This is a genomic window from Desulfitobacterium dichloroeliminans LMG P-21439, from assembly GCF_000243135.2.
In the GTDB taxonomy this organism is placed as follows: Bacteria; Bacillota; Desulfitobacteriia; order Desulfitobacteriales; family Desulfitobacteriaceae; genus Desulfitobacterium; species Desulfitobacterium dichloroeliminans.
The window spans coordinates 2,000,759-2,058,429 of sequence record NC_019903.1 but is presented as its reverse complement, the minus strand read 5'-3'; the positions used below and the strand labels follow the sequence as shown (position 1 = coordinate 2,058,429).

50 protein-coding genes and 2 pseudogenes (2 of these 52 running past the window's edge) are annotated in these 57,671 nt (G+C 41.9%); 40 read left to right on the top strand and 12 right to left on the bottom strand.

What is annotated here, in order from left to right:
- Nucleotides 1-394, top strand: the 3' end of a protein-coding gene (locus DESDI_RS09735; RefSeq protein WP_015262439.1) for an MFS transporter. It extends 800 nt beyond the left edge of the window; 394 of the gene's 1,194 nt are visible here — the last part of the coding sequence; the start codon falls outside the window, past its left edge; the stop codon is at nt 392-394.
- A gap of 145 nt (nt 395-539) precedes the next feature.
- Nucleotides 540-1,778 (top strand): DEAD/DEAH box helicase, encoded by a 1,239-nt coding sequence (locus DESDI_RS09730; protein ID WP_083879866.1) that lies wholly within the window; start codon nt 540-542, stop codon nt 1,776-1,778.
- A 96-nt stretch (nt 1,779-1,874) separates the two neighbouring features.
- Here the strand turns inward: DESDI_RS09730 and DESDI_RS09725 are convergent, their stop codons facing one another.
- On the bottom strand, nt 1,875-3,197 hold the full coding sequence (locus tag DESDI_RS09725) for a radical SAM protein (RefSeq protein WP_015262437.1): 1,323 nt from the start codon (nt 3,195-3,197) through the stop codon (nt 1,875-1,877).
- Nucleotides 3,198-3,374: 177 nt separating this feature from the next.
- On the opposite strand from DESDI_RS09725, the gene ytvI reads away from it, so the two are divergent.
- From ytvI to DESDI_RS09680, 9 genes are all read left to right on the top strand, one after another.
- A complete protein-coding gene (gene ytvI / locus DESDI_RS09720; protein WP_015262436.1) occupies nt 3,375-4,439 on the top strand; it encodes a sporulation integral membrane protein YtvI in 1,065 nt (354 codons plus the stop codon).
- 176 nt (nt 4,440-4,615) lie between these two features.
- Nucleotides 4,616-5,860, top strand: coding sequence for a hypothetical protein (locus DESDI_RS09715; protein ID WP_015262435.1), 1,245 nt, complete (start codon nt 4,616-4,618; stop codon nt 5,858-5,860).
- 84 nt (nt 5,861-5,944) lie between these two features.
- Nucleotides 5,945-6,688, top strand: coding sequence for an ABC transporter ATP-binding protein (locus DESDI_RS09710; protein ID WP_015262434.1), 744 nt, complete (start codon nt 5,945-5,947; stop codon nt 6,686-6,688).
- Nucleotides 6,657-7,409 (top strand): ABC transporter permease, encoded by a 753-nt coding sequence (locus DESDI_RS09705; RefSeq protein ID WP_015262433.1) that lies wholly within the window; start codon nt 6,657-6,659, stop codon nt 7,407-7,409. The genes DESDI_RS09710 and DESDI_RS09705 overlap by 32 nt, the downstream gene beginning before the upstream one ends.
- An 8-nt stretch (nt 7,410-7,417) precedes the next feature.
- Nucleotides 7,418-8,854: a sensor histidine kinase gene (locus DESDI_RS09700; RefSeq protein WP_015262432.1), complete on the top strand. Its 1,437-nt coding sequence runs from the start codon at nt 7,418-7,420 to the stop codon at nt 8,852-8,854.
- Nucleotides 8,855-8,938: 84 nt separating this feature from the next.
- Nucleotides 8,939-9,637: a response regulator transcription factor gene (locus tag DESDI_RS09695; protein ID WP_015262431.1), complete on the top strand. Its 699-nt coding sequence runs from the start codon at nt 8,939-8,941 to the stop codon at nt 9,635-9,637.
- A gap of 184 nt (nt 9,638-9,821) precedes the next feature.
- Nucleotides 9,822-10,589: a nickel pincer cofactor biosynthesis protein LarB gene (gene larB, locus DESDI_RS09690; RefSeq protein WP_015262430.1), complete on the top strand. Its 768-nt coding sequence runs from the start codon at nt 9,822-9,824 to the stop codon at nt 10,587-10,589.
- Nucleotides 10,590-10,842: 253 nt separating this feature from the next.
- Nucleotides 10,843-11,811: a (Fe-S)-binding protein gene (locus DESDI_RS09685; RefSeq protein ID WP_172635932.1), complete on the top strand. Its 969-nt coding sequence runs from the start codon at nt 10,843-10,845 to the stop codon at nt 11,809-11,811.
- Nucleotides 11,812-11,831: 20 nt separating this feature from the next.
- Nucleotides 11,832-13,037 carry an LUD domain-containing protein gene (locus DESDI_RS09680; protein ID WP_083879893.1) on the top strand — a complete coding sequence of 402 codons (1,206 nt, stop codon included), beginning with the start codon at nt 11,832-11,834 and terminating at the stop codon, nt 13,035-13,037.
- A 295-nt stretch (nt 13,038-13,332) separates the two neighbouring features.
- Here the strand turns inward: DESDI_RS09680 and DESDI_RS09675 are convergent, their stop codons facing one another.
- Complete coding sequence (locus DESDI_RS09675) at nt 13,333-14,694, bottom strand: MATE family efflux transporter (RefSeq protein WP_015262427.1); 1,362 nt, start codon at nt 14,692-14,694, stop codon at nt 13,333-13,335.
- 112 nt (nt 14,695-14,806) lie between these two features.
- On the bottom strand, nt 14,807-15,388 hold the full coding sequence (locus DESDI_RS09670) for a hypothetical protein (protein WP_015262426.1): 582 nt from the start codon (nt 15,386-15,388) through the stop codon (nt 14,807-14,809).
- Nucleotides 15,389-15,567: 179 nt separating this feature from the next.
- Here DESDI_RS09670 and trkA point away from each other — a divergent pair, with 179 nt between their 5' ends.
- Genes trkA through DESDI_RS09655 form a run of 3 tightly spaced genes read left to right on the top strand, consistent with a single transcriptional unit; the run spans nt 15,568 to nt 19,871 of the window.
- Complete coding sequence (trkA, locus tag DESDI_RS09665) at nt 15,568-16,920, top strand: Trk system potassium transporter TrkA (protein ID WP_015262425.1); 1,353 nt, start codon at nt 15,568-15,570, stop codon at nt 16,918-16,920.
- Nucleotide 16,921: 1 nt separating this feature from the next.
- Complete coding sequence (locus tag DESDI_RS09660) at nt 16,922-18,379, top strand: TrkH family potassium uptake protein (protein ID WP_015262424.1); 1,458 nt, start codon at nt 16,922-16,924, stop codon at nt 18,377-18,379.
- Between the two features lie 34 nt (nt 18,380-18,413).
- A complete protein-coding gene (locus DESDI_RS09655; RefSeq protein ID WP_015262423.1) occupies nt 18,414-19,871 on the top strand; it encodes a TrkH family potassium uptake protein in 1,458 nt (485 codons plus the stop codon).
- Nucleotides 19,872-20,039: 168 nt separating this feature from the next.
- On the opposite strand, the gene DESDI_RS09650 is transcribed toward DESDI_RS09655, so the two are convergent.
- Nucleotides 20,040-20,876: a CvfB family protein gene (locus DESDI_RS09650; RefSeq protein ID WP_015262422.1), complete on the bottom strand. Its 837-nt coding sequence runs from the start codon at nt 20,874-20,876 to the stop codon at nt 20,040-20,042.
- 125 nt (nt 20,877-21,001) lie between these two features.
- Nucleotides 21,002-22,231, bottom strand: a complete 1,230-nt coding sequence (locus DESDI_RS09645) for an aminopeptidase (protein WP_015262421.1) — start codon at nt 22,229-22,231, stop codon at nt 21,002-21,004.
- A 330-nt stretch (nt 22,232-22,561) separates the two neighbouring features.
- Here DESDI_RS09645 and DESDI_RS09640 point away from each other — a divergent pair, with 330 nt between their 5' ends.
- The 15 genes and pseudogenes from DESDI_RS09640 (at nt 22,562) to DESDI_RS09575 (ending at nt 37,739) form a co-directional block, all read left to right on the top strand.
- Entirely contained in the window at nt 22,562-23,161 is a 600-nt protein-coding gene (locus DESDI_RS09640) for a DUF1836 domain-containing protein (RefSeq protein WP_015262420.1), read from the top strand.
- Nucleotides 23,162-23,205: 44 nt separating this feature from the next.
- Entirely contained in the window at nt 23,206-23,682 is a 477-nt protein-coding gene (locus tag DESDI_RS09635; protein WP_015262419.1) for an NfeD family protein, read from the top strand.
- Nucleotides 23,683-23,801: 119 nt separating this feature from the next.
- Nucleotides 23,802-24,803, top strand: coding sequence for a flotillin-like protein FloA (floA, locus tag DESDI_RS09630; RefSeq protein ID WP_427846169.1), 1,002 nt, complete (start codon nt 23,802-23,804; stop codon nt 24,801-24,803).
- Nucleotides 24,804-24,818: 15 nt separating this feature from the next.
- On the top strand, nt 24,819-25,469 hold the full coding sequence (locus tag DESDI_RS09625) for a hypothetical protein (protein WP_015262417.1): 651 nt from the start codon (nt 24,819-24,821) through the stop codon (nt 25,467-25,469).
- 311 nt (nt 25,470-25,780) lie between these two features.
- Nucleotides 25,781-26,875 carry a ribosome small subunit-dependent GTPase A gene (gene rsgA / locus DESDI_RS09620; protein WP_015262416.1) on the top strand — a complete coding sequence of 365 codons (1,095 nt, stop codon included), beginning with the start codon at nt 25,781-25,783 and terminating at the stop codon, nt 26,873-26,875.
- A gap of 199 nt (nt 26,876-27,074) precedes the next feature.
- A complete protein-coding gene (locus DESDI_RS09615) occupies nt 27,075-27,929 on the top strand; it encodes a DUF6544 family protein (RefSeq protein ID WP_015262415.1) in 855 nt (284 codons plus the stop codon).
- A gap of 370 nt (nt 27,930-28,299) precedes the next feature.
- Nucleotides 28,300-29,307, top strand: a complete 1,008-nt coding sequence (lplA, locus tag DESDI_RS09610; protein WP_015262414.1) for a lipoate--protein ligase — start codon at nt 28,300-28,302, stop codon at nt 29,305-29,307.
- Nucleotides 29,308-29,652: 345 nt separating this feature from the next.
- Entirely contained in the window at nt 29,653-31,092 is a 1,440-nt protein-coding gene (locus tag DESDI_RS09605; RefSeq protein WP_083879865.1) for a PAS domain-containing protein, read from the top strand.
- A gap of 96 nt (nt 31,093-31,188) precedes the next feature.
- Nucleotides 31,189-32,450 (top strand): annotated as a pseudogene (locus DESDI_RS09600) (IS1380-like element ISEcp1 family transposase).
- 218 nt (nt 32,451-32,668) lie between these two features.
- Nucleotides 32,669-33,217: pseudogene (locus DESDI_RS18565) on the top strand (sigma 54-interacting transcriptional regulator); the annotation flags it as partial.
- Between the two features lie 24 nt (nt 33,218-33,241).
- Complete coding sequence (locus tag DESDI_RS18560) at nt 33,242-33,421, top strand: helix-turn-helix domain-containing protein (RefSeq protein ID WP_486599226.1); 180 nt, start codon at nt 33,242-33,244, stop codon at nt 33,419-33,421.
- Between the two features lie 429 nt (nt 33,422-33,850).
- Entirely contained in the window at nt 33,851-34,690 is an 840-nt protein-coding gene (locus DESDI_RS09590) for a 3-hydroxybutyryl-CoA dehydrogenase (RefSeq protein ID WP_015262413.1), read from the top strand.
- A 43-nt stretch (nt 34,691-34,733) separates the two neighbouring features.
- On the top strand, nt 34,734-35,876 hold the full coding sequence (locus DESDI_RS09585; RefSeq protein ID WP_015262412.1) for an acyl-CoA dehydrogenase: 1,143 nt from the start codon (nt 34,734-34,736) through the stop codon (nt 35,874-35,876).
- 66 nt (nt 35,877-35,942) lie between these two features.
- On the top strand, nt 35,943-36,716 hold the full coding sequence (locus DESDI_RS09580) for an electron transfer flavoprotein subunit beta/FixA family protein (protein WP_015262411.1): 774 nt from the start codon (nt 35,943-35,945) through the stop codon (nt 36,714-36,716).
- Between the two features lie 33 nt (nt 36,717-36,749).
- Entirely contained in the window at nt 36,750-37,739 is a 990-nt protein-coding gene (locus DESDI_RS09575; protein WP_015262410.1) for an electron transfer flavoprotein subunit alpha/FixB family protein, read from the top strand.
- Between the two features lie 350 nt (nt 37,740-38,089).
- Here DESDI_RS09575 and DESDI_RS09570 read toward each other — a convergent pair whose 3' ends face one another.
- Both DESDI_RS09570 and DESDI_RS09565 read right to left on the bottom strand, forming a co-directional pair.
- Complete coding sequence (locus DESDI_RS09570) at nt 38,090-38,773, bottom strand: Crp/Fnr family transcriptional regulator (protein WP_015262316.1); 684 nt, start codon at nt 38,771-38,773, stop codon at nt 38,090-38,092.
- 234 nt (nt 38,774-39,007) lie between these two features.
- On the bottom strand, nt 39,008-40,270 hold the full coding sequence (locus tag DESDI_RS09565; protein ID WP_000608644.1) for an IS1380-like element ISEcp1 family transposase: 1,263 nt from the start codon (nt 40,268-40,270) through the stop codon (nt 39,008-39,010).
- Between the two features lie 350 nt (nt 40,271-40,620).
- On the opposite strand from DESDI_RS09565, the gene DESDI_RS09560 reads away from it, so the two are divergent.
- The 7 genes from DESDI_RS09560 to DESDI_RS09530 all read left to right on the top strand — a co-directional run bounded on the left by DESDI_RS09560 (nt 40,621) and on the right by DESDI_RS09530 (nt 48,766).
- Nucleotides 40,621-42,450 (top strand): heterodisulfide reductase-related iron-sulfur binding cluster, encoded by a 1,830-nt coding sequence (locus DESDI_RS09560; protein ID WP_242825383.1) that lies wholly within the window; start codon nt 40,621-40,623, stop codon nt 42,448-42,450.
- 221 nt (nt 42,451-42,671) lie between these two features.
- A complete protein-coding gene (locus DESDI_RS09555) occupies nt 42,672-43,316 on the top strand; it encodes an acetate uptake transporter family protein (RefSeq protein WP_015262409.1) in 645 nt (214 codons plus the stop codon).
- 96 nt (nt 43,317-43,412) lie between these two features.
- Nucleotides 43,413-44,753, top strand: a complete 1,341-nt coding sequence (locus tag DESDI_RS09550; RefSeq protein WP_015262408.1) for an acetyl-CoA hydrolase/transferase family protein — start codon at nt 43,413-43,415, stop codon at nt 44,751-44,753.
- 28 nt (nt 44,754-44,781) lie between these two features.
- Nucleotides 44,782-45,966 (top strand): acetyl-CoA C-acetyltransferase, encoded by a 1,185-nt coding sequence (locus DESDI_RS09545; RefSeq protein WP_015262407.1) that lies wholly within the window; start codon nt 44,782-44,784, stop codon nt 45,964-45,966.
- 4 nt (nt 45,967-45,970) lie between these two features.
- On the top strand, nt 45,971-46,753 hold the full coding sequence (locus DESDI_RS09540) for an enoyl-CoA hydratase-related protein (RefSeq protein WP_015262406.1): 783 nt from the start codon (nt 45,971-45,973) through the stop codon (nt 46,751-46,753).
- 166 nt (nt 46,754-46,919) lie between these two features.
- A complete protein-coding gene (locus DESDI_RS09535) occupies nt 46,920-48,053 on the top strand; it encodes an FUSC family protein (RefSeq protein ID WP_015262405.1) in 1,134 nt (377 codons plus the stop codon).
- Between the two features lie 326 nt (nt 48,054-48,379).
- A complete protein-coding gene (locus DESDI_RS09530; RefSeq protein ID WP_015262404.1) occupies nt 48,380-48,766 on the top strand; it encodes a rhodanese-like domain-containing protein in 387 nt (128 codons plus the stop codon).
- Nucleotides 48,767-48,903: 137 nt separating this feature from the next.
- Here DESDI_RS09530 and DESDI_RS09525 read toward each other — a convergent pair whose 3' ends face one another.
- Nucleotides 48,904-49,188 carry a DUF1294 domain-containing protein gene (locus DESDI_RS09525; protein ID WP_015262403.1) on the bottom strand — a complete coding sequence of 95 codons (285 nt, stop codon included), beginning with the start codon at nt 49,186-49,188 and terminating at the stop codon, nt 48,904-48,906.
- A 4-nt stretch (nt 49,189-49,192) separates the two neighbouring features.
- Complete coding sequence (locus DESDI_RS09520) at nt 49,193-49,495, bottom strand: carboxymuconolactone decarboxylase family protein (protein ID WP_015262402.1); 303 nt, start codon at nt 49,493-49,495, stop codon at nt 49,193-49,195.
- A gap of 170 nt (nt 49,496-49,665) precedes the next feature.
- Here DESDI_RS09520 and DESDI_RS18080 point away from each other — a divergent pair, with 170 nt between their 5' ends.
- Complete coding sequence (locus tag DESDI_RS18080; protein WP_015262401.1) at nt 49,666-49,803, top strand: hypothetical protein; 138 nt, start codon at nt 49,666-49,668, stop codon at nt 49,801-49,803.
- Nucleotides 49,804-50,077: 274 nt separating this feature from the next.
- Here the strand turns inward: DESDI_RS18080 and DESDI_RS09515 are convergent, their stop codons facing one another.
- On the bottom strand, nt 50,078-51,496 hold the full coding sequence (locus DESDI_RS09515; RefSeq protein WP_015261079.1) for an IS30 family transposase: 1,419 nt from the start codon (nt 51,494-51,496) through the stop codon (nt 50,078-50,080).
- A gap of 394 nt (nt 51,497-51,890) precedes the next feature.
- On the opposite strand from DESDI_RS09515, the gene DESDI_RS09510 reads away from it, so the two are divergent.
- Entirely contained in the window at nt 51,891-53,675 is a 1,785-nt protein-coding gene (locus tag DESDI_RS09510) for an ABC transporter transmembrane domain-containing protein (RefSeq protein WP_015262400.1), read from the top strand.
- Nucleotides 53,672-55,522: an ABC transporter ATP-binding protein gene (locus tag DESDI_RS09505; RefSeq protein WP_015262399.1), complete on the top strand. Its 1,851-nt coding sequence runs from the start codon at nt 53,672-53,674 to the stop codon at nt 55,520-55,522. Before DESDI_RS09510 ends, DESDI_RS09505 begins: the two co-directional genes overlap by 4 nt.
- Here the strand turns inward: DESDI_RS09505 and DESDI_RS09500 are convergent.
- Nucleotides 55,488-56,369 (bottom strand): DUF4474 domain-containing protein, encoded by an 882-nt coding sequence (locus DESDI_RS09500; protein ID WP_015262398.1) that lies wholly within the window; start codon nt 56,367-56,369, stop codon nt 55,488-55,490. The genes DESDI_RS09505 and DESDI_RS09500 overlap by 35 nt on opposite strands.
- A gap of 86 nt (nt 56,370-56,455) precedes the next feature.
- Here DESDI_RS09500 and DESDI_RS09495 point away from each other — a divergent pair, with 86 nt between their 5' ends.
- Nucleotides 56,456-57,571, top strand: coding sequence for a DUF6765 family protein (locus DESDI_RS09495; RefSeq protein WP_015262397.1), 1,116 nt, complete (start codon nt 56,456-56,458; stop codon nt 57,569-57,571).
- Here the strand turns inward: DESDI_RS09495 and DESDI_RS09490 are convergent.
- Nucleotides 57,568-57,671, bottom strand: partial view of a hypothetical protein gene (locus tag DESDI_RS09490; RefSeq protein ID WP_015262396.1) — the 3' portion only. 208 nt of this gene lie beyond the right edge of the window; 104 of the gene's 312 nt are visible here — the last part of the coding sequence; its start codon lies beyond the right edge, outside the window — the gene reads right to left on this strand; the stop codon is at nt 57,568-57,570. The genes DESDI_RS09495 and DESDI_RS09490 overlap by 4 nt on opposite strands.

Genomic DNA, 57,671 nt, shown 5'->3' with positions numbered 1-57,671 from the left:
GGCAAGTGAAGCCATTATTCTCATTTTTGTTTGTATCGGTTATGGAGTTTCCAAAGCTTTCTTTGAAGGAATCGGCAAAGGAGAGCTGGCCATCATTTTCATCTTTGCCTGTTATGTTGTCGATCAGATGCTGATGGCCTCTACCATGGCCAGAGCAACTTATTTACGCAGAATAGCAGTGGAACCCAGTGATATTTCGCCATCTTTAGCCATGGGAACTACCTTGGATCACGCTCTCGCCATGTTCATACCGTGGATTGGTGGCATGATCTGGAATCTATGGGGCTATGAATTTGTTTTCTTTGCCGGAGCTTTCATCGCAGTTCTAAACTTAATTGTCGCCAGCCGCATTAGGATAGCTAGGCCCACGGTACCAACCGAGGAGACAGTATGACAAGTATGAGCAGTATGACCAGTGTACCGAATTCGATTAATCTTTCCCTGTGTCCAGTTTGGCATATAGCTGAAAACAGGCTATAATGAGTCAAACCATTTCGGTAATCATGAGAGTAAGTAAAAAAGGAGAGGGTGTAACAACTATGGAAACTGCACAGTCCTTTGTCCAATTAGGGGTTCATTCACTGCTTGTTGATGCCCTTCAAAAAGAGAAGATAATTGAACCTACAAAAATACAGCAAGAAGCGATTCCGCTCATCCTCAATAATCAGGATGTGGTTGGCCAAGCTGAAACAGGTTCAGGTAAGACGCTAGCGTATCTTCTGCCGATTATCCAGAAAATTGATCTGCTTAAAAAAGAAAATCAAGCCCTGATCCTTACCCCTACCCACGAACTTGCCTTACAAGTCCAACGTCAAATCCAAAGTTTAGCAGAACATTTAGGCGGAACGATTACTTCGGCAGCCGTTATCGGTAACGTCAATATCACCCGACAAATAGAAAAGCTCAAAGAGAAGCCGCAAATTATCGTCGGTTCAGCAGGACGAATTTTAGAACTGATTCAGAAAAAAAAGATATCCTCACAGACTATTAAAACTATTGTGCTTGATGAAGCAGATCGTTTACTTGATGAGAAGAACTTACAAACGGTGAAAGCCGTACTTAAAACTACCCTCAAAGATCGTCAGGTGCTTTTGTTTTCAGCGACTGTACCGCCAGAAACCGTCAAGCAAGCAGCCGACTTTCTGAAGGATCCGGCAATCCTTCGAGTGACGGAGAAAGCGACGGTGACCCCTACGATTGCTCATCAGTATTTTCTCTGTGAGCAACGGGACAAACTTGAGCTGTTGCGAAAGTTGATTCGTCATCTTGAGCCGACCCGCGCTTTAATTTTTATTAATAAAAGTGAAGAAATTGAGAAAACCGTAGAAAGGCTTAAGTATCATGGGTTAGAGGCGGAAGCGATATCGGGATCTGCCGATAAGGATAAACGGCGACAGGCTATGGAGAACTTTCGTAACGGTAAGACGAACCTGCTTGTGGCCTCCGATTTAGCAGCAAGGGGACTTGATATTAAGAACATCACCCATATTTTTAATCTGGATTTACCGGAAGATCCCCATCTCTATTTACATCGCGTAGGAAGAACCGGCCGTGCAGGGCAAAGTGGGGTAGCGATCTCACTTGCGACGGAAAATGAAAAACATTTCATCACGAAGATTGAAAACACATTAAAAATATCCATTCCCTTACATAATTTGACTCATGGAAAAGTGTTCCTCTCGAAGCAAAAGGAACAAGTTGAGCATAACGAGCATAAAGAACGCAAGGGGCATAAAGGGTATAATGATTTAAGACATAGCAAAAAAACGAAAGCATAAAAGTAAAGAAGGGTGCCCAATTTGTTTTGGGCTCGCCCTTCTTTTTTTGTAAGATCCTTCGCGTCATTTACCGAGTTTTGTTGATTAAGTTTTTTTTTAAATATCGTTTCTTACGTCAAAATCCTCAGGATAGGCTAAATCAATCTTAAGCTCGCGCATATAATTGCCATCCTCGCGATGCTCCATGATATTCGAGGAAATCCCGATTTCTAAATCCAAGTCCTTGAGTTGCTTGATGTGGCTGACCTGGAACTCGAGGAAATTATAATCTTGATTGATTTGGTATTCTGTTATTTTCTTCTTTTTAAAAACCTTCTTGACTTTTTCTATATCCTCGCCAAAGACTTTAGCAGATTTAAAGAAATAATCTCTTGGGGAGAAGAGCATGAGAGGAGAGACCTTGTGTCCATAATTTTGCTGATAGATTTGCCCTGTCTGTTTGTTTTCTAAGGAACAGTAATGGACCCCAATTTTTAGTTGCCGATTCAGGGCGAATTCCATTAATTCCAAGCATTCCAGTTCACTTCGGGAGATGGGGAGACCCCCGGCATACCAATAGTCATAGAGGACTTTAAATGGAGGATTCTTAATCTTGAAGCCCCGCTTAATAAATTCTTCCGCGTTATGAAAAGGAAAGCAAAGCTCTAGCAAGTTGATACCCGCAATTCCGATGCGATCCAATTCCAGAAGAACATCTTTCATTTCCTTTAAACTTCCTGGCAAGACAGGCATTTCGACCATGACAGCGGGGATGAGTTCCTTGCTCAGGGCAATACGTTCATAGACTTCTTGCTTGAAGGGTTCGGGATCTTCCATTTTTATACTGAAACGGATTTCTTTCAGACCAGCTTCTTTGAGGTCCTGGAGGATTTCTCGGTCAAGAAAGTCTCCGGAGGTATAAAGGCGGGTATGGGTCTTGGGGGTCATTTCTTGAGCTAATCTGAAGAACTCCAGCATTTCATTCTTATGAAGGAGAGGCTCCCCACCGGTTAAGGCGATATGTGTGAACTTCTGGCCTTGCTTGAGCATTTGCGAGAGCTCTTCGGCAGGGTTTCTTTTGTGATGAGTATAATGTTCGTAATCCTCTTGATTGGGGTTAAAGCAAAAATAGCAATTGCGGTGGCACATGAGAGAGATATAGAAGGTAACTGTTCCCATGCCCTTCTGACAGGTCTCGCAGGCCGAAGAGATCCAATTATTGACGATGCTTTTATCGTTATTTCTAAACTTCGTCTGCAGTTCCCTTAAGTTTTGTAGCTTCTGGTGTGTCTCTTCTACAATATTAACGTCTAATTCCATGCCTGTTTGTTTAATTTGTTCGATAAAGTGATCATAGACTCGAGCATAAATTTGTGCATAGTGAGAGAACTCCGGATTTTTAATTTGGGTGATATTAAGATTGTTTATTTCGATGATCATACATTACTCCTCATAAAAGTGATATACACATAGTACAGCCTTCCAAAATACATTCGACATAAAGAGTGGCTTACCTCCAATTCCTAGGGTTTCATGTTATTTTATTGCAAAAGGAAAAGATATACCATAAAATGAGTAATAACCAAATAATTCGCGGATCGGAGAGAGTACCCCTTCATGAAAGAATATGCTAAGAAAGTCGCGGTAACGCTTCTAATCATCATCGCCTTTATTTTGATACCATTGCTGACCTATTACCTCCTGCCTTATTTTGCTCCATTTATCCTAGCGTTACTAACGGCCTTGCTTTTGGAACCTTTTAATCAAAAGCTCATGAAATACTTGAAGATTAACCGAACCCTTGCCTCTAATGTATCATATTTTGTGTTCTTAGGAGTCGCGTTATTTCTTTCCTACTTTCTTATTGCCAAAATTGTTACGGAAGCCTTTGAACTTATAAAGTTTATCCAAAGGAATCTCCCCAATATTCAAGTGTGGATTATCGACTTTTTGCAACAGATTAATGATTTTATCTTAGTTTTTCCGCCTGAAATTGGTTTGCAAATCAATCAAACGTTTACGGGATTTGTCAATCAATTATCCAATCTCAATCTGATCTCTAGTTTGGGTGCTCAAACCCTTTTGATTACGGCATCGATTCCTAACTTTTTCTTCACCTTACTCATTTTCTTCATTGCTCTCTATATGATTAATCTCAATCTAAGCCAAATCAATCAACGCTTTTTCTCTTATTTTAAAGAGAAGTCTAAGCCTAAAGCCATTGCCGTACTTTCCGACTTACGCAACGCCACGGTTGGGTTTCTTAAAGCTCAAGTCATTCTAAGTACCTTCACCTATATAGTGAGTCTGGGCGGTCTAATTTTCTTAGATGTGCGCTATGCACTTGTACTAGCTTTTTTAATTGTGATTGTTGATATTCTTCCCATTCTGGGCACGGGCTCTGTTTTAGTGCCCTGGGGATTGTTTTGGATTACGCAAGGCGATATTTTCCGTGGCATCGGACTTGTGCTCCTCTTTATTATCATCACCGTGTTGCGCAAGATTGTTGAACCGAAAATTCTCGGCGAAAGAATTGGACTTGGACCCTTGGCAACTTTAATCTCAATCTGGATAGGCTTTAAGGTGATGGGGATCCTTGGTGTATTCATGGCTCCTCTGCTTATTATCTTCTATAGAGCGTTAGTCAAAGCAAATGTTATACGCTATCGTTTCCAAATTTAGCCGGGCTCACCCCGGCTTTTTCCATAGTACTATTTCATTGAGTACATTCATGGGGTGAAGTTTATTTATTTCAATACTTAGTTTATACTTTATTTAGAATCTGTTTACGGAAAATCAAGACCCTAAGGTTAGAATAGAATTAAGGAAGCTTCCTATAATTTGAAGGAGTGAAGTAAGTGAAGATGAAGAAGAAAACGGCGATTATTGCTAGCTTTACGGTAGGAACGTTATTATTCGCTACCACAGCATTTGCCGATATCACTAGTAAAAGTGGGTATGAGCAGTTAAAGGACAGTGTTAAAACTGTCTCTGCCAAAGCCAGCGGTGAATACGATAACTACACCATGGAAATGACTACAATAATCAAGAATAACGGCCAGGTGATGGTCTCCAGTAACTCTGTGAATAAGGTTGATCGACTTCAAAATGCCCAAGAGAGCAATAATACAAATGAAGAATCAGGAAAGATCAGCACCTACTATAATTATAACGACAGTAAAACAAGCATAAACTTCGATCAGAGAAATGATAAAGTCTATGTAACGGAATACAATAAAGAACGCGAACACATCCTTCCCGATGATCCCTTTGCTGAGGAAGAAGCAGCCGATATAGAACGAATCATCGATGCCGTGGTTGGGAGTCTGAAGGATCATGTGATCGTCAACGAAAACCCTGACGGAACCAAAGTCTTATCAGGGTCACTCTCCGAGATGCAGATTCCGGCTCTAGTCAATGCTGTATCATCTCTTTTTTTAAAGCAGCAATTTGATGGTAGAAATCAAAATAGTAGTTGGCCCCATCTCACCCAAGATATTGCAGTAAAAGAAGTGACAGGGTCAGCTCAGGTTAGGGAAGATGGTGCTTTAGAGAGTATCCTCGGCACGGCTATTGTCACCGGAAAAGATGCTGATGGTCAAAATCATGATATTACGATTGAAATTCTGGGCACCATTAAGGATGTCAATTCCACCGTCGTAGCTAAACCGGATTTGACCGGTAAGGAAGTTGTTAAACAGTATGCCAATGCCCATGATGAAGTCAACAACCCTCAAAAGTTCGTGGGCACCTTCAAAAATGACATCATCATCGAAAAAGAGGGTAAGTTTGTGAAGACCGGAGAGAGAATCTTAGAGCTTACTCAGATTGATACGAACACCATTACTGGGAACTACAAAGAAGTCTATAAACCTGAGTTTGCTGATTCAGCCAATCAAATGGAGACATTCTCCTTCAATGCTACCTTTAATGAGAAATCTATGCGCGATGCAAATTTCGAAATCTCAACAAAAAACAATGAAAATATAGAAGGCTATATTTATCTCGATGATTATGCCGGTAAAGTAAATTTTAATATCAATAGTTATGAAAGAATAAACGGCATTATGTTCGATTCTAATTTCAGTCCCGTCTTAGAATAGACAAAAATAGCATGCTAAAATGATAAGGCTGCCGGGGATTACTCCGGCAGCTCCTTTTAAGATTTTTAGATGGAGGATCATCCGATGGAAAAGATCATTGAGATTCAGAATCTCACGAAGCTCTATAAGAATGGACGTGGCGTTAACGATTTGACACTCGATATCTATCGAGGGGAAATTTTCGGCTTCCTCGGACCCAACGGAGCCGGGAAGACAACGGCCATGAAGATTATGACTGGATTAATCTCCGCCGATCGGGGGGATGTGAAGATATTTGGGCATAGTATTCGAGATGAGTATGAGAAGGCTATGGCACAGGTGGGCTGTATCATTGAGGTTCCGGAATCCTATCCTTATCTAACAGCCTATGAAAACTTAAGGCAGCTTGCTCGATTCTATCCTGAGGTTGATCAAAAGAGAATAGAGGAAGTTCTTGAGTTGACAGGTATGCTCCGCTATAAAAACGAGAAGCCTCAGCGGTTTTCCCTGGGAATGAAACAACGCTTAGGAATCTCCGCAGCCATTCTGGCTCGTCCCCAAGTCGTTATCCTCGATGAACCTTTAAATGGACTCGATGTGGAAGGGATGATTGATATCCGCAAGCTTATTTTGCATTTGGCTGAAACGGAAAAAACTACCTTCTTTATCTCCAGTCATTTAATTCACGATGTGGAGTTAACCTGCAATAAAATCGGAGTCATCTATAATAGTATGCTTCTGAATGTTCAGAGTAGGGAGGAAATCCTCAAGGATTATGCCACCTTAGAAAATTATTTTGTGAGTGAGGTAGAACGAAATGGCCGTGTTTCAAGCAGCCTTTATCAATGAGCTTGAAAAGCTCTGCAAAAAGAAGAAAGCTGTCGTAGCCATCATCCTTTCCTTGCTGATTATCGTCATCGGACAGTTGATGGTCCTCGGAGTAAGGACAGGGTTTGGTATCCGAGGTGCCGGTAGTATGGATTTCCCCATGTTGGTCTTATCCGTAGCGATCAACACCGTAATTCCTTTGTTTACAGCCTTAGTAGCTATTGATAGCTTTTCTGGAGAATTCGCTCAAAATACTATGCGTATAACTCTCACGAGACCTGTGAGTCGCTTTAAGCTGTTCTCAGCCAAGGTATCGGCAATCGGACTTTTTGTCTTAGCCAATCTTGCCCTTTTGCTCGTCTTCTCCGTGATAGCCGGTTTGTTTTTCAATGGGGACTCCATGACCTGGGGCGGATTATTTAAGACGATCCTCGCCTACGGAGTCAGCTTTCTGCCAATGTTGGTACTCGCTTTGGGCATTGTTCTTTTGGCTAATATTTTAAAAAGCGGAATTTCTGTCTTCTTCGTAGCTATTCTACTTGTTCTTGTTTCCAAGGGGTTAGGACTATTTTTCAGTCAGTACTCAGGACTGATGATCACGAGTTATTTTGATTGGTATAGCCTATGGCTGGCTAATTCCTTTCCTATAATGAAAATTCTTCGCCAATTTCTCATTATGCTGGGTTATGGCATGATGTTTTTTACAGGGTCCTTCTATTTATTCGATAAAAAGGAATTCTAGGTGGTAGCATGAATCTACAGCGAAGACTTATTCTAGCCAATGCTTTAACCGTAATCATCCCCTTGTTGATTACGGTTCTTTGTGCGTTGGGCTTTATATATGTGACTGGGAAGATTGCCGGTACGGAACAGACTCTCAAAAATACTCAGGAAATGACGCAACTGACTTTTGACCTCGTGGGCAGTGAGGAAAGCATTCTCCGTAGAAATCCGGAAAGAATCGAGGATCCCAGCTTTCAAAACCAGCTCATCAATCGTTTGGCGGCAGTCGATGGAGAAGTAACAGCTCTACAGGGGGATACGGTACTTTTTTCTTCGCAAAAGCTGACGAAGATTGATGTGGCGAAGCTATTAGCAACTTCAGGATGGTTTAAACAGGATACAATTACCCTCGGTAATCAAACCTACAGTGTCCAGCCTCTCGACCTAGCCTTGGCTACGGATAATCAAGAGAGCACCAGTCTGTTTTTTTTGGTGCCCTTTGATCCAGCCTCTTTTAACCTTAAGAACTTCATCATCTTTTGTGCAATTATTTTTGTGCTTGCTTTTATCGCTGCCAATGTCTATATGTCCCGATATTTCTCACGCGGCATCGTTTTCCCCCTGAATAATCTGCGTAAAGCTGCTAAAGAAATTACCTTTGGAAATCTTAATCATGAGATTGTTAGTGAGGGGGATAAAGAGCTACGTGAGCTCTGCCACGACCTTGAGCGGATGCGCATCCAATTGAAAAACTCTGTTCACACCCAGCTAAAATATGAAGATAACCGCAAAATGATGATCACCAGCATATCTCATGATTTAAAGACTCCGGTCACCTCCATTAAAGGGTATGTAGAAGGATTATTAGATGGCATCGCTAATTCACCGGAAAAGAAAGAAAAATATCTGCGGACGATCTATCGTAAGGCGGAACAGGTGGATACTATGATTGATGATCTCCTGCTTTATGCAAAATTGGATCTCAATCAAATCCCCTTTAATTTGCAAATTACCAACATTGAAGAATTTCTTATGGATGGATTTCGAGAAATCGAACCGGAGATGGAACGCAACGGAATCATCATGCACTTTAAAAGTGAGCTCAAAGGAACTTGTGAGATTCCTTTGGATCGAGAACGCATGATGCGTGTTATAATGAACATTATCGATAACTCTCGTAAGTATATGAATAAGGAAGATGGAAGGATTACTCTTTACGTTCGCGAAACCCATTCCAGTGTCATCATCGAAGTCCAGGATAATGGTAGCGGTATCCCTGATCCGGAAGTAAAACAAATTTTTGAGCGCTTTTATCGTTCCGATCAAGCACGCAGTGAGATAAAGGGCAGTGGACTGGGTTTAGCTATTGCCAAGCAAATTGTGGAAGGTCATGAGGGACGTATTTGGGCTATCAGCAGGGTAGGAGAAGGGACCAGTATTGTTATCTCTCTTCCCAGAGGCTAACTCCTTAGCAACCCTTCTTCTCAAGTCAACTCTTCTCGAGATAAATACTATGTTTCAAGATACGCAATCAAGGGGGGCAGATTCATGAAGCGAATTCTTATAGTTGAAGATGACTCCAGCATCGCAGAATTAGAAAGAGATTATTTAGAGGTGGCAGGCTTTGCAGTTTCTGTTGCTACAGATGGAGTTGAAGGACTGGGGGCCATCCAGAATAACGAATACGATCTGATCATTCTTGATATTATGTTACCGGGATTAGATGGATTAGAAATTCTTAAAAGCATGAAGGAAGATAAAGATATTCCGGTCCTCTTAGTTTCAGCCAAGAAAGAAGAAATCGATAAAATCAAAGGGTTAAGTCTGGGGGCAGATGACTATATTACGAAGCCATTTAGCCCAGGGGAACTCGTCGCAAGAGTTAAGGCCCATATTGAAAACTATGAGCGTATTAAGGAACGTTTTAATGCAGGAATGAAAAAACGTCAGTCGATAACTATCCGTGGACTAAAAATTGAAAAGGATTCCCGCAGGGTCTTTGTCAATAATCAAGAGGTAAACCTCGCTCAGAAGGAATTTGATTTGCTAATCTACTTAGCCCAAAATCCCAATCGCGTCTTTGGTAGGGAGGAGCTCTTTGAAAGGATCTGGGGTCTTGAATCCTTGGGTGATTCGGCAACAGTAACGGTTCACATTGCGAGAATCCGCGAAAAGATCGAGCTTGATCCCTCTAAACCTCAATATATTGAGACCGTTTGGGGAGCAGGTTATCGTTTTCGGGTGTAAGTTTTGCTTAAATGAAGGTTCTTTCCCTAAGGAGAGTGGACAAGGCAGGTATTGTCTACTCTCCTTAGTTATGTCCATTGAATCCTTGTACCTTCGATAAGTTAATGGTATTGGATAATTTTATTGATTTTAAATACCTTTACTATTGTGCTATAATCTACAATCATGAGTGATGGAGGATAGAATGAACGAAGAGCAATTGCTGGCCTTACTTCAAGGGGTAAAAGAGGGATCAGTTTCACTTGACCACGCCTTGAATGAACTAAAAAGCTTACCTTATGAGGATTTAGGCTTTGCTAAAGTGGATCATCACCGAACCATCCGCAACGGTTTTCCGGAAGTTGTATTTTGTCAGGGGAAGACCGAAGAGCAGATCGTGCAAATCTTAATGCATCTGGCAAAGTATGATAATAATATTTTAGCGACTCGGGCAACCCCACACGACTTTGCCCGAGTTAAAGAAGCGATTCCCGAGGCGGACTACTCTGAGCTAGCACGTGTGATCACCATTATCAAGAAACCTATACCCATGCGAGGGAAGGTCCTCATCCTTAGTGCCGGTACAGCTGATTTACCGGTGGCAGAGGAGGCAGCAATGACGGCGGATATTATGGGTTGTCAGGTCGAACGACTCTATGATGTGGGTGTAGCGGGGATTCACCGTTTGCTCGATAATACTGACCGCTTTAAAGATGCTCAGGTTCTGATCGTTGTCGCCGGTATGGAGGGTGCCTTAGCCAGTGTCGTAGGCGGGCTAACGGACAAACCCATTATCGCGGTTCCTACAAGTATAGGTTATGGCGCTAGTTTTGGCGGTTTGGCTGCTTTATTGGCGATGCTAAATAGTTGCGCGGCGGGTATTGGGGTGGTCAATATTGATAATGGCTTTGGCGCAGGGGTCTTGGCCAACTCAATCATTAAAGCGATTCATGGTGCGAAGTATGATGAATAATAAATTAAATAAGTTATACTTATTTGTTGAAAATAGCTAAACAGCATAGTATAATTCTCCATGTGTCCTTTTTCTCCAGTATATATGTAGGTAATAGTACGGCATACTTTAAAAATAATACATAATACATGGAGAAATTGTGTTTACAAGGATATCTTTTATTAAGTAATCTATGATTATACGTATTTCGGAAAAGGCGGTGAATTTTGTGGCAATCAACCCAATTGAAAAGCAAGCTACAGTGGAGCGCAAGATGCCACCTGTATTAGAATTAATTCGCGGTAATATTATCAAGTATGGTAATCCTTTGGCACTCAAGGGCAGTGAAATATCTGCTTGGGCAAAAGGACTTAATCTTCCTAAAACAGGGGATTTACTTTTTTACACAGGCGGGGAATATCAACTTCTCCCTTATATTGATTCCTTAGTTAAAACCATGACCGTCATGGATCCTAACAGTGCCACATTTTCAGCTTTGTTAGGGATACGCAATATTGTGAATAAGACAGGCCTTGCACCTGAAAAGATTTATGCATCACTATTAGCCCAAGACAAAGACCGTTTTAATGCCGTTTCCTATAAAGCGGCGCGGATTCTCCAAAGCTTAGGTTATGACCTGTGTTATTCTGGGGAAGATGAATTATATAGCGGCGCTTTGCTTTATGAATTGGGATATTGGGATGACCTAGCTGAATACGGAAATAGAGTGACTAAAGTTTTCAAGGAGAGTCAAGCCAAGACCATCGTCTGTCTTTCGCCCCATGCTGCGGAAGTTATCAAAATCATCTATCCCAAATTTGGTGTTCACCATGATTTAGAGGTTAAAACTTTTGTTCAACTCGTGTGGGAGCAAAGGGACAAGTTGCCTAAGCTCGACACGAAGGAATCTGTAGTTATCCATGATTCTTGTCGGCTTGCCCGCGATTTGGGAATAACCGAAGAGATACGTGACATCCTGATGGCGATGGGTGTTGAGTTTAAAGAGCCTTATCGTAATCGTACTTGGACGACCTGCTGCGGTGGTCCCAATAAGTTTATGTTCCCAGAACTATCCCATACCATCGCGGAGAGACGCGTTGTAGAACTTCAGGACACGGGTGCAGATCTTATTCTTACTTCTTGTCCCTATTGCCTCTCTTCCTTGAAGGGTGGAATCAATACCAAGAATAAAGATGGGATTGCTGACTTAATCGAATTCTTATATAAGGGGATAGTGGGATGAGCGAAAAATCAACCTCAAAAGTGAAAAAGGAGTTTAAATCATACTCCAAAGAAATAGACCGTTCACAGCATGATGAAAATATCCGCAAAGCCATTACCAGGGCGGTGAAAGCTTATCGCGAAACCACCGATACCACCATGGAACGTTTTCCCCATACTCCGGAACTGGCGGCTGAAGTTCGTGAAATCAAGCGCCGTTCTGTCGAGCAGAGACAAGAGCTGCTTAAGCAGGCTATGGAGTCTGTAGAACGAAACAAAGGAAAGGCCTTCTTTGCCAAGGATCGACATGAGGCCTTGGTCATGGCCAGCGAAATCATCGGCAAAGGGAAAACTATCGTAAAAGGCAAGAGTATGTTAGGCGAAGAACTCCATCTTCGTGAATACCTAGAAGAAGAAGGGAACATGGTTTGGGAAACCGATCTCGGAGAATTCATCCTTCAACTTAAGAAAGATCGTCCTATGCATATTCTATCCCCGGCTATTCATATACCGCGCGAGAAGGTGGCCGAGATTTTTACCGAATTTTTCGGTAAGGAAATCGAGCCGGACATTGCCAAGGAAGTGGCGGTCGTTCGGGATTTTATGAGGGAAAAGTATTTTACAGCCGATGTCGGAATCAGCTCTGCTAATGTGGTTGCTGCCGATACAGGGGCCTTTGTAATTATTGAAAATGAAGGAAATGTCCGACTATGTACAGCTGCCCCGCCGGTTCATCTCTTGATTGTAGGAACAGAGAAACTTGTTCCTACTTTCCAGGAGGCTATGAAAGTGGCTGAAGTGACTTGGCGTTATGCTCAATATGGTGTTCCTTCCTATGTAAATATTGTTACCGGCCCCAGTAAAACCGGAGATATTGAGAAAGTAACGACCTATGGTGCACATGGTCCTAAAGAGTTCTATGTGATTTTCGTGGACAATGGTCGGTCAAATATGGAGGCGGAAGAAGATTTCAAGCAAGCTTCGCACTGTTTGCGCTGCGGAGGCTGCATGTATGAATGCCCCGTCTTCCAAATCACTGCTGGGAGCTTTGGGGAAACCTATCTTGGTGGTATTGGCACCATCTGGAATGTCTTTACCTCCGGAGGTCTAGAAGCTACAGCTCCGCAAATCCATACCTGTCTCCGTTGCGGGCGTTGTGTGGAACGCTGCCCCATGCAGATTGACGTCCCCAATATGGTTGGTGAATTAAGGAAACGGTTGACCAGCGGAGAAGTCATGGATAAGTAAGTTATGACAAGTAAGATAAAAGAGCGCCCCTTGGCCTACGGAATTTTCCATTGGTCAAGGGGCGCTTTTGCTTTTACCTTTTATAAAACTTATAACTTATGATGAAAGGAAATTGTTGTAGGCCCGCCAATACTACGACAGCATCGTCTGCTTGACTCCTATCCACGCTAAAGAAAGCTTGGCTTATGGCGAGTATAGCGAGGCAGAAGCCTTAGCTACCTTGTACACAGAGAAATCGCTCTCTACTGCATGTTAAGCTACGCATAGGAGTCATTATTTTTCAGGGCAGATTGACTTACAAGTTAGAAGGAACTTTAACCTGTTTTGCTTGAATGAACTTTAGCCTAAGCACTAGGCAGCAGGCATTAAGGGTTATGCCGGTGATTAAGCCAACCCAGAATCCAAAGGCTCCTAAGAAAGTCGTGGTTGCCAGGAAGTAACCCGTGGGGAGTGCAACCAGCCAATAGGAGAGAAGGGCCGTAATGAAGGGCACATTAACATCTTTATACCCTCGTAGTATTCCCTGAATAGGGGTGGCAATAGAATCCGAGAACTGAAAGAATATAGCATAGATGAGGAAGTGTTGGGCAAGCTGAATGACGTCTTGTTCTTTAGAGTAGAGTGCCGCAACCTGTTCACGAAAGAGGAAGAGAAGGAAGGCGGTTAGTACAGCCATACTGAAGGAGAAGCCAAGACCAATAAATGAATAGTGTCGGGCATCGCGCAATCTTCGGGCGCCCACCTCAAACCCTACCAAAATGGTTAAAGCCATCGAAAAACTCAGGGGTACCATATAGATCATGGAAGCAAAATTCATAGCGCTCTGATGAGCAGCAATGGTCAAGGTGTTAAAACTACTCATCAACAAGGTAACTGCAGAAAAAATACTTGTTTCGAGAAAAATTGAAAGCCCAATAGGAATCCCCATGGTCAAATGTTCCCGCCAAGCCTGCCAGGAAGATGGAGGGAAGTGACCGAAGAGTTTGTATTCTGAGAAATAGGGATGACGATGAAGGGTAAAAATGGCAATGATTGTTAAGCAATAATAAGTTAAGGAAGTAGCTATACCCGCTCCAATTCCGCCAAAGTGAGGGAGACCCAATTTGCCAAAAATAAATATGTAATTAAGGAAAATATTAATCGGTAAGGAAAGGAGTGTAATCACCATCGTGATGCGAGTTTTTCCCAGAGCATCGATAAAGCCTCTGAGGATTTGATAGATAAAATAAGGAGGAATACCAAAGGCAATAGCCATAAGATATCCGCGTGCAATATAAACTACTTGAACCTCTAGATTCATCTGAGAGATGATCCAATCCAGGCTAAGCGTTCCTATCAAGATAAGTAACCCCGAGATGACCAACGCCAAATAAAGCCCTTGCATGACTTTACCGGATATCTCGGATTTTCTCTGAGCTCCACTTAAGTGCCCGACAATAGGGGTTATGGCGATCAATATTCCCCCGAGACCTGTGCTGGTGGGCATCCATAGATTACCACCGATAGCGACTCCGGCAAGATCAAGGGAGCTTGCCTGTCCGGACATCATTGTATCGAAAAACGTCATCGAGAATAATGCCACTTGGGAGATCAAAATGGGAAAGAGAATCCGGATGAATTGGTATACTTTTTGTCTGATTGAATGAGTTTGTTCCATAATAATCCCTTCGCAGATGGATTTTCTACCGCATGTTGACCATCTTATCAGATGCAGGGTAAAAATCAAGCCTCTGCGACAATCAAACTAGCTTAACAAAAAAGTAATTCTGCTAATTAAGGGAAGTGAGATTTCTTTCTTTAATATATTGGATCACTCTTTCTTTTTCGCCTGCTTCCATGTGAATCAAAGGCTGGACACGATCTTGGTAGACTCCAGGCCATTTTACGAAAATCGTTTGAAAAAAGGGCTCCTTAAGGATTGGATCCCAATAATCTAAGCGAATGACAATATAAAAAGCATCTAAATTCGGATCATTGGCATCAACATAATTAGAATCGAGATGGAGGAGAAGACTCGTTGCCGTATCGCGAGGAATATCATTGACGACACGATAGGTATCAATTAAAATTGGATTTTCAGCTAAATTTTCATGGAATACCATAGTCTTGCTGGTGAGTTCGGTAGCGGGATGGGCTCCCACGTTAAAAAATCTAAACTCAAGGCTTACTTCGCTGGCTAACTCAATACTTGGGGATTCTTTGAAAGTGAAATAGGGTCGAGATGCTTCTCTTTGGGTTTGCCAGGTGTTGATAGAGATAAAAACACTGATTAAGGAGATAATGGCAAAAACTGCTGTTGATCCGGAAACTAGAAAAGTAGATAAAGTCATCTTTTTCATCTTTTCTAACATAGTCCCCCCATAAGAAATTGATGCAATTTAATTTATGAGTCCAGATGCGGAATCATTCATGGTAGGGAAAATTTACCTCCGATAAAAGTTTCATCTTGATAGAAATATAACATTGTACTATGATGGTATGAAGGAAAAAAGAGTCGAATAAGAGTCCAATGACTTTGGAGGTAATTAAAGTGCGTGTGGTAATCGTTGGGGCTGGCAAAGTGGGTTATAGTTTAGCTCAATATCTAACCCAGGAAGAACATGAAGTTATAGTCATAGAACAAGACGACGAGCGTCGGAGTATCGTTCAGAATACCTTGGATGTGATGACGATTGCGGGAAACGGTGCTAGCCCTGGTATGCTTTTGGATCCCGAAATCCGTAAAGCAGATCTCCTGATCGCCGTCACGGATATGGATGAGGTCAACATGATTGCTTGTATGGCAGCTAAGCAAGCAGGTATTCAACGAACCATTGCCCGGGTCAGGAATCAAGAATATGCCGAGAGGGATAAAGTAAAGTTCAATGAAGCCTTAGGGATCGACTTAACGATTAATCCGGAGATGGTTACAGCCCTCGAAATTAAGCGCATCCTCCTGACTCCTGCCGCGTTAGATGTGGAGGATTTTGCTGATGAGCGGGTAAGGATGATTGAAGTCAAGATTCCGTCAGATTCCAACTTGATTAACATCCCGCTTAAGAGTCTGAAGTTACCTGCTCAAACCTTGGTAGCAGGAATTCTCCGCAATGACCGGATGCTTATCCCTCATGGAACAGATATGATTTTGCCTAATGATTGTGTTTTTTTTGTCGGCGAATTCTCCTCGGTAAAGAAGATCGAAGAGCATTTCACGGTTCGAAAGTCCAAGGTTGAACGGGTGTTAATTATCGGAGCAGGAAGAATCGGCCGACACTTAGCTATTATGTTGGAGAAAGTTGGCATCTCCGTTAAAGTCATCGATAAAGATATGGAACGTTGCCAGGAATTAGCGGAAATCCTGGATGAGGGATTGGTTCTCTGCGGTGAGGGAACTGATATTGACTTGTTAACTGAGGAAGGAGTGGGCGAAGCAGATGCAGTCATGTGTCTCACAGATGATGATAAGCTGAATTTACTGATTGCCCTTCTCGCTAAGCACCTTGGTGCGCCGAAGACCTTTGTCCGTGTTGGTCGCTCCGATTATATATCCCTCATGGAAAAGGTCGGGGTTGATGTCGTGCTCTCCCCTCGTATCCTGACCGCTGGGGTCATTCTCCGCCAGGTCCGTCGCTCTGATGTGGTATCTGTTTCCCTGCTTGAAGGAGCAAAGGCTGAGGCTATGGAGATAATTGTATCTGCTTCAAGTCCTGTGTCGAATAAGAAACTCAAGGATGCCAAACTACCGAAGAACTCACTGATTGGTAGTGTCGTTCGGGGTGATGAAATCATCATCCCTAACGGAGATACGGTACTAAAGCCGGAAGACCGAGTTATTGTTTTTGCACTACCGGATACTGTTCACACGGTTGTTCGGTTGTTCGAGAGTAAATTAGGGAGCAAATAACATGAACATTCCCGTGATTTTAGGGTTGCTCGGAAGACTTCTCGTCGTATATGCCTGCACTATGAGTATTCCCTTGATATTGGCTCTTGCCCTGGAGGAAGTGAGTCGAATGGCCTTCCTCCTTTCGATGTTCTTGACATTAATAACTGGAATTGTCTTCGCTTGGCAAGCCAAGCTCACAGATATGAAAATTGGGGTCCGTGAAGCTTTTGCGACTGTTGTAGGGGCTTGGATTCTTGCTGCCTTATTTGGTGCGCTGCCCTTTCAATTCGCTGATGTGGTGCCAACCTATGTTGATGCGGTTTTTGAGACTGTATCAGGACTGACCACAACGGGAGCCAGCGTTATTCCTGAAGTGGAGAGTTTACCCCAATCCATTCTTTTATGGAGGAGTTTAACTCAGTGGCTGGGAGGAATGGGGATCATCGTGCTCTTTATTGTTTTGCTCCCCAAAACTGATCTGGGAACTGTGCTCCTCTTTAACGCGGAAGTACCTGGTCCCACCCATGATCGCGTAATGCCTAGGATTCGTGATACCGCGATTACCCTCTGGAAAATTTACCTAATCTTCACTGCAGTCTGCACGATACTCCTTTGGGCAGCGGGGATGACCTTTCTGGATGCAGTGAATAACTCTTTTGCAACAATTGCGTCAGGGGGCTTTTCAACAAAAAACATGGGCATCATGTTTTACGATAGCCTAGCAATAGAAATGATTATATCATTCTTTATGATTATAGCTGGGGCAAACTTCGTCATTTTTCTGATGGTCTGGCAAAAAAAGAATTTTAAACCCTTGCGCAATGTTGAACTGATAATATATCTTTTAATCATATTCGTTTCAACCTTAGTGATTGCAGCAAGCTTGTGGTCTAATGTCGGCGAGTCGCCTTTATATGCCTTACGGCATGCATTATTTCAAGTTGCCTCGATTATGACGACCACTGGTTTTGCCTCTGCGAATTTTGATCAATGGCCCTCAATTGCGAAAATCATTTTATTTCTCCTTATGTTTATCGGTGGAAGTGCCGGTTCAACATCAGGAGGTATTAAGGTTTCTCGAATCCTCCTGTTGGCAAAAACGGCTTGGGCTGAACTCAAGAGAGGAATTCATCCTAGAGCAGTTTCCGGTATCAAACTCGATGGCAAGGTTATTGGCACAGAGACTCTGAATCAAGTGGGGATTTTCTTTTTTCTTTATATAGTAACCTTTGCCGGAGCAAGCATCCTGATTGCGGGTATAGGGCTAAAACCCTTTGATGCGATGAGTGCTGTAGCTGCCACTCTCGGGAATGTAGGTCCTGGTTTTGGATTTGTCGGACCGACGACTACTTTTGCTGGTCTTAACCTCTTTGGAAAGGTCGTCCTGACCTTTTGTATGCTATTGGGACGTTTAGAGTTTTTTACTTTGCTGATCATTTTTCGTCGTGAGTTCTGGAGAAGACAAAAGACTTGGTAATAGATTGGCATCATAAACGAGGAGTAAACCAAAGATGAATTATTCACTTGTGCAAGGGATACTGGGAAGGCTTCTAATCGGTTATTCATTGACCATGCTCGTTCCTTTAATTCTTGCGTTTTTCAGCAAAGAGAGCAGTCAATGGGCTTTATTATTATCGCTTGTAATAACTGCTTGTATCGGATTATTAATGTATCGTTTTCGAGAATCAACTGATGGGAAAATGGGAATAAGAGAGAGCTTTGTCATTGTTGCTGGGGCATGGTTTTTGACATCGTTTCTTGGTGCTTTACCTTTCTGGATATCAGGTAGCGTACCGACTTATATAGATGCCCTTTTCGAATCGGTCTCAGGATTAACAACGACAGGTTCAAGTGTTATTAATGACGTAGAGATCTTGCCCTCTTCAATTCTATTATGGCGCAGTATCACCCATTGGCTTGGGGGAATGGGGATTATTGTCCTCTTCATAATATTGTTACCGAAAACCGGCTTTGGGGCTGTGCACCTGTTCAATGCGGAGGTTCCAGGTCCTTTAAGTAAACGAACGATGCCCCGCATTAGAGATACAGCCATAACTCTTTGGCGGATCTATACATTTTTTACTTTAGTATTAATTGGTTTGCTATTAGCTGCAGGATTGGATTTGTTTGATGCTGTCAACCATGCTTTTTCCACTGTATCGGCTGGGGGATTTTCAACCAAGAACACGAGCATTATGCACTACAACAATCTAGCCGTTGAAAGCATCATTATTGTATTTGTCATCATTGCTGGGGGAAACTATCGTCTTTATCTCGAGGCATGGACTAAAAAAAGTTTAAAACCCTTTAGGAATACCGAGTTTATTACTTATCTCATTATTATCATTGTCAGTACCTTGCTCATCATGGGAGGATTGTGGCTGACTCATGATAAGACGCCGGATTATGCCTTGCGTCACGCCCTATTTCAAGTGGTCTCCATGGTTACAGGAACGGGCTTTGTTTCCACTGATTATGATTTGTGGCCGGCGATTACAAAGTTAATTTTGTTTGTGCTCATGTTTATTGGAGGATGCGCCGGATCGACAACCGGGGGAATGAAGATTGCACGGATTATGCTTCTCGCCAAACACACATGGTCGATGCTGACGCGAGGATTACATCCTCAGGCAGTATCGAGTATCAAACTGGATGGTAAACCTATCAATGCTGCAGCGGTCAATATGGTCAGTTTGTTCTTCTTTCTCTATGTAGGGATTTTTGCTATAGCAACAATTCTCATCGCCGGAACAGGGCTTGAGCCGATGGATGCGATGAGTTCTGTGGCGGCCTCCCTAGGTAACGTTGGGCCCGGCTTTGGAATCGTCGGGCCGACGACTACTTTTGCAAGTATAACACTATTTGGAAAATCAGTTCTCATACTTTGTATGCTTCTAGGTCGTTTGGAGCTTTTCACCTTGTTGATCTTATTGCGTCCTGAGTTTTGGAAAACAAAAAGCAGATGGTAAACAAGCTGGGCGCACCCGTTCTAACGCTCAAACTTAAAATCATTCACTAGTGTGTGAGAAGCTACCCTAATGGGTCTTTGCAAGTTGGAGTATTATGTTTGTACAAAAGGGTCTGTGTGAAGATTAAGATTTCACGCAGACCCTCATTTTGATTGTATGAAATTAAGTTTAAGGGAGCCTTAAATCGTCTCCCGATTTTTTGATGCGGCCGTTCTTCAGCAATACTCCCACAGCTCGTTTGAAGGCAGCCTTGCTCAGGTGGAAGGTTTTTTCGATCTCTTGCGGATTATATTTTTCATTAAGAGGTAAGATACCCCCATGAGCATTCATGGCATTGATGAGAAGCTCGGCATCGACGTTCATCTGTTCGTGTGAGAGGTTACGAGGGGAGAGGTCCAGTTTGCCATCTTCGCGAACACGTATCACACGAGTCTGAACCCGATCACCCCACCGGAGATCCGAATAGTTTTCTGAGCGAGGTATGAGGCCCATATAGAGGTTGTCTACAGCTACAAATACACCAATTTCCGGGTTGATTTGGTAGACTGTGCCCATGACAGTAGCGTTTTTCTGATAAGGAGAATCAGAGCGGAGAAATTCATAGATATCTGTAGTGGCGGATAGACGTCCGCTCTTATCTAAATAAAGATAGACAAGGTAGCTATGATCAACCTCCAGAGGGTGTTTCTGTTCGCGGAAGGGGAGAAAAAGACCTCTTTCTAAACCGAAGTCCAGATAAGCACCAAATTTTGTCTTGGCAGTCACTTTTAAGTAGGCAATTTCCCCCAGTAAAGCCAAGGGCTTTTGGCGGGTAGCAATTAAACGATTTTCTGAATCATGATATACAAATACCTCAAAGGAATCCCCTTCTTGGACATTATCGGGGCATTCATTGCCCGGTAGGAGCACATTATCTTGGCGATTACCCGTCCCTGCATCAAGATAAGCTCCAAAAGAAGCTAAATTAGCGACTTTTAGTTGATTGATTTTTCCGACCTGGATAATAGTAAACCCTCCCTAGAAAGATATGCGTAAGTAGATATGACGAATAAATATTTGCAAATATAGACTTACAAATAAATAAAGGAAAAACTTTAATTTTTACAGAGTAATTTTGCATTTAATTCAGACTAAAATGCAAAATTACCTTTAATAAAAACAGGAATTTCTTGACCTGCCGAGGTGAGTCCGGTGATTTTTAAATCAGGTGTTCCAATCATAAAATCTTCATGGACCATAGATTCATTAACTCCGGCGGTAGCTAACTCATTTTCACTAAGCTTATCGCCGTTTTCGAGACAGACGGGATAGGCTTTCCCGATTGCTAAGTGGCAAGCAGCGTTTTCATCAAAAAGGGTATTGTAAAAAAGAATTTTAGAATTAGAGATGGGAGAATTATCGGGTACTAGGGCTACTTCGCCTAGATAATGAGATCCTTCATCGGTATTAACCAAGGCTGCCAAACTCTCTAGCCCTTCTTCAGCACTAAAATCAATGATTCGACCGTCTTTAAACGTCAGAGAGAAATTCTTGATGAGATTTCCGTTGTAATTTAAAGGTAAAGAACTGACAACTTTTCCATTCACTCCAGTCTTTTTAGGCAAGGTGAAAACTTCTTCAGTAGGCATATTAGCAATAAACTCAATGCCTTCTGGTGTAACATCTGCCCCCGCTATCCATAGGTGCCCCTCTGGTAACTCAACCCATAAGTCCGTACCGAGAGAATTCTCAAAATGCAAGGTCTGGAAACGATGCGTATTGAGGATATTCATCGAACGACTTAAGTTTTCTTTATGGATTTCCCAGGCCTGCACAGGGTCTTCTTGATCTGCTCGGACCGCTTTAAATATGGCGCCCCAGAGTTTGTCCATTGCTTCATCCCTACTCGCATTCGGGAAGACTTTCTGGGCCCAGGCCTGAGTAGGCACAGAAATAACGCACCAAGGATTCTGATTACTCATTAAGCGATCGCGATGTTCTTTTAGAGCGGTAGAGGATGCTCTTTGAGCTCTGACAATACGGCCAGGGTTGACACCTTTCATTAGTTCGGGATCGGAGGCTGAGATGCTCAAGAAAGCTGCACCTTGGCGTGAATAATCCAGATAAAAAGCCTTCTGCCATTCCGGAAAATCGTCAAAAATATCATCCGGTGCATGAAGAAAACGTATTTTTGACATCAGTTCGTCTTGCCAAAAAATTGCAACATCCCTAGCGCCTTCTTGGTAGGCGATTTTCGCGATTTTCCTCGTAATTTCAGCACATTCAATAGGAGATCGTATAACGAAAATCTGATTAGGCTGAAGATTGACTCCAGATTTAACAACAAGCTGTGCATATTTTTCAAGTAATTGATCATCCATTAGCGAGCAACTCCTTTTACAAAACTGATTAGGGGAATTAATTACCTCTAAAACAAAATTATAGCATAGCAGAGCCTTAGAAATAAAGCATGTTCATCCAATTGTCACATGTAAAAACCTTGATGATTTTCAGAAAAACCCTTTGACATATGATTATAATGAACGTATAATATAATCAATAAGTAAGCATAATAATATAAACAAAACAACGTAAAATGATTCAATTAAATCCTTATAATGATGGTCTGTTTACTTGTTAAGATTTGAAGGACAGCATCCGGTTTAGGTTTCATAATGATCATATGATATGATATGAAGGAGGTGATAATCATGAATTCTTATCTCAAGGAGATTGTCGAGATTGCCAATCGTTATGAGCCAAAAAAGAAGGCTTTACCTTATTTAGAGCTGGATTCCATGATGTTATCCCAAGTCGTCGAGGTTGCTCGGCGTGTGAGTCATAATGACATTAATAACACACATATTCAAAACTGGGTGAGAAGAGAATATTTACCGCATCCTCAGAAAAAGAAGTATACCCGGGAACAGGTTGCCAACATCCTGCTGTTGAATGATTTAAGAAATATCCTTTCTTTAGAAGATGCCTCTCAATTATTAAGCTTTGTTAATTTAAACCTTAGTGATAATACAGATGACCGTATTAACCCTGCGAAGCTATATCGTTATTACAGTGAAATATTTGATCTTACACAGGAGGATTGGGTGACCTCCCTTGAGCAATTGCCGGAAGAAGTCAATGATGCCCTTTCCGGCGAAGAACTTAACCCTGAGGACAAAGACAAGGTAGCGGCTACCTTGGTTATTCTCAATCTCTTAGCACGAGCTAATCTTTATAAACAGATTGCCCAAGAGTGGTTAAAAAATACTCATCAGCCAAACCAGCCAAACAATCCTCAGGATAAGTCTTGATCTGATAGCACCTGCATTATAATAGAGGAGAGGAGGGAAGAATTATGGTGACAAGTGGGATTGTGGCTCTGGTAATCTTAGGTTTGTCCTTTTTATTTCTAGAAATATTTATCCCGGGTGGAATTCTGGGAATAGTAGGACTGATTCTTTTATCGGCCGGTATCTTCATGACAGCTGATTCTGTGCTTCAAGGTGTGGCTTACGTGAGCAGTATGCTACTCATCTTTGGCATTCTTATCGCTTTAAGTTTTCGCATCTCCCGCACAAGACGCTTTTGGCAACGCTTTTCTCTAAGCACCAAGCAATCTAACCAAGAAGGCTATGTAGCTCCAACCGCAGATCTGGAAAACTATGTAGGGTGTGAAGGGGTTGCGCTTAGTCCCTTGCGTCCAGCTGGGACAGCTGAGGTCAATGGGAACAGACTGGATGTGGTTACGGAAGGGGGGTTTATCGAAATTAACCACCGTGTAAAAATTATCGCAGTTGAAGGTACACGCGTTGTGGTTCGGCAAATTTCCTAATAATAGAACAAGGTTAATCTCTTACCTGCATAAAGGAACAAACTAATGCAATGTAGCACTATATTAAAGGTGAACTATTCAAATTATATATTTCAGGAGGTGGAGCCCCTAGCGGGCGAATAATAATGTTAATAGGAAGCTTAATACCAATCATTCTTCTGGCGATAGCCTTTATCCTAATTAGTGTACTCTTGACCTTTATTCCGGTGGGTCTTTGGATTTCAGCTCTAGCGGCTGGCGTTAATGTAGGAATCTTTACCTTGATCGGAATGCGTTTAAGACGGGTTACTCCTTCCAAGATTGTAAATCCACTCATTAAAGCCCATAAAGCGGGTATTGAGGTGACCACAGCACAGCTTGAGGCCCATTATCTTGCGGGTGGTAACGTAGATAGAGTGGTGAATGCTTTGATTGCAGCTGAGCGTGCTGCTATTCCTCTCCAGTTTGAAAGAGCTGCCGCAATCGACTTAGCTGGTCGTGACGTGTTACAAGCGGTTCAAATGTCTGTTAATCCAAAGGTAATTGAAACACCTATAGTATCTGCCGTGGCTAAAAACGGAATTGAGCTTCGTGTTAAAGCTCGAGTGACGGTCCGTGCAAATATCGATCGTCTCGTTGGGGGAGCGGGAGAAGAAACCATCATTGCTCGTGTTGGGGAGGGGATCGTCACCAGTATCGGTTCATCGCAATCCCATGAGCAAGTACTAGAAAATCCAGATATGGTATCTCGAACCGTTCTTTCCAAAGGGCTTGATTCGGGAACTGCCTTTGAGATTCTTTCCATCGATATTGCCGATGTAGATGTGGGTAAGAATATCGGTGCCCAACTTCAAACAGACCAGGCAGAAGCAGACAAGCGCATTGCTCAAGCAAAAGCGGAAGAGCGTCGTGCTATGGCTGTAGCAAGAGAACAAGAGATGGTTGCCTATGTTCAAGAGATGCGTGCGAAGGTTGTTGAGGCGGAATCAGAAGTACCTAGAGCCTTGTCGGAAGCTTTAAAAGAGGGAAAATTGGGAGTCATGGATTATTACAATATGCAAAATATTATGGCTGATACAAGTATGCGTGAAAACATTGCTCGTACTAGCAGCACCCATCAAGACCCCAACCCGAAAAAGTAGGGTGGTGAGGACCTAATGGATATTTTTTCTTGGTTACCCATTATCATATTTATCTATGCAGTATCCACAATCTTCGGGACAAACCAAAAGAAACCTCAAAACCGCCGTCCGCCCTATAAGCGACCCCAGGACGGTCCCCAAAGCAATCGTACTGCCTCATCTCAGCAGGAAACCAAACAAGGCCGCCCACAATGGCGAGAAATGTTTGAGGAACTGGAACGAGAGTTGTTCCCAAAAGAGATGCGACCTGACTCCTCTCCCGGGACCTCTACAACCAAGCGTTATCCAACCTCTTCCCCAAGTTATGATAGTGAAGGAACTTCCGGGACAGAGGGATACGGTACCGAAGGTAGACCAAACGAGGATGTCTTTAGCACGGAAGGTTCCTGGGGAGTCGAAGGAACAAGTGGAATCGAAGGAAGTACGAGTGGGGAAGGTACTTTAGGTAAAGAGGGAGTAAGCGGTGAAGAAGGAAACTTTGGTGGCGCTGGAGCCCAGCGCCCATCTCAAGGTATGCAAATGCCCTCTGTCGGCTCTCGCCAACAACAGGCTGGATTTGCTTTTCCTAACCAGTCCGTAAACCCTCTGGTGCAGGGTGTTATTTGGGCTGAAGTACTGGGTAAACCCCGGGTACACAGCAAATTTGCCTATAAAAGAAGATTCTAACTATCGATGTACTAGAATCGCCAGAGCCGTAAGAAGGCTCTGGCGTTTTTTTATTCTCTTATTTTGACTATTAGAGAATAAAATTAAAGAAAAATTTGTTTGAACTAAGTTTTAGAGTTGATTTTGTTCTCAATAATTGTACAATATGTGTAGATTACAGATTGAGAGGTGTTGAATTATGGTAAATAAAGAGTCGGTCATTGTAGTTAGATTAATTCAATTTTGTCAACGTCACGAAAGACCGTATGTTTAGTTGACACTCTCATCTAAAACGGGACTTCCGTGACACACTATGTCAAGGAGGGTTCCATCTGATTTGTAAATTTGATCTTAAAGACCTTGGTTGGAATGATTGTCTGCAAGAAGAATTCCAGCCCTATTTAGCAAACGGCTTCCAGGCAGGCCGTGTATTAGCAGAATTTCGCAATCGATTTAAGGTAGGGACACCATTTGGTGAAATATGGGCAACCGTATCAGGAAAAATGCGCTATGCAGCCATGGAACGTAGTGATTTTCCGGCAGTGGGGGATTGGGTAATCCTCGAGTCTCCGGAGAGACCTACATCCTTAGGCTCTGATGAAGCAATGATTCAAGGTATACTGCCTAGAAAAAGTAAATTCTCCCGTAAGGTAGCCGGCAAAACCACTGATGAACAGATTATCGCCACGAACATTGATAAAGTTTTTCTCGTCAATGCTCTAAATATGGATTTTAATGTCCGACGAATTGAACGGTATCTTACCCTAGCGTGGGAAAGCGGAGCAACTCCAGCGTTGGTTTTGAGTAAGACGGATCTATGTGATGATGTTCAAAACAAAATCAACCAAGTTCAAGTGACTGCTCCAGGGGTGACTATATTCCCCATAAGTTGTTTAACGGGGGATGGGATTGAGGCGATAACTGCCTATGTGCGTCCCGGTGAAACGATTGCCTTGCTGGGATCGTCTGGAGCAGGGAAATCAACCCTTGTTAACCATCTCTTAGGACAAAAAATACAAGCAACCCATGAGGTTAGGGAAAACGATAGTCGGGGACGCCACACAACCACTTCGCGAGAGCTTTTCCTTTTGCCTCAAGGAGGGGTATTGATTGATACACCAGGTATGCGTGAGCTTCAACTCTATGGTACTGGAGAAGGCTTGAGTGAAGCCTTTGAAGATATCTATGGTTATGCTGAGTGCTGTCGCTTTTCTGATTGTCAACATGAAGGAGAACCGGGCTGTGCGGTAGAACAAGCTATTACCGATGGTAGCCTAAGTCAGGAGCGCTACTCTAGCTTCAAAAAGCTGCAACGTGAGTCTCAATATATCGTGCGTAAAACCAATCTTCATGAACGACTTGAAGAAAAGAAAAAATGGAAAAAAATCAATCAACAGTTCAAAGAACATTATCGGAATAAGAATTAGAACTATAAAGTAAGCCTAAAATAATAATCTATACTAATAAACGATTTTCAAAGGCATAGGAATAGGGAAAGCGGTGGTAAAACCGTTTTCCCTCGTTGCTCTTGTGATTAAATGGGCATGCTTGCTGTTTGTTAGCGCAAGCAGCGCTGCATATGTGCGGGATTATGAAAAACGCTAATTGTAAGGGGGGAACTCCTCTGTGGGGAAGATTTTTATGATAATCCTCTTGGTGTTATTGCTTAGTGTAATAGTTTTTGCTATCATCACTTTCATTGCCAAAATTCTGTTTAAGCAAAGGGTTTCTGAAGAGATAACTCAGTTTTATGAGGGAATCGACAAATCTAGCGAGACCGTACATCCATCAGATTTAGAAGGACTACCACAACCAGTACAAAAGTGGCTCTGGCAGTCTCATAGTGTCGGTAAAGAACGAGTTTTTGCCACGAGGATAAAGCAGGATATCACCCTAAGACTGAAAAAAGATCAAGCTTGGCTGAAGGGCCAGGTCGAACAATACTTTAGAATTGATGATCCGGGGTTTATTTGGTGTGCCGATATTAAGATGGCGCCCTTATTTCACATCTCAGGTAAAGACCAGTATATTAACGGTCACGGGTATATGTTGATTAAAGCTCTTTCATTGTTTACCGTTGCAGATGGTCAAGGGGAAGAAATAGATCAAGGGACCCTGTTACGATATCTTGCTGAGATAATGTGGTCTCCCTCAGCTGCCTTAAATAACTATATTCAATGGGAAGAAATCAACGATACTTCGGCAAAAGCCACCATGAGCTATGCAGGAGTTACGGCCTCAGGTATCTTTACCTTCAATGAACAGGGAGAGACGCTTAACTTTGAAGCCAAGAGATATGGTGAGTTTGATGGGGAATACCGTTTGGAGACCTGGTCTTGCGTTATCCAAGAGCATCAAGAATTCAATGGAACTATTGTCCCTTCACAGGGGGATCTCATCTGGAAACTTGATACTGGTGATTTCCATTGGTACCATTTTGAGCTGAAGGAGTTAGAGTATAATAAGCCTGTGCAGTACTAGCCAATATGCGGAATGAAAGAAAGTGAACTTGAATCGAAACAGATTAGGGTAACAACCTAGTCGGTTTTATTTTTTATCCTTCTCCCAAGAGTCGTATTTTTCTATGGCGAAAATATATTTCTCTTTTGCTATAATATAGTGTGACCGTCTAAGGTGCATTCGGGGGCAACTAGGTCGAGTGAAGGCTTAATCGAATCCAACCTTGTCCCTCTTGAAAGCATGCAAAGATATCTGGAGTCCCGTTATGATGTTCAGATCTTGGGTAATCTATGGCTTATCTGTACAATCCAATAGTTAGAGATTTGCGCAAGAGTTAAAATTTAGACTTCGAATATGTAATTAGCATTTCTAAGAAGAGAGGATGGTACCCATGTCCCACCAATCCCTGAAAACTCAAATCGTTATATCCGACGTCTTTGATCCTTGGCATAATTTAGCCTTAGAAGAATTTCTCTTGAATAAAGTTGAGAAAAACCAAATTATCCTTTATCTCTGGCAAAACCAAAATACTGTGGTCATCGGGAGAAATCAAAATCCTTGGAAAGAATGTCGCTGCACAGCTCTCGAAGAAGATGGCGGAAAGCTTGCTCGCCGCCTATCCGGTGGAGGTGCGGTTTTCCATGACTTAGGCAATCTCAACTTTACCTTTATTATGGATCGAGACCTTTATGATTTACATAAACAGCTGCAAGTGATTCTCGAGGGAGTCAAATCTCTGGGCATTGAGGCCGAATTCACTGGCCGTAATGATCTGACCGTAGATGGGAAGAAGTTCTCTGGCAATGCGTTTTATTTTGAAAAAGACAAAGCCTATCATCATGGAACCGTTCTAGTCCATGTCGATGGAGAGAAAGTAGGAAAATACCTCCAAGTATCTAAGGAAAAAATGGCCGCAAAAGGGGTGGAATCGGTCCAATCTCGAATAACTAACCTGTGCAACTATGTACCCGACCTAACGGTTAGCCAAATGAAAGAAAAGCTTAGTCAAAGCTTCCAAGGTCTTTATGGGGAATGTTCAGATCCACTATTGATTAAAGATACGGATGTCAATCTAAAGTCGCTTTATGAAAAGTACGCCTCATGGGAATGGCGCTATGGGAAAACACCGCAATTTGATTTAGTCTTAGAAACACGTTTTCCATGGGGCGGCATCGAGCTGGGCCTAAGACTAAACAAAGGGTGTATCACGGAGTCTACCATCTACTCCGATGCTATGAATGCTGCTCTTATTCAGGAGATCAGTGATTGCTTCCTCGGTAAACCTTTTAACGGCGAGGAACTAGCCCTTGTCTTAGATGCGGTCAAGGTCCAAGCAGAAGATCAATTGGTTATCGAAGATATAAAAAGTTGGCTTAAGGATAAAGTCAAAGATATCTAAGTGCCTTTCCAGCTCCTACAAAAAAACCTATCTTGATATTTTATAACAGGTATCTCTTCGCATAAACCAAGAAAGATTTATTTACTACTGCCTATATCACTAAGCAGTAGTTTATCTTTATTTAAAAGACGAGATTGGACGTATTTGCCCTCGGGTATCCGCTGCCCATAGAGGCAGGGGGGAAATCGCATGAGTTCGCAGTTAAAACGTTAGGTCCAGATAATTAAATATTAATTATATGATAAAAGCAGGATTTTGCATTTGTATACAGAAAATTTAAACAATAATGAATATAGGACAACTGCTATTCGTAATTAAATGTAGCAAATTGTGAGGTGCAATGTGATGAAAGGCTTTGTTTCAAGTGGACTTTCTTTATTAGAAAATCAAAAATTAATCCTTTCGCCCGACTATCTTCAAGAAGGAACTCTACTGAATGAAGCACTTTCGCTTATTTTAGACGAAGGTCTTACTCGTATTGCAGTTGTCAACGAAGAAGGATACCTGCAAGGAGTTATTGAAGCTGCTGACATTCTTAATTCCTTCGCCAAGGGTATTTATGACCCTGCCGCTTCCGTCGACTCACTGATTAGACAAACAGAGTGGTTGCTCTTTGAAGAAAATGGTCTTCTCTTTAATCTTGGTCATGTCATAAGTAAAGAATGGCCGGCTGCCTATGTGGTTCGCCAAAATGGACAATTTTTAGGGGAGTTAAAACTACAGGACAACTTACATATCATGCTCGAACTATTAAAAGACCTCGACTATTATATTAACCAAATCATTCACTCTGTTCATAACGCCGTAGTGGCTATTGACGCTAATGGACGAATAATATTTTACAATCCATCAGCGGAGAAGACCTTGAGTTTCCATGCTGAAGAAGTCCTTGGTAAGCCCATCCAAGATTTTTTTCCTGATTCTTTAACCTATAAAGCACTGGTATCGGGCCGAGAGCTTCGAGGTGTCCGAATGACTTTTGGAGTACTGAATACGAATGTTGATTTTTCACCTATCATCCTCGGGGAGAAAGTACTCGGAGCAGTGGCAGTATTCAAAGATATTACCGAACTGGAAGAGGTGACGCATCGTTTAAGCTCCAATGAAAAGCTTATGGCAACCTTAGAAGCTGTGGTTGAAAATTCCTATGAAGGAATGGTCGTTATTGATGATCAGGAAACGGTCATTCTAATGAATCAATTCTTCTTAGATGTTATGGAGCTTGAGGCAAAGGATGTCATTGGTAAAAAGATACAAGATATAAGTCGGAATTCCAATCTTCCACAAATTCTAAAATCAGGCAAGGCTCAATTTGCGGAAACCTGGCATATTAACAATCGCGATTTTATTATTATGAGTGTTCCGATTGAACGTGAGGGTAAAGTTGTTGGTGCACTGGCAAAGACCTTATTTAAGAATATGGAGATAGCCAAAACATTTGCTAAGAAAGTCATGAGACTCGAAGAAAATTTAGCCTACTACAAAGAAGAATTCGGTAAGCTTCATTCATCTAAATTCGCTTTTGATGACATAATTGGTGAGAGCCAAACCATGAAAAAGGCAAAATCCTTAGCTAAGCGAGCATCGCAAACAACCTCGACAATCCTTATCCTTGGTGAAAGTGGTACAGGGAAAGAAGTCTTTTCCCACGCCATCCATAAATCGAGTAGTCGCAGCAATGGACCTTATATTAAACCTAGATTCTACGTCAGTACTTCAAAAAGCATAATCAAAGCCTTGATAAATATGCGTTCCTTCGAAATTCAGCTTTCACCCATTGGGTGAAAGAAAAGTGCTCAAAAATATGTTAAATTATCAGCTTTTATGACTCGATATATGGTAAAATAATAGTAAGAAAAGTAGTAAAAAGGGGTTCTAATTATGATTAATAAAATTGATTTCAAAGCTAAGAATCTAACATCAAATGCAGGTCTTTTTCTGCTCCTTGAGAATGCAAAAAGCAATGGGATTTTTGATTTTATTGAAAATGACCTCGTATTTGATAATGACTCAACAAATAAAATCAAGATGAATCATATAAAGACCATGCTCTGCGGTCACTTCATTGGCATTGATAAGTTAGAACGTCTAAAGCTACTTCAAAATGATCCCCTCGTCAACGAGTTTGATATTTCCGTAAAAGAACCTGAAACAGTGTCACGGTTTCTAGGAAACTTCAACTTCAAGACAACCCAAATGTTTAGAGACATTAATTTTAAAGTCTTTAAAAAACTGCTCACTAAAAGTAAATTGACATCCATTACGATTGATATTGATAGTAGTGTAATTAACGTAGAAGGTCATCAAGAAGGTGCGTCAAAAGGATATAATCCTAAGAAACTGGGAAACCGATGCTACAATATCCAATTTGCATTTTGCGACGAATTAAAAGCATATGTTACCGGATTTGTAAGAAGTGGCAATACTTACACTGCAAACGGTGCTGCGGAAATGATCAAAGAAATTGTTGCTAACATCAAATCAGACGATTTAGAAATTTTATTTCGAATGGATAGTGGCTACTTTGATGAAAAATTATCGAAACGATAGAATCTCTTGGATGCAAATATTTAATTAAAGCCAAAAGTTATTCTACACTCACCTCACAAGCAACGAATTCATCAATTGTATTCGTTAAAGGAGAAGAAGGTAGAGAAACTACAGAACTGTATACAAAATTAGTTAAATGGGAAAAAGACAGAAGATTTGTCGTATCTCGCGTACTGAAACCAGAAAAAGAAAGAGCACAATTATCACTTTTAGAAGGTTCCGAATACGACTACTTTTTCTTTGTAACAAATACTACCTTGCTTTCTGAAAAAGTAGTTATATACTATGAAAAGCGTGGTAATGCTGAAAACTATATCAAAGAAGCCAAATACGACATGGCGGTGGGTCATCTCTTGCTAAAGTCATTTTGGGCGAATGAAGCCGTGTTTCAAATGATGATGCTTTCATATAACCTATTTTTGTTGTTCAAGTTTGATTCCTTGGACTCTTCAGAATACAGACAGCAAATAAAGACCTTTCGTTTGAAGTATGTATTTCTTGCAGCAAAAATAATCAAAACCGCAAGATATGTAATCATGAAGTTGTCGGAAAACTATCCGTACAAGGGAGTGTATGAAAAATGTCTGGTATAATAAGAATATCATCAATAAAATTGAGTGTTGCTCTGTGGATAACTTGCAGAGTTTATTAAGTATCATTGCAGCAAAGATGAAATCAATGATTTATCAAAAATGATTGAAAGGTGGTTGTAAATAATGTTACAATGTGTGAGAAGCAGTCTAAATTCTTCGTGAAATAGTGATTTTTGAAGCTAATAAAAAACACACGTGGAATTTAGGTTAAAGTCAATTGCGCAGCCCTGCCGGAAGATCTTCTTGAATCAGAGCTATTTGGCTATGAAGAGGGTGCATTTACCGGGGCGCGTAAAGGTGGTAAGCCGGGTAAATTTGAACTTGCGGATAAAGGAACGATTTTCCTCGACGAGATCGGTGATATGTCCATAGTCATGCAGGCTAAGTTATTGCGGGTGCTGCAAGAGCGTGAATTAGAGCGTTTAGGTGGGACTGAGCCAATCAAAGTTGATGTCCGGATTATTGCCGCCACAAATAGAGACCTTCACAGAATGGTGATGGAACACGAATTTCGACTCGATCTCTATTATCGGCTTAATGTATTATCTATTGAGTTACCGCCTTTAAGAGAGCGCAAAGAAGATATCGGGTTAATTTCTGAAAGTCTCATAGAAAAGGTGAATAAACGACTGGGAACGAATATCCAAGGTTATACCCCGGAGAGCCTTGCCCATTTGAGTTCTTATGATTGGCCGGGCAACATACGAGAGCTGGAAAACATCTTAGAACGAGCGATAGTCGTCTGTGATGAACCCTTGATTCAGACTAAGCACCTTGCTTTGCCTGGTTTCGTGGATTCATACTCCTTCAAAGCAGAACATACATTAGAACATACTTTACAAGAAGTAGAACGTGAGATCATCCAGAAGACGTTGATTAGTGTTCAAGGTAATAGAGTTCATGCTGCTCGAATGCTAGGAATTCACCGTTCAGTTCTTTATAAAAAGCTTGCTAAATATAATATTAAATAGCTTTACAAAAACACAGTATCTCTGCTCAGAGAGGCTGTGTTTTTTTGAGACAGTGTCTTTAAATGAGACATATGAATCTAAAATGGACGACTTAAGCATCTACGCATTTTCCTCAATAATTTACTGTCTCAAAATATAGACACAAAACCTAATGCCCACAAGTACATAATATCCCCGCAATTGTGACTATTCAGAATATTCGTGACAGTATAAGGATTTGTAGAGGTATATTCCCAAGCGCTTGGGATTTTGGCATGGTATTTGCATAAATACTATGATAGTTGAATAATTCATAAAATTTCGATTATAATTCTAGGTCCAAATCTCTTGCGACCTTGCATCTCGTAGTTCTATGAAATAAAACATATCTACAGTATGTAATTTCTAAACCAATAAGAAATGTGATTTAAGTTAGAGGGGGAGAGTTTTATGAAAACTATTATGGTTATTGGAGCGGGTCAGATGGGATCCGGAATTGCCCAAGTAGCAGCTCAAGCGGGGTACACAGTCATTCTCAATGATATTAAGGAGGAATTCGTTGAACGTGGCCTTAAGAACATCGAGAAAACCCTAGCCCGAAATGTAGAAAAGGGTAAATTAACCTCAGAAGAAAAAACCAATATTTTGGAGAGGTTCCAAAAAAGTTCTAACCTTGAAGACGCTAAAAATGCTGATTTAGTCATTGAGGCGGCCATAGAAAATATGGCTATCAAAGGAGAAATCTTCAAAAAGTTGGATGAGGTTTGTCCCGAACATACTATCTTAGCCTCCAACACATCTTCATTACCGATTACTGAAGTTGGAGCCTGTACCAAGAGACCCGACAGAGTGATTGGTATGCATTTTATGAATCCCGTCCCAGTCATGAAGCTGGTAGAAATTATTCGCGGCTTGGCTACCAGTGATGAAGTGTATACCCAAATTGAAACCTTAAGTATCGCTATGGGTAAAACTCCGGTAGAAGTTAATGATGCCCCTGGGTTTGTTGCTAACCGTATCTTGATTCCTATGATCAATGAAGCGATTTGGACTTTGAATGAAGGCATAGCTAAGCCAGAAGCTATTGATAATGTAATGAAGCTGGGAGCTAATCATCCCATGGGGCCCTTGGCCTTAGCGGATTTAATCGGCCTTGATACAGTACTTGCTATATGTGACGTTCTCCATGAGGGACTCGGCGATAAATATCGTCCTTGCCCTTTGTTAAGAAAATATGTTAAAGCTGGCTGGTTAGGACGTAAAACAGGTAGAGGTTTCTATACCTATTAAGGTTAGAGATAGATAAAGAAAGATTTGAGAGGGGTCGAAAACTATGATGTTTGAATTAAGTGAAGACCATGTAATGATGAGGAAAATGGTGCGTGATTTTGCTGAGAATGAGTGTGCCGCTGGTGCAGAAGAACGGGATGAGAAAGAAGAATTCCCACGCGAGATATGGAACAAACTGTCCGAGTTAGGTTTAGCAGGAATCACCTTTCCGGAAAAATACGGTGGGGTAGAAGCAGATTATCTATCCTATGCTATTGCCGTTGAAGAATTATCAAGAGTTGATGCTTCTGTAGGGGTTACAGTTTCTGCCCATTCCAGTCTCTGCGCAAATCCTATTTATCTTTTTGGTACTGAAGAGCAAAAGCAAAAGTATTTGGTACCTTTAGCCAGTGGGGAAAAGTTGGGTGCTTTTGGTTTAACTGAGCCGATGGCCGGCTCCGATGCTTCAGGAACTAGAACTACTGCCGTGAAAGATGGCAATGAGTATGTTATCAATGGTTCTAAGATATTTATTACCAATGCTTATGAGGCAGATACTTACGTGGTCACCGCTCAAATGGATAAAAGCAAAGGAAACAAAGGAATTGCTGCTTTCATTTTAGAAAAGGGAATGCCCGGTTTTACCTTTGGTAAGAAAGAAAAGAAGATGGGGATTCGTTCTTCGGCTACTTACGAATTGGTATTTGACAATGTTCGGATTCCTGCTGAAAATCTCTTAGGTCAAGAAGGGCAAGGATTTAAGATTGCCATGATAACCTTAGACTTTGGTCGAATTGGTATTGCATCTCAAGCTTTAGGTATCGCCCAAGGTGCTTACGAACAGGCAAAAAATTATGCCAAAGAGAGAGTTCAGTTTGGTCAACCTATTGCTCAATTTCAAGCAAACCAATTCAAATTAGCAGATATGGCAACTCAAATCGAGGCAGCTCGTCTTCTTGTTTATCAGTCAGCTTATCTTGCTACTCAGCATAAGCCTGTTTCTAAAGCTTCGGCTATGGCTAAACTTCACGCCTCAGAAACAGCTATGTGGGTTACCACTCAAGCTGTGCAACTCCACGGAGGTTATGGCTATACCCGCGAATATCCTGCAGAACGTATGATGAGAGATGCCAAGATTACTGAGATTTATGAAGGAACCAGCGAAGTACAACGAATCGTTATTGCCAGCCATATTTTAAAGGAATAGAAAAGACGTATCAGGTAAGCCAGTGGAATGAAGTAACACCATGGAAATCCAACAAGGGGGTACCTTATGAACATTGTGGTATTAATGAAACAAACCGTAGATACTGAAGCAAAAATTGTCTTAAATAATCAAGGGAAAATTGACACCAACGGAGTCACTTTGGTCATCAACCCCTTGGACGAATACGCCATCGAAGAGGCGTTGCGTATCAAGGAAAAATTTGGTGGCGAGGTAACCATTGTTACTTTGGGGGGAGATCAAGCTACAGCGGCAATTCGCAGCGCCTTAGCCATGGGTGCCGATAAAGCTCTTCATATTAATGACCCTGCATTAGGTGAGGTAGATGAAGGCATGGCTGCCACAATCCTTGCCCAAGCAGTGAAAACCTTAACTTACGATATCATCCTTGCCGGAGTAATGGATACAGATAACGGCTCAGCCCAAGTTGCAGTGCGCATGGCGGAGAAAATGGAGCTGCCTTCTCTGAGCAGTATCACTAAACTCGATATTGAGGAAAGTCTTGCCACGGCCAAGCGGGTCATCGACGGCGGACTGGCAACTCTTGAAGTAACACTGCCAGCAGTGATCACGGTAGTTCAAGGAATTAATGAAGTCCGTTATCCATCGGTCGCCGGAATTATGAAAGCGAAAAAGAAACCATTAACTGTACTCAAATTGAGTGATTTGGGACTTGATCCTTCCAATTTGACAGCTCAGGCGAAAGTCTTGAAATTTACTTTACCCATCCCAAGACAAGGGGGCAAAAAGCTTCCTGGAGAAGCTGCTGAAGCGGCGAGTCTCTTAGCACGCTTGCTGCGTGAAGAAGCAAAAGTTCTCTAATCGAGTGATGAACAAAGTAAAGGAGCGAGTACTATGTCAAAGGGAATATGGATATTTGTTGAACAAGCCGCAGGAAAGATTCGCAAAATATCCTTTGAACTATTGAGTCAAGGACGTAAAATTGCTGATCAAAAAGGTGAGCCTCTTGTGGCGGTCATCGTAGGCGAAAATATCGCCAATCTGACAAAGGAAGTTGCTGAGTATGGAGCGGATCAAGTCTACCTGTTAGACTCACCCCAATTAGCTCAGTATACGACAGGTGCTTACACCTCTGCCCTCACGAAGTTGCTTCGTAAGGAAGAGCCCAAAGCCTTTTTGTTAGGGCATACTGCTCTTGCTAAAGACCTTGCCCCCCGCTTAGCTCAACGCTTAGGAGTTGGTCTAGCCTCAGACATTGTCGATATTGAACAGGACCAAGATAAATTTCTTCTGTTCAAGCGACCAGTCTACACCGGCAGTGCTTTTAGTCTCGTAGAAATTGAAAGTACGCCACTTCTTGCAACGGTGAGAGCTAAATCTTTTGTTGCATCTGAACCGGATTCGTCACGACAAGCTGAAGTTATTGAAGCAACTGTGGACATTGACCCAGCTGATCTGAAAGTCATTTTGAAAGATGTTGCCCTCATCATTACCAGCCGTCCGGCACTTACGGAAGCAGATATCGTTATCTCGGGTGGGCGTGGGATGAAAGCCAAAGAAAATTTTACCATCCTTGAGGCATTAGCTGATGTTGTGGGAGCAGCTGTAGGAGCCTCTAGAGCAGCAGTAGATTCAGGTTGGATCGACAATCAATTCCAAGTCGGACAGACAGGTAGTATTGTAGCCCCCACCTTGTATATTGCTTGCGGGATCAGTGGAGCTATTCAGCATATCGCTGGCATGGGAGCATCCAAAGTTATTATTGCGATTAACAAAGATCCTGATGCCCCCATTTTCAATGTTGCTGACTACGGGATTGTCGGAGATTTGTTTGAAGTCGTACCACTTCTTACCGAAGAATTCAAAAAATTAGTCAACGAATAGGACCTGCATAGAGCGGAACTCACCCTCATAAGCACCTTGTAAGCGGGAGTTCACCTTAATCAGCAGGGAGTAAATAAATAATGGCTTGGGTGCTGTCGAAGGACAGTGCCCTAGACCATTAGATATCAGAATATTGCGAATATAGAGAAATGAAAAGATTTATTGAGGGTTATTGCTTAGGGTTGGGAGTTAAAAGTATCGGTATGGAATTAGAGATATGGGAAGGGGAGTAAAGGATATGGCGACTCGGGAGCTTTACTGGAATATTGAAAATCATTGGCTGATTTACCCCATGTTAGTCATATTGAATTTCCATACCTAAAAATCAGAGAAGTAGCTGCTTGACCCTATTATTTAAATATGTGCGTACTAAGACAAGGGTCATCTTTTAATATGTAATATCTGTTAGTGCGGTCGACTATTTTGGCTTCTTTTAACTCATTAAGGGCCTGAATGACCATTACCCGTGAAGAACCAATCATATCAGCTAATTCCTGCTGCGTAATTATTAAATCGATCATTGTCGCGTTTGGCAGCTTTTTCCCATATTGGTTGGCAAGGTTATAAAATAGACCTAATAATCTTTCTTTTACAGTTCGTCTAGTTTCCTTATCTGAATTCATATTGGCATAACGCTTTTGCCCAAGGTAATCAATTATCCTTAAGGCAAAAGAAGGATCTTTCTTAATTAACATTTCAAATTGCATTTTACTAAAGCAACAGATGCAAGCCTCTTCCATGGCTAACGCGCTAGAACATTCCTTTTGTTCTTGATATAGCGACAACTCACCTAGTACCTCACCGGGACCACAGATATCCAGAATTGTTTCATGTCCATCTTCAGCACTTTGCACAAGTTTAAGTTTTCCTGATTTCACAAGAAATATAGTACTTGTAATATCCCCTTGATAAAAAAGATAGTGTCCTTTGGACAGCCGTTTTTTATTTGTACATTGACACAAGTTTGTAATCTGTTCTTTTTCCAGACCCCGAAACAGATCCAATTCTTCTAGGCAGATGAGGCAACGTTTCATGCAATTCCCCCTATGTTTATAAAGAAACCTAAATTCCACGTGTGTTTTTTATTAGCTTCAAAAATCACTATTTCACGAAGAATTTAGACTGCTTCTCACACATTGTAACATTATTTACAACCACCTTTCAATCATTTTTGATAAATCATTGATTTCATCTTTGCTGCAATGATACTTAATAAACTCTGCAAGTTATCCACAGAGCAACACTCAATTTTATTGATGATATTCTTATTATACCAGACATTTTTCATACACTCCCTTGTACGGATAGTTTTCCGACAACTTCATGATTACATATCTTGCGGTTTTGATTATTTTTGCTGCAAGAAATACATACTTCAAACGAAAGGTCTTTATTTGCTGTCTGTATTCTGAAGAGTCCAAGGAATCAAACTTGAACAACAAAAATAGGTTATATGAAAGCATCATCATTTGAAACACGGCTTCATTCGCCCAAAATGACTTTAGCAAGAGATGACCCACCGCCATGTCGTATTTGGCTTCTTTGATATAGTTTTCAGCATTACCACGCTTTTCATAGTATATAACTACTTTTTCAGAAAGCAAGGTAGTATTTGTTACAAAGAAAAAGTAGTCGTATTCGGAACCTTCTAAAAGTGATAATTGTGCTCTTTCTTTTTCTGGTTTCAGTACGCGAGATACGACAAATCTTCTGTCTTTTTCCCATTTAACTAATTTTGTATACAGTTCTGTAGTTTCTCTACCTTCTTCTCCTTTAACGAATACAATTGATGAATTCGTTGCTTGTGAGGTGAGTGTAGAATAACTTTTGGCTTTAATTAAATATTTGCATCCAAGAGATTCTATCGTTTCGATAATTTTTTCATCAAAGTAGCCACTATCCATTCGAAATAAAATTTCTAAATCGTCTGATTTGATGTTAGCAACAATTTCTTTGATCATTTCCGCAGCACCGTTTGCAGTGTAAGTATTGCCACTTCTTACAAATCCGGTAACATATGCTTTTAATTCGTCGCAAAATGCAAATTGGATATTGTAGCATCGGTTTCCCAGTTTCTTAGGATTATATCCTTTTGACGCACCTTCTTGATGACCTTCTACGTTAATTACACTACTATCAATATCAATCGTAATGGATGTCAATTTACTTTTAGTGAGCAGTTTTTTAAAGACTTTAAAATTAATGTCTCTAAACATTTGGGTTGTCTTGAAGTTGAAGTTTCCTAGAAACCGTGACACTGTTTCAGGTTCTTTTACGGAAATATCAAACTCGTTGACGAGGGGATCATTTTGAAGTAGCTTTAGACGTTCTAACTTATCAATGCCAATGAAGTGACCGCAGAGCATGGTCTTTATATGATTCATCTTGATTTTATTTGTTGAGTCATTATCAAATACGAGGTCATTTTCAATAAAATCAAAAATCCCATTGCTTTTTGCATTCTCAAGGAGCAGAAAAAGACCTGCATTTGATGTTAGATTCTTAGCTTTGAAATCAATTTTATTAATCATAATTAGAACCCCTTTTTACTACTTTTCTTACTATTATTTTACCATATATCGAGTCATAAAAGCTGATAATTTAACATATTTTTGAGCACTTTTCTTTCACCCAATGGGTGAAAGCTGAATTTCGAAGGAACGCATATTTATCAAGGCTTTGATTATGCTTTTTGAAGTACTGACGTAGAATCTAGGTCATAGCTCTCGGTTTTTTCTGTTATGGTTTTTATCAGCGCTTTAAATTATGGCGTCTAGGACAATCAGAGAACCGTTGGCAAAATCTCGGGAAGAGAATAAGTGATGTCATTGTCTATGGAATAGGCCACAAAAGGATAATAAAAGATGGTTTTCCGGGAGTAATGCATCTTTTCATTTTCTGGGGTTTTGTTCTTTTGATGTTTGCGACAACGATTGTAGCCCTGCAGGCTGACTTCGGCGTCAATGTTTTTAACGGCGGTCTATATATCTTTATCAAAATTACCGCCAATATTTTCGGGTTACTGGCCATTTTGGGTATCTTTATGGCTATTTGGCGACGTTATATGCAACGTCCGGATCGGCTTGATAATAAAATGGATGACGCTGTCGTTTTAGTCCTGATCTTAACTATTTTGATTACCGGTTTTGTGATCCAAGCTGTGCGTATGGCGGCTGTCGCTGATCCTTGGGGAATGTATGCCTTCCTAGGATATGCTATGGCACCACTTTTCCAAAACTTCAGCGTAGAAACCTTAGAGGGAATTCATAGTTTCCTATGGTGGTTTCATTTTATCTTGGTCATGGTTTTCTTTGGGTATTTTCCATATTCAAAGCTTTCCCATATTTTACTCGGACCGGCCAATCAATTCCTACGCAAGCATGGACCTATTGGAATACCGGAAAAAATCGACTTTGAAGATGAAAGTCTAGAAACCTTTGGCAAAAGCAAGCTTAGCGAATTTAGCTGGAAGACACTTTTTAACACGGATGCTTGTTTACGTTGCGGAAGATGCCAAGATAATTGTCCGGCCTATTTAAGTGGGAAGCACCTTAACCCCAAACAAGTAATCCAAGATATGGGTGCCTATATGGGGGAAATGGGCAAGGCCTTAAAAGAACACAAAAATGCACCTGCTCTTTCCGGAGGACATGAGACGGCTGAGGAGGTTGCTGTTGCTGCAGAAGCACCCAGTGAAGAGGAATTAGGACTGCGTCAGCTCATCGGAGAAGTTCTCTCCGAGGATGATCTTTGGTCTTGTACTACCTGCCGCTCCTGTGAACAACAATGTCCCATCTTTATCGAGCATGTGGATAAAACCATTGATATGCGTCGTAACCTAGTGCTCATGGAAAGTCGTTTCCCCTCAGAAGCCCAGCTGGCCTTTAAGAATATGGAGAATAACGGAAACCCTTGGGGGATTGGCTGGAGCAACCGAGCTGATTTCCTAACCGGCCTCGATGTCAAGACTATAGAAGAGAATCCTGAGGCAGAAATACTCTATTGGCCGGGTTGTTCAGGAGCCTTTGATGCCCGCAATCAAAAAGTAGCAGCGGCGTTTGTTAAGCTCCTGCAAAAAGCCAATGTCAATTTCGCAATCCTGGGTAATGAGGAAAAATGCTGTGGAGATTCCGCACGTCGTTTAGGAAACGAATACCTTTTCTACTCACTAGCTACAGAGAATATTGAAGTCATGAATGGTTATGGAGTCAAGAAAATTGTTTCCCAATGCCCACACTGTTTCAATGTCCTAAAGCAGGATTATCCTGAGTTCGGGGGGCAATACGAAGTAATTCATCATACTCAATACTTGAATGAGCTTGTGCAAGCTGGACGACTACAATTTACTATGGAAGCGGAGCAAAAAGTCACCTACCATGATTCCTGTTATCTGGGACGTTATCATGAAATCTATCAAGAGCCTCGTGCCCTGCTTAAAGCAGCAGGGTTTACGATGTTGGAAATGCCTCGTCACCACGAAAAGAGCTTCTGTTGTGGAGCGGGTGGTGGAAGAATGTGGTTAGAAGAACATGAGGGAGAACGCATCAATGTAATGCGGACCGATGAGGCTATAGCGACGGGTTCAAACTTAGTGAGCACAGCATGTCCTTTCTGTCTGACCATGATCAATGACGGAGTAGCAACTCGTGAAGCAGAAGATCAAATTAAAGTACAGGATATTGCCGAGATTCTCGCCGGGAGAGTTTCCTAACACAACACGCCTTTTTATGCTAGCCAGAAAATTTATTGTCCAAAGAAAAATAAAAAGATAGAAAAATATAATTTAGCCTGTGATTTTACATCTGACGTCATGATTTTTTGCAAAAGACTGACCTTGAATTCAATCAGGATAGTATCAATCTCATTAAGAATTATAAAGAAGTTCTAAAACTGAGCTTCTAAATTGAGGTTATGATTGAGAGGGGAAAGCATATGTCAAATAATCAAGGAGGATGGGCGAACCCATCACCTGCGGGTCTTGTAGCCCTAGGTGTTGCATGTTTTACTTTTTTCGCTTTATTAAGCGGGAAGGTTACTTTAGGAGCAATGCCTTTAATGGGATGTTGGCTGATTGGTGGCTTTGTCGTCCAAGTCATCGTTAGCGTTATTGAGTTGAAAGAAGGCCAGATCGTTGGAGGAAACGTATTTTTATACTTTTCGGCATTCTTTATGCTCGTTGGTGGGCTAGAGTTTTTTGTTAAGTATTTTGCTGCGGTCCAACAATGGTCGATACCCCTAGATACTCACATCGATGGATGGGCTTGGTTAGTGCTTTCGTTCTGCCTAGTGATGTGGACTCCTGCTTACTTTAAATCAACAAGCATATTATCACTGGCAGTTATTCTAATCGATATAGCAGTTGTGCAAGTAGCCTTTCTAGACTTGGGAATTCTTGACCCTTCCTTTAAACCAATCGCTGGATATGCTCTTCTCTTCGCCGGTATACTGGCTATGTATCTTTCATCAGCTCTCGTTGTAAATACCGCCTATGGCAAAACCATATTCCCCTTAACAAAGCCATGGATAACGGAGAAACCCATAAACCTTCAGGCTAATACTGCAAAAAATACCAATTAATTTCTAAAGTGCAAAGGCAAAGTACCTAGGCAGTCTATTTGTCGATGTCAGATGTAAAAAATCACAGGCTAAATAAAAAAGTTGGAGGGGTTAGATTTGGACGTTTATGCAGAGTATCAAAAGAAGCTAACTACACCTGAAAAGGCCGTAAGCATGGTCAAGTCAGGAGACTGGGTTGAGTATGGATCATTTACAGGACAGCCAATCGCTTTAGACAAAGCCTTAGCAGCTCGTAAGGATGAGCTTATGGATGTCAAAATTCGTGCAACAACAGCAACAAGAATGCCTGAGATTGTCAAGGCAGACCCGGAGGCAAAGCATTTCATCTATAATAATTGGCATTTTAGTGGTCTTGATCGAAAACTTCATGATCAAGGAGCTTGTTGGTATATTCCCATGCTTTATAATGAGCTACCAAGCTATTATCGAAACTTTCTCGATGTGGATGTAGCGATGCTGCCGGTTACCCCTATGGATGAAAAGGGTTATTTTAACTTTGGACCCCAAGTCTCGCATACGAAAGCAATCTGTGAAAAGGCTAAAAAAATTATTCTTGAAGTTAATCCGATGATTCCGCGCTGTCTGGGTGGAAGAGAAGAAGTTATTCATATTTCCGAGGTGGATGCCCTTGTTGAAACAGAATGGGCGATGCCCCAGGTGCGATCGGTGCCACCCACGGAGAACGATAATAAAATTGCTGGGTTTATTATGCCTGAACTTGTGGATGGAAGCTGCATTCAACTTGGAATTGGCGGAATGCCGAATGCAATGGGTAAGATTATCGCCCAATCTGACCTTAAGGACCTGGGAGTTCACACTGAGATGATGACTGAATCCATCGTCGACATGGTGGAAGCAGGACGTGTAACCGGTGCTCGCAAACGCTTCGATACTTTTAAAACAGTGTATACATTTTCCATGGGAACTCAGAAAACCTACGATTTCCTTCATAATAACCCGAGTTGTGCCATCTATCCGGTAGACTATGTTAACAATCCTTTCGTAATTTCACAACATGATAATTTTATCGCTATCAATAATTGTGTAGAGCTCGATTTATTTGGCCAAGTATGTTCAGAATCTTCTGGCACCCGGAATATTAGTGGAACCGGAGGCCAAGTCGACTTTACTTTAGGAGCCTATCATTCCCAAGGTGGTAAATCCTTTATTTGTTTGGAGTCCACTTATCAGAAAAAGGATGGCGAACTGTGTTCACGCATTAAACCCATATTAACTCCGGGCGCTATTGTGACGACACATCGTGCCATGGTGAACTATATCGTCACTGAGTTTGGTATTGTAAATCTGAAGGGAAAGACTACCTGGGAACGTGCCGAAGCCCTGATTTCAGTGGCCCATCCCGATTTCCGCGAGGAATTGATAAAAGAGGCAGAACAAATGGGGATTTGGAGAAGGACCCATAAACTTGCTCTATAGAGGATAACAGAAATTTAGGAGGAGAATCATGAAAGAAGTTGTAATTGTCAGTGCAGCGAGAACAGCTGTCGGTTCTTTTGGCGGTGCCTTAGAAAACTTCACTGGGGCAGAGCTTGGAGCGGTAGCGATTAAAGAAGCCATAAAACGAGCCAATATTCAACCGAGTGATGTTCAAGAAGTTATTATGGGAAATGTTCTGACTGCCGCAGCAGGACAAAATCCTGCCCGCCAGGCATCCATGAATGCAGGGATTCCCCAAGAAGTTCCTGCCTGGACCTTGAATAAGGTGTGTGGATCGGGACTTAAATCCGTTATCTGTGCCGCTCAGGCTATCATCGCTGGGGATGCAGATATTATTGTTGCCGGTGGGATGGAATGCATGTCTTCTTCTGCCTATGCATTGCCAAAAGCTAGAAAAGGGTATCGAATGGGAAATGGAACCTTAGTGGATACCATGATTATCGATGGCTTAACTGATGCCTTTCATGATGTCCACATGGGATTGACAGCAGAAAACATCGCTGAACAATTTAACATTACGCGAATGGATCAGGATCAACTGGCTTTGCGTAGTCAAAACAGAGCTGAGGAAGCTATCACATCAGGTAGATTCACAGAAGAAATCGTTCCCATCGAAATTCCCCAGAAAAAAGGTGCTCCGCTTGTCTTTAAGCAAGATGAGTTCCCACGTTTTGGGGCGACTGAAGAAGGACTGGCAAAGCTACGCCCTTCATTTAAAAAGGATGGCACGGTGACAGCGGGAAATGCCTCGGGAATCAATGACGGGGCAGCGGCTATTGTGGTTATGTCACGTGAAAAAGCCGAGGAAATGGGATTGCCCATCCTTGCCAAGATTACCTCCTGGGCTTCCGCCGGGGTCGATCCTCTCATCATGGGTACTGGACCAATTCCAGCCACTCGAAAAGCCTTGGCAAAGGCCGGCTTAACAATCCAAGACATTGATCTAATCGAGGCCAATGAGGCTTTCGCATCCCAAGCAGCTATCGTTACTCAGGAGCTTGGCCTAGAAAGTGATAAAACGAATGTCAATGGCGGCTCTATTGCCATCGGTCACCCCATCGGAGCCTCCGGCACCCGCATCCTTGTAACATTATTACACGAATTAAAACGGCGTAAGGTCCGCCGTGGGCTTGCCACATTATGTATCGGAGGGGGCCAAGGGATCAGCCTGATTATTGAAAGGCAGGGATGAGGATATGATCTATGAAAACATACTCGTTGAATACCAAGATCAGATAGCTGTAATTACTATCAACCGACCCAAGGCTTTAAATGCTCTGAATTCTGTAACAATACAAGAGCTCACCGATAGCTTTAATGAGTTAGCAGGTGATGCAAACATTCGAACCATCATCCTGACAGGAAGTGGAGAGAAGGCTTTTGTAGCCGGAGCAGATATTGCGGAGATGAGTGATAAGAGCCCTATTGAGGCAAGGCATTTTAGTCAGTTAGGGCATAAATTGATGAACCTTATCGAAGCACTTCCACAGCCGGTTATTGCTGCCGTTAATGGCTTTGCCTTGGGAGGTGGCTTGGAATTGGCTATGGCCTGTGATATTCGTCTAGCGAGCACGAACGCCAAATTCGGCCAACCGGAAGTGGGTTTGGGAATCCTGGCGGGCTTCGGCGGCACACAAAGGCTCCCGCGTTTAGTAGGTAGTGGTCGTGCCAGTGAGCTTCTATTTACTACTGATTTAATTGACGCCCAGGAAGCCTTTCGTATGGGCTTAGCGAACCATGTATATCCTAAAGAAGAGTTACTGGGGCAGGCGGTTGCCATGGCGAAAAAGATTTCGTCCAAGGCACCTATTGCAATCCAATTAACAAAGAGTGCTATTGTCAAAGGAGAAAACTTGGATCTATTAAGCGGTCAGGGATATGAAGCCGAAGTTTTTGCCCAAACCTTTAGCACGGAGGACCAAAAGAACGGGTGTAAGGCTTTTCTCGAAAAGAGAACCACTGATTATCAAGGTCGTTGATGAATGATTAGTAAGATAACCCAGGTTATGGCCCTGGGTTATCTTTTTTTTCTAGAGTTCACCTTAATTATCAAGCGCACTTGTCAAAAATTCTTCTCAGGGCTATACTCAAGATACATATATTGCAATTCCACATCATACTATTTGCTATTACTTAGAAGGAAGGGTGGTTCTCCTGTTTTCTAACTTGAGAAAATGGTTTGGTCCACGAATTCTTAAGACGGGGTTGGGGGTAACCATTGCCCTGCTGATTTGTCAGCTTTTTTCTGTGGAACCAGCAAGCTTTGCGGCTATTACAGTAGCTATTAATATGCAACCTTCGGTGAGTAAAGCCTTAACCAACGCTTGGGAACAAATTTTGATTAATGTTATCGCTATTGCACTTGCCATAGTGATTGGCCTAACATTAGGAACGAATCCATATATTATTGGTCTAGGGGTCATTATAATGATTGCTATTTCCAATCGTATGGGTTGGAGTGGGGTGAATTTAGGAATTGTCTCAATCATCTTTATTCTTGATGCGCCCCATGAACAATTTTTGGAGCACGCACTTGCACGCTCTTTGTCTATATTTATTGGGCTTGCTGTAGCCCTAATAATCAACCGTGTTCTTGCCCCACCACGTTATAAGAGAATTTTCAAAGAAAAGCTCTTCTCACTCTTTTATGATTCCTCGATTTATTTTATGAATAGTCTTGTGCACTACGTGGAGTCAACAACCCTCAGTGAATATGAAAAGCCAAAGCCAACCGATCTAGAAGAAAGATTAGAACAGGTTACAGACCTCTATGAACATGCTCGGGAGGAATTCAGCTCCCAAGATAAAATGCAACTTATGGAACGGCTTTTGGAACTTTGTCGAGGCTTTATCGAACGCGGTGAGAATATCGAAGAGATGACCCGCCAGAGAGTTAAACGTCGCCAGGCCCCAGACGCTCCACCGCAGATGGGTACTAATCTTACCCAAGAATTCCAAAGTCTTTTGGAATTCATTCTCGTTGGCAAAGATAACCTAGCAGCCCTAAGGGATCAACTCTATTTCAGCTTCACGTACCCACCGGCGACCCCACTGAGAACCCTTGATCAAGCCTATTGGAATGAGTTTGATCAAAGAATGGACTTATGGCAAAAGAACTTTAGTGGAGTCTATTTCCTGCGTGCTACGATGGAAGTAGCTGTGGTGGCAACGGAAATGCGTTGGGCATCCAAACGAATGAGGAGCTGCTACGCGCTAAGCCAAAAAAAGAAAGATTATAATTCTTTAACAACATCCGATATAGAAATAGAAAGCAAATAGTCTATAATAAATGAGTACTATATGCATGTCCCAAATACGAAGGCGCCTTCGTATTTGGGACATGCTTTGTTATGAAGTCTTAATTTTTTACGACGACTAGACTAGAGCGAATAACATATAATTTGGCACTTGATTTCATACCCCCTTAGGGTATAAAATATATCCATGCTTATTAAATGCTTATTCATCTTAAAATTCTTGTAGAGCAGAAGTGTTTAAGTAGCCAATAAGAAAATAGAAAAAGAAAAGAACGAGAACAAAAACAAAACAAGAACAAAACATGAACAGAAAAACCAATAACAAACAACGTATAAGGGGTGGATTGAATGGAGAACAATTATTTTATTTTTGCAGTAGTCATTGTAGTATTCGTGTTTTGGCGTAGATTCTCAATAGCTAATAAAATGATAAAAAATTTAACGACAGAAGAAGCTTATGAATTAATTCAATCAAATAAAGACGTCGTTGTCATCGATGTGCGCACAAATAATGAGTATAGAAGTGGGCATATTCCGGGTTCGAAATCTATTCCGGTTGGTGAATTATCTTCTCGGTTAACTGAACTACAAAAATATAAAGATAAGCCGATTTTAGTTCATTGTGCTTCTGGCGGAAGAAGCCCTGCTGCCCTCCGAATTCTTCTTAAAAATAACTTTAGCCAGATTTTTCATCTAAAACGAGGCCTTATAGGTTGGAATTACGGTTTAAAGTAGCTGCAAGACAATACATTGGTTCATAGAAATCAGTATAATTTAAAATAAGGGTTCACGACATGGGGTAATATTCGTACCCCGTCGTGAACCCTTTAATCTTAGAATAATAGATTTCTCTCACATTTATATGTACTTCTTTATAGGTACTTCAATAGTAAATAGATGACTCCCATGTTCAATAACAAAAGAAGTGGGATTCCCCAAGTAAAGGTTTTATGCTTGGTTTTATGTCGAAAAACACGCATCCCCAGTAAAGTACCCAGAGCACCACCTAAAAATGCCAAAGTAAAGAACCACTTTTCCGGAATTCGCCAGCGGTTTCTACGAGCCAGATATTTATCTCGTCTCATGAGAAAAAAAGGAATAGAATTCATTAGCAAAAAAAGAATTCCTAAAGACCAAAGTTGTTGTGATGTACTCAATTCATTACTCCTTCTTCTCGAAAGCTGCAAAGGAAGTTTTCAGAGTTGAACAGCCTGAAGTAAAGTATGCTAGGCGCAAGGTGTCCGCTATCTCTTGATCGGTAACGCCCAATCTACGAGCTTGACCAGCTAAATTCGCTACCCCTTCTGAGGCTCCTAAGACAGCATCAAGGGCAAGGGTTATTAAAATCCTTGTTCTTTCATCCAGAGAACTTTTTTGAAAGGAAAGAGAAACGATTTTCTCTATTTCCTGAGCTAGGGCGGGGTCATAAGCTTCCAAGGGTCTTAAAAAGGGTGGTAAAGCCATAACGAAACCTCCAATTCATTTCTACACTAATTCTATAATCCTAATTTATAACTAAACTCTCAATATAGCAAAAGAAATTCCTTAAAATATTTTTAATTGCTTCGGGTATTCTAAACAAAGAAACTCTATTGATGAGCTCAATACTTTCTAGTCAGTAAAGGAGGAAAACGATGTCAAAGCCAAAAGAAAGGGACAAAATCGTTAACGTGATCCGTAAGAAAGATCTAAATCCTGGTGATAAGATTCCGCCATTTGATGCTCATGATAATGATAAGATTGGTAAGGCACATTCAAAAGAGCGAACCTAGAATTTTCGGTTGAATTTCAAAGTAAGTTCCACTTTATCGAGGTAAATTCCACTGAAAGTCACCCATTCTTGTTTGTAGAAAAGAAAAGGGTGACTTTTTTTCAGTTTTGGATTAAAATAGGGCCAAATCCGGTGTAAAAGCAGCTGAAAAAGGGCGCAGGTATCTGCGAGTGGAATTTAGTAGACTTTTTCGCATAGTAAATTCCACCCGGTTTAATGGGGTATGAAGCTGCTTCCCGGTAGTGTCATGACAGGAAGAAATTAACGGGTGTAGGTTAATTTTTTTCTGTCATTTCTTTGCGTTGTTCTTCAATAGCCCGATAGGCATCAAGATAACTGGTCTCCCGTCCTGACTCATCGGTATAACCCCATGGATTGCCTAGACAATGGACGGCAGTCTCCTTAAAAAGAGAGGAATTCATGATGACCTCATTGGGCGGAATTTTGTGACACCCCAATGCCTTAAGAAGATCTTCCCCATAGAGGAAAGCCAACATGTCATAAGGGCATTTATTCCCCAAGCTTTGTCGACTGTAGGAATTGATGTTGTCCATCATGCGGCTGATGTCGACCTGGGTAAACTCATCCATACGGGTGCCTTTAGGAATAAAATAGCGGATCAGCTCGTGATTCCTCTCGGCAGAGCCTTTCTGCCCAGGTGAAGAGGCATCGCAGTAGAACAGATGAGTTCTGCGGTTTTGTTGTTGGTCAAACTCCAAGGCATTTGGGTTAGAGAACTCAGAACCATTGTCCGTCAGCAAAATCGGCATAACCCTCATAAAGATGTCTTGGCCAAGGTTGAGTTGAAGGTCTTCCAGGATAGTGATGACGGATTGAGAATCGTTGGTTTGCCGTAAAAAGGCAAGCATGAATTCTGCCTTCACGAAATGAAGGGTAAGAAGAACCTTGCCCCCTTTACGACCTTCTACGGTGTCCATTTCCACAAGAGGTAGGTGGGGATTCTCGTTGAGGAAATGCTGAAAGTCATTGTAGGTTCTACCGATTCGGCAAGCCTTGTCGACCTTGAGCTGTCTTTTTATCTTGCGCTTAGCATAGCGTACTTTCCGTGGCATATCGATGTTTCTTGCGGTGAAAATATTAAAGTCAATTAGACGATAGAGGGTGCTTTTGCTAACCATGAGGGAATCCTTATTGTTGGCACAGATATGATTCAGGGATTGCCCCTTTTTGATGAGAGGGGAAATGATGGAGTCGAGGTGTTTTACCTCATCTTCCGAGAGAGATATACCCTGTCTGGCTTCGGAAAGAACTGCCTGATATTCGGTATGGGCTGGTGCAGCATGGTAAAAGCGTTTCTCCAAAGTGCACTTATTAAGCTTATCGCATCCGTTGCAAACATAAGGCGGTTTGGCATGTCGTGGGCAGAGTTGACACTCAAAAGACGGGCACATAGCATTGCATAATTTGCAGCGGCGGCAAAAGCTGGGCCGGTGCGAATAATGACAGGGTGTGCAGAGCAGCCTATGATCGCAAGTATAGCGGTGGCGGCAAGCATTGTAAGCATTGCCTTGACAGCCTATCCGTTTGAAGATGATATGGCGGCGAACCTCTTTGGAGATGGTGGTGCAATCCTTATCTAATTCTTTAGCGATTGCCTTAAAAGAGTAGGTTTTATCCAAAAGCGAAGAGATGGTCACCCGTTCATCAAAGGTTAAATGTTTTTGGTTAGCCATGTCAGTCCCTCTTTCTTTCTACCGGGACACAGCTATCCCAATATAACCTATTTGTCTGAGTGAATTCCACCCTTTAATCTTTCCAAATTAAATTCCACTTTCCCAAGTGAAGGGGTGGAACTTAGTTTGGAAATTAAGTACCTAGAATTTTCAACACCTGAAAAACTTCTTCTTCTTGACAAATATCTACTGTAAGAGTAAACTGTAACACGAGCTGACATTGAGACGCACTTTTTAAGTGCATGCGAACAATGGAAAAACACCTGCCTATGGACGGCAGGTGTTTTTATTTATAAATAGGACTTGTATCTAAAATGTGCTATTATATTTTGGGATCTCTATAAAATCTACTGATTAATGATGGGATTATTGAAGCCTGTGATTGAGGTGCATTATGCGTTTATTCTTAGACTTAATGTGGTTTTTCAAAAAGGAAATAAAAAGCTATATTCCAGGCATTATGATCTTAGTCATCATCGCAGCGATTGATCTTTTCCCACCCTATATCGTCGGTAAAATAGTCGATGGTGTTACCCATCAGACCCTAACCCGTGGAATCCTTTGGCCTTGGTTATTTACTCTATTAGGTCTAGGAGTTCTCGCTTACTTCCTCCGCTATAGCTGGCGCATATTGATATTTGGGGCAGCCGCACGTCTTAGCCGAATGCTACGCAACCAGCTTTTCGAGCATTTTACACGAATGTCACCTAGCTTCTATCAAAGGCGGAGGACTGGGGACTTAATGGCTCATGTTACCAATGATATTCAAGCTATTGAAATAACAGCGGGAATGGGAGTGCTGACCCTTTTTGATTCTGTTGTTACCGGAAGTTTTGTCGTGTTTTCCATGGTTATGTTTATTAGCTGGAAATTAACGTTAATTACCCTCTTGCCCATGCCCATTATGGCTTGGGTCTCTAGCTATTATGGAACATTACTTCATGATCGTTTTTTCAAAGCACAAGAAGCCTTTGGCGATCTTAATGATAAAGTACAGGAGAATATCTCCGGAGTTCGTGTAGTGAAGGCTTTCGGACAAGAAGAAGCGGAGATCGAAAGCTTTCGTAAGCTTTCCGATGATGTGGTAAAGAAGAATCAAGCAGTAGCGGTGGTCGACTCCCTTTATGATCCATCAATTATGATGATTGTCGGTATCTCTTTCTTTCTTGCCGTTTCATTTGGGTCCTATGAAGTGGTTCAGCAGCGGTTAACTCTTGGCCAACTCACTCAATTCACCCTCTATTTAGGACAGTTTATTTGGCCGATGCTGGCCTTTGGTTGGTTATTTAATATTATGGAGCGGGGAAGAGCCTCTTACGATCGGGTAAGAGCTTTGCTAGAGGTTGAATCAGAAGTCAAAGACAGCGCTATAGAAGAATTAAGTCTGGAAGAAGCTGTTCAAGCAATACACATTCCCAGTGGAGAGATTGTCTTTGAACTTGATCGATTTACATATCCTGCTCAATTAAATCCTGAGCTGAAGAATATTCACTTTACCTTAAGGGAAGGCCAAACCCTTGGGGTAGTTGGTAAAACAGGTAGTGGTAAAACCACGCTTTTTCGGGTTCTCTTACGTGAATTCGCCGGGGTGGAAGGGGATATTCGCATTGGTGGGGTCTCTATTCGAGACTTGCCACTAGACACGTTACGAAAATCTTTCGGCTATGTACCTCAGGAGCATTTCCTATTCTCAACCACCATTGCCGAGAATATTGCCTTAGGAAAACCTGATGCCAGTACCTCAGAAATAACACAAGCTGCTAAAATCGCTTGCATTCATGAAGATATCGAACGTTTTGAAGATAAATATGGGACACTAGTGGGTGACCGAGGAGTAACATTGTCCGGGGGACAAAAACAGCGAATTTCGATCGCTAGAGCTCTGCTTCTCCAACCTGAAATTTTAATTCTTGATGATTCTTTATCGGCTGTAGATGCAAAAACAGAAAAACAAATCCTTCAGGAACTGAAAAACAACCGCAGTCAAAAAACTACTCTAATCTCTACCCATCGACTCAGTGCAGTTGAACATGCTGACCTCATCCTTGTTCTCCAAGGTGGAGAAATAATTGAGCGCGGAACGCATGGTCAACTGATGGAAAGAGAAGGCTGGTATGCTGGAACCCATCGGGCGCAGCAACTTGAAAGTTTGATTAGCGAAGGGGGTGGGCTGGTATGAGTACCCTTATCTCGGATGACATGGAACACAAAGCTGATTTGACCGGACAGGGAAGGACCATACTCAGGCTACTAAACTATCTTAAACCTCATCGAAAAACTTTGGTTTTTGCCTTCATTTTGCTTGTTTTGGCTACTGCCGCTGATGTAGCTGGTCCCATTCTCATTAAGATTTTTCTGGATGACTACTTGACCCCTCGCCAATTTGATGTAATGGCCCTCCTGAGCCTCGGGGGAGGGTATCTTCTCTTAGTTTTTCTGGGATCGTTCCTTCAATACCATCAATTAGTTCGCTTTAATCAGATTGCTTTGCTTGCTATCCAACAGATTCGGGTGGATATCTTTAGAAAGGTTCAATATCTGACCATGAGCGTTTTTGATCGAACCCCAGCCGGTGCCTTAGTTTCACGAGTAACCAATGATACAGAGGCCATTAAAGAGCTTTATATCGGGGTTTTGTCTACTTATGTTCAGAATTTAGTTTTTTTATTAGGAATTTTTATTGCCATGTTTAGTCTGGATGTTCGACTTGCCACCTTTTGCTTGATACTGCTGCCGATTATTGTGGTGCTCATGCAAATCTATCGTAAGGTGAGCTCGAAGATCTATCGCTTTTCACGGACAGAGCTTAGTCGTCTCAATGCCATGCTCAATGAATCCATACAAGGAATGAACATTATTCAAGTCATGCGGCAGGAAAAGCATTTTCTGCTGAAATTCTCTGGTATTAATGAAAATTATTATCGAGCAGCCATTGCCAATATAAAATTGGAAAGCACCCTCATGCGACCTGCGGTTGATTTGCTTTACACTTTAGCCTTGGTCCTCGTCTTGGGATTCTTTGGCTTGGAATCCATCATCGGGCCGGTGGAGTTAGGTGTTCTTTATGCGTTCATTAATTATCTGGATCGTTTTATTGAGCCCGTCAATATGATCTTAATGCGGCTCTCACAGCTGCAGCAAGCCGTTATTGCTGCGGAAAGAGTATTTGAAGTCCTTGATGATGAACGTACCACCAATACTCATGGGCAGGAGTTAGCTCATGATGCCCAGCATCGCCCTACTCATACTATCGAGCAGGGGGAGATTGAGTTTCGCAACGTAAGCTTTTCCTATGATGGGGTTACAGAAGTATTAAAAAATATCTCCTTCACAGTCCGTCCGGGGGAGACTGTTGCCCTAGTCGGTCATACTGGAAGTGGAAAAAGCACGATTTCCAATCTCTTGATGAAGTTTTATCCTGTTAGTCAAGGAGAGATTACGATTGACGGAACTCCACTTGTGGAATTTTCACAAGATGAAGTACGGTCCCAGATTGGTCTCGTCGCCCAGGACCCGTTTCTATTCGTGGGAAATATCGCTCAAAACATCCATTTAAATCGGCCACATATCACAGAGCAAGAGGTGAAAGCTGCCGCGGAGTTTGTGGAAGCCGATAATTTCATTATCAAACTGGGTCAGGGGTATCAAGAGCAAGTAAGCGAAAGAGGGTCGACACTGTCCGGTGGTCAACGTCAGCTTATTTGCTTTGCTCGTACTATGGCCGGTCAACCTAAAATCCTCATCCTCGATGAAGCCACAGCTAGTGTGGATACTGAAACAGAGGAGGCCATTCAAAAAGCCTTAGAAAAAATGCGCCAGGGGAGGAGTACCATTGCCATTGCCCATCGACTTTCCACAATCCAAGATGCTGACCTTATTCTTGTCCTCCACCAAGGGAAAATAGTTGAGCGAGGCACTCATTACGAACTCCTCGCTCAAAAAGAACTGTATTATAAAATGTTTATGCTCCAACAAGGTGTTTCCGAGAAGATTAGTCCTCAAGACGATGAGAAGAGTGCTTGGTGATGATTGCGGCCCCCAAGAGGGTGAGCATAACAATAATTTCAAATACTTGCTTGCTTTTACCCAAATTCATAATCAAGCGATACATGTCAGGCAGCTCTTCCTTGATGACTTGAATCTTTTCCGGAAAGGTCGAATAGGGTCCGGTGATATCCTGATAACTTTGACAGAGAAATTCGTTTTTTCTTTGGATAAGGTAATCAGTCGTTGGGGTGCGAGTTAAGGGCTGAGCCGAACGAGGTGAACTAAAGTCGAAATAAACGGTATCGTGGAGAGTCCGATAATCCTTTTTTGAATAACCTGCTTGTTTCATACCCGCGAGAAAAGCATCTCGCATGGCAGAAGATTCAAAAGTGATATGACCTTCCATAGTTAGTTCTGAGGGCTCCGAAAATTCGCCTAACCTAAAACCGGTTAGCCACCAATGACGGTCTTCACGAGTAAAGAGAATCCGATCTCCTTTTTTGAGGGTAAAGCCCATCTGAAGACACTCGTTATCACTGGCGGCTTGATAATAGGTTCCTTTAAAAACCATTGGCAGTTCAACGTCTACACCATTACTATAGATTCCAATTTCTGCACCGGTAACTAAATCGTATTGACCTTTCCATAAGCCGATCATCCACTTTTTATTGTTATAGGAAAAGTATATGGGCTCACAATCAATGATCATGCCCATGGGGGCAGCCGCCTCGTCATAGAGTCGACAATAGCCGATGCTTCTCTGCCATGGATCCATCGTGGATACAAAAATATCCTGGCTTGCATCATAGGCATAGCCTGCGATTGCTAAAGCCTTATCGAGTTCAGCATCTCCCGTCCCCAGAGATAAAACTGTTAAATCCGCCATGCAAATCCCCCTCCAGTACATAGTATTGAGTTGCTGCATAGAATGGTGCATAAATGACTTGATTCGTGGTACTGGAGGGAAAGGAATTGAAAGTAGATTGTCATTTCTACGCACTATTGGCCTTAAGCCGAGCCTGTGGATTTAAGAAAAAAAGCTCAAACATTATTGCCTACGCTTCACAATTTGTTGATGACGCGAAGATAAATCTAATACTTTTCCAAAATATCTCCCCGAATAAGGCTCTGGAAACAGTGGAAAATGCGCCGGCATTCTTTAATATTGCCACCTGTCATTCCTATTTTCGCATCAATACTTTTAATTATGAAGCTATGGTTAATAATACATCTGCCTTCCATTTTGTACCCGGATGCCAGGGAAAGCATTTTACCAAGAAATTGCGCTGCAAAGAGGAGTCGCCTGTTATTCTTGAGATACTTAATGAGGCCTGCCAAGAAGATAATTTGGTCAAATTCGGAATGGTGATGCATTCTTACGCGGATACGTTTGCCCATCAAGGATTTAGTGGATTGCTTAGTAAAGTCAATGCTATCAACAACTGTCAAATTGAATCTGAACGCTCCTTGCCATGGCTTGGGCGCTTTCCTGATTATCTTCAAGATTTCGGAAAGGAGAAATTCGAAAGGTACTTTGATAAGGTTATGCCCGCCTATGGCCATGCCCAAGCTATGGACTTCCCCGATCTTCCCTATTTGATATGGTCTTATGAATACGATCACAGTGATGATTTCAAAGGGTCTTATAAGAGAGTGGAAGTGGATAATCGGGACAGGTATCAAAGGGCATTCATCAAGATAAGGGAGCATCTCGAGCGATATTTAGCCTTGTTTCCTCACCATCGGGACCCGACTGTACGGTTTACACAATTTGAACTTCTTTGGGAAGCCTTGATTTACAAGGGCCACGATCAAGCAAGGATTAAGAATTGGCAAAAATTGATGATCAGACTAGGTTTATTCGACAAAGAGGATGATCCCTTATGGACCTATGAAGAGGATACCTGGTTGAAGCAAGCCTTCGTCAATTACAATCATAAGAAATTTAACAATAGAAGAGTAGAAGGGGCGATTTGTGCAGATCATTTCGAAAGCACACCTTGGCATCATTTTGTTCTCGCTTCAAAATGGTATAAGAAAAGGTTCCATCATTACTGCAAAGAATATCAGCTTTTCTTCCCAACCTAAGATGGAGGTTGGGAGCTCACATAATCCATCATGGCCTGATTAAGGTGGGAGAATTCAGTGCTGATCTCAGGCGCTTCTAGCCATTGACTCTCAGGGGAAG

Bases quoted from the DNA above. Each gene is read 5' to 3' on its own strand.
- DESDI_RS09730 (WP_083879866.1), top strand. From the start codon at position 540: ATGGAAACTGCACAGTCCTTTGTCCAATTAGGGGTTCATTCACTGCTT.
- DESDI_RS09725 (WP_015262437.1), bottom strand. From the start codon at position 3,197: ATGATCATCGAAATAAACAATCTTAATATCACCCAAATTAAAAATCCG.
- ytvI (WP_015262436.1), top strand. From the start codon at position 3,375: ATGAAAGAATATGCTAAGAAAGTCGCGGTAACGCTTCTAATCATCATC.
- DESDI_RS09710 (WP_015262434.1), top strand. From the start codon at position 5,945: ATGGAAAAGATCATTGAGATTCAGAATCTCACGAAGCTCTATAAGAAT.
- DESDI_RS09705 (WP_015262433.1), top strand. From the start codon at position 6,657: ATGGCCGTGTTTCAAGCAGCCTTTATCAATGAGCTTGAAAAGCTCTGC.
- DESDI_RS09700 (WP_015262432.1), top strand. From the start codon at position 7,418: ATGAATCTACAGCGAAGACTTATTCTAGCCAATGCTTTAACCGTAATC.
- DESDI_RS09695 (WP_015262431.1), top strand. From the start codon at position 8,939: ATGAAGCGAATTCTTATAGTTGAAGATGACTCCAGCATCGCAGAATTA.
- larB (WP_015262430.1), top strand. From the start codon at position 9,822: ATGAACGAAGAGCAATTGCTGGCCTTACTTCAAGGGGTAAAAGAGGGA.
- DESDI_RS09685 (WP_172635932.1), top strand. From the start codon at position 10,843: ATGCCACCTGTATTAGAATTAATTCGCGGTAATATTATCAAGTATGGT.
- DESDI_RS09675 (WP_015262427.1), bottom strand. From the start codon at position 14,694: ATGGAACAAACTCATTCAATCAGACAAAAAGTATACCAATTCATCCGG.
- DESDI_RS09670 (WP_015262426.1), bottom strand. From the start codon at position 15,388: ATGTTAGAAAAGATGAAAAAGATGACTTTATCTACTTTTCTAGTTTCC.
- DESDI_RS09660 (WP_015262424.1), top strand. From the start codon at position 16,922: ATGAACATTCCCGTGATTTTAGGGTTGCTCGGAAGACTTCTCGTCGTA.
- DESDI_RS09655 (WP_015262423.1), top strand. From the start codon at position 18,414: ATGAATTATTCACTTGTGCAAGGGATACTGGGAAGGCTTCTAATCGGT.
- DESDI_RS09645 (WP_015262421.1), bottom strand. From the start codon at position 22,231: ATGGATGATCAATTACTTGAAAAATATGCACAGCTTGTTGTTAAATCT.
- DESDI_RS09640 (WP_015262420.1), top strand. From the start codon at position 22,562: ATGAATTCTTATCTCAAGGAGATTGTCGAGATTGCCAATCGTTATGAG.
- DESDI_RS09635 (WP_015262419.1), top strand. From the start codon at position 23,206: ATGGTGACAAGTGGGATTGTGGCTCTGGTAATCTTAGGTTTGTCCTTT.
- DESDI_RS09625 (WP_015262417.1), top strand. From the start codon at position 24,819: ATGGATATTTTTTCTTGGTTACCCATTATCATATTTATCTATGCAGTA.
- lplA (WP_015262414.1), top strand. From the start codon at position 28,300: ATGTCCCACCAATCCCTGAAAACTCAAATCGTTATATCCGACGTCTTT.
- DESDI_RS09605 (WP_083879865.1), top strand. From the start codon at position 29,653: ATGAAAGGCTTTGTTTCAAGTGGACTTTCTTTATTAGAAAATCAAAAA.
- DESDI_RS09590 (WP_015262413.1), top strand. From the start codon at position 33,851: ATGAAAACTATTATGGTTATTGGAGCGGGTCAGATGGGATCCGGAATT.
- DESDI_RS09585 (WP_015262412.1), top strand. From the start codon at position 34,734: ATGATGTTTGAATTAAGTGAAGACCATGTAATGATGAGGAAAATGGTG.
- DESDI_RS09580 (WP_015262411.1), top strand. From the start codon at position 35,943: ATGAACATTGTGGTATTAATGAAACAAACCGTAGATACTGAAGCAAAA.
- DESDI_RS09575 (WP_015262410.1), top strand. From the start codon at position 36,750: ATGTCAAAGGGAATATGGATATTTGTTGAACAAGCCGCAGGAAAGATT.
- DESDI_RS09570 (WP_015262316.1), bottom strand. From the start codon at position 38,773: ATGAAACGTTGCCTCATCTGCCTAGAAGAATTGGATCTGTTTCGGGGT.
- DESDI_RS09565 (WP_000608644.1), bottom strand. From the start codon at position 40,270: ATGATTAATAAAATTGATTTCAAAGCTAAGAATCTAACATCAAATGCA.
- DESDI_RS09560 (WP_242825383.1), top strand. From the start codon at position 40,621: ATGCATCTTTTCATTTTCTGGGGTTTTGTTCTTTTGATGTTTGCGACA.
- DESDI_RS09555 (WP_015262409.1), top strand. From the start codon at position 42,672: ATGTCAAATAATCAAGGAGGATGGGCGAACCCATCACCTGCGGGTCTT.
- DESDI_RS09545 (WP_015262407.1), top strand. From the start codon at position 44,782: ATGAAAGAAGTTGTAATTGTCAGTGCAGCGAGAACAGCTGTCGGTTCT.
- DESDI_RS09540 (WP_015262406.1), top strand. From the start codon at position 45,971: ATGATCTATGAAAACATACTCGTTGAATACCAAGATCAGATAGCTGTA.
- DESDI_RS09530 (WP_015262404.1), top strand. From the start codon at position 48,380: ATGGAGAACAATTATTTTATTTTTGCAGTAGTCATTGTAGTATTCGTG.
- DESDI_RS09520 (WP_015262402.1), bottom strand. From the start codon at position 49,495: ATGGCTTTACCACCCTTTTTAAGACCCTTGGAAGCTTATGACCCCGCC.
- DESDI_RS18080 (WP_015262401.1), top strand. From the start codon at position 49,666: ATGTCAAAGCCAAAAGAAAGGGACAAAATCGTTAACGTGATCCGTAAG.
- DESDI_RS09515 (WP_015261079.1), bottom strand. From the start codon at position 51,496: ATGGCTAACCAAAAACATTTAACCTTTGATGAACGGGTGACCATCTCT.
- DESDI_RS09510 (WP_015262400.1), top strand. From the start codon at position 51,891: ATGCGTTTATTCTTAGACTTAATGTGGTTTTTCAAAAAGGAAATAAAA.
- DESDI_RS09505 (WP_015262399.1), top strand. From the start codon at position 53,672: ATGAGTACCCTTATCTCGGATGACATGGAACACAAAGCTGATTTGACC.
- DESDI_RS09500 (WP_015262398.1), bottom strand. From the start codon at position 56,369: ATGGCGGATTTAACAGTTTTATCTCTGGGGACGGGAGATGCTGAACTC.